Source organism: Mesorhizobium sp. LMG17149 (genome assembly GCF_024518695.1).
Taxonomy (GTDB): domain Bacteria; phylum Pseudomonadota; class Alphaproteobacteria; order Rhizobiales; family Rhizobiaceae; genus Mesorhizobium.
On the sequence record NZ_JANIFL010000004.1, the window covers coordinates 497,157 to 553,053 of the forward strand.

Here is a 55,897-nt window from a genome sequence, read left to right on the forward strand (position 1 = left end):
GCTGATGTGGTCGCTGTGGCCATGCGTCAGCAGTACATGCGTGATTCCCTCCGCCGGTCCCTCCCAGCCGCCCTTCCAGGACGGATTGCCGATCAGATAAGGATCGATGAGGATCTTGGCATCAGCGGTCTCGATGCGAAAGGCCGAGTGGCCGTACCAGGTCAGTTTCATGAATGCATTCCTCGATTTTTATCTTGCCAAAGGATAGAACGCCGACGGCCCCGAGATCAAAGGGTTACTGTGTCCACCACGCGTTTGACAAAACACGTGGTGGTGAAATGCGAAGGACGGCCGGTGGGCATTATCACGATCGAGGAATTGCCGGCGCGGCTGACCGGCGGCAAGACGCTGGCGGGACTTGACCTCGGCGACAAGACGATCGGCGTCGCGGTCTCGGACCAGAGATTTTCCTTCGCCCATCCGCGCCCGGTCATCATGCGAAGGAAATTCTCGCTCGATGCGGCGGTGCTGCTCGCCTTGCTGCGGAAGGAGAATGCCGGCGCGGTGGTGATTGGGCTGCCGATCAATATGGACGGTTCGGAAGGTCCGCGTGCGCAGAAATCGCGCGCCTTCGTTCGCAACATGGCCCAGATGAGCGACCTGCCCTTCGTGCTCTGGGATGAAAGACTATCGACGGTCGCGGCCGAAAGGACGCTGATCGAGATGGATTTCTCGCGCCGCAAGCGCGCCGGCAAGATCGATTCGGCGGCAGCCGCGTTTATTCTGCAGGGAGTTTTGGACCGGCTTCAGTCGCTCCACGCATCCGCTCGAACGGAACCGGACCCGCCCAGCGCTGTTTGACCCAGCCGGCGATTTCGCGGCGACGGCGGAAAGCCCAAAGCGCCATCAGCAGCAACCCGTCGAAGACGCACGTCTTCGCCACCATGCCGGGAATGATCGCCGGATCGATGCCGAGCATCTGACCATAGAGCTGGAAGAAGAAGTCGTGCATCTGTCGGCTGAGCATCGTGTAGCCGAAATTGAGATCATTGGCCGACAGATAGAACCAGCCCCAGAAAATCGCCATCGGCGCCGCCCAGAACCCGAAGATGTAACGCATCAGCGGCCTCCCCTGTGATTGGAGCCGGTCTTGGAGACCGTTCGGCCTGATATGAGTGAGAGCAGCGAATTGTGAGCCGCGGCTTTTGCCATGTCATGCGCGACGGCATGGATCTCGCTTTCGCCGGAAGCCGCTGCCGCAACCACGGACCGCCGCTCGGCAAGCATGGCGACATAGGACGCCAGAAGTGCCGTCAGCTGCACGGCAACCGCCATGAACAGCCCGTTGATGCCTTGCGCAGCACCTCCGATGACGATCAGCGACAACATGCCGGACGCGCAGATGAAGGCGATGCGGGCGACGCTGTCGGCGCCGGGACTGGTCGCGTCGTTGACCAGGGCTTCGACAAAGGCCCAGAAAAACAGAACCGCGACGACAAGCAATGCGGTGGCGAGCGGCGCCACGACAACGAAATTGTCGAGGTCGACGAAGCGGGTACCCTCGATTGTGGTGCCCAGCACGCCGAGCGCCGCCGCCACACCCCGGTTTCCGTCGATGCAGATGAGCGCAAGCAGGGCGAAAACAATCGCCCAGTGCAAGGCCAGAAAAGAGGTCAGTACCTGTCGCATCGGTGTTCCTGCTTCGCAAAGCAAGAGACGGCCAATCTGAACCATTCCCTGCTCGCGCCGGGACAGTGGGCCTTGCCGTCCGCCATCGCAACGGAAACCATTTGTTAAGGTTAACGGCGATCAGCCATACGCGTGAGTATGTCCGCCAACGCGTCAAAACTGTGGATGGCGCCGGTTTTTGCGATGCTCGCCGCTCAGTTCACCGGCGGATAGAGCGTGTCGATGATCATGCGTGCATCGTGGCGCGAGTCGACCATGCCATAGGTGTTGCGCCATTGGCCGGCCAAACGCGTCTCGACGAAAGCGTCGGCGATCCGCCCGGCCCCCAAACGGCGCAATTCCGCCGCCGCAGCCGACAGTGCCAGCTGCTCGGTCAGCAGCCGGGCCGAACCTTCGTCGGTTGAAGCAACCTGCATCGCCGCCTTCAGAACGCCGATCGTGCCGCGTCCGCCGGCGCCGAGATCACGGTCGATGCCGGCCAGCACATCCTCGAACAGGCCGGGCGCACGGCCGAGCACGCGCAGCACATCAAGCGCCATGACATTGCCCGAGCCTTCCCAGATCGCGTTGACCGGGGCCTCGCGATAGTAGCGGGCGAGTGGCGCCTCCTCGACGTAGCCGTTGCCGCCTAGGCACTCCATCGCCTCATAGAGCAGCGGGGGCGCGATCTTGCAGACCCAGTATTTGACGACCGGCGTCATGGCCCGGGCAAACGCCGCCTCGCCGCGATCGCTGGCCGCCTCGTCGAAGGAGCGCGCCAACCGGAACGACAGCGCGGTGGCGGCGGCGACGTCGAGCGCCATGTCGGCCAGAACGCGCTGCATCAACGGCTGCTCGATCAGCGTCGAACCGAATACCTGGCGATGGCGGGCGTGGTGAACGGCCTCGGCGAGGCCCGCGCGCATGATCGCCGACGAGGCGATGGCACAATCGAGCCGGGTCAGGGTGACCATGTCCATGATCGTCTTCACACCGGCACCGGGTTCGCCGACCATCTCGCCGATGGCATTGACGAATTCGACTTCGGAGGAGGCGTTGGAACGGTTGCCGAGCTTGTCCTTCAGTCGCTGAAAGCGGAAGCCGTTGCCCGAACCATCACCGAGAACGCGCGGCACGAGGAAGCACGACAGCCCCTCCGGCGCCTGCGCCAGCACCAGGAACGCATCCGACATCGGCGCCGACATGAACCATTTGTGCCCCGTCAGACGATAAAAACCGCTGCCGGCGCGTTCCGCCCTCGTCACATTGGCGCGCACATCGGTGCCGCCCTGCTTCTCGGTCATGCCCATGCCGAGCGTCAGCCCGGTCTTCTCGACCGGCGGTTTCTGGCTCTGGTCGTATTTGCGCGTCGTCACGCGCGGCGCCCATTCGCGAAACAGTTTTGGGCTGGCCATCAAGGCCGCCAGCGAAGCGTTGGTCATGGTGATGGGGCACAGATGCCCGGTCTCGAGCTCCGCCGTCAGATAAAACCGGGCGGCACGGACTTGATGGCGGCGGCCGATCTCGGTGTCGCCGTTCTCCCACACCGAGGAATGCAGCCCGTTGGCCACAGCGCGGCGCATCAAGGCGTGATAGGCGGGATGGAACTCGACCACGTCGATGCGCCGTCCCTGGCGATCATGCGTCCTGAGCTTCGGCGTCTCGACATTGGCGAGGCGCGCCAGTTCCTGCGCCTCCTGCGTCAGCACGAAGCGGCCGAGACCGTCGAGATCTTTGCGCACCGGATCGGAAAAACGCTCCGCGAGCTGGATCAGCAACGGATCGCCCCGCCAGGCGTTGCCGCCCGTCAGCGGCGGCGGCTGGTTCGTCACGTCGTCGGTCACGCCCAATCCTTCTATCGTCAGAAAGCCACGAATCCGAGGCTGTCGGCTAGATATAGCCAAGCCATGCAGCGCGCGCGATGAAAATACCGGCCGATACAATCGGCCATCTATACGAAAAAATTGAGGAGAACGGCTGCAATGCAAAGCTGGCGCTTGCAGCCGCAAAGTCTCCACCCTATAGCAGCGCCTTGAGATGACCGACGCTTCGTCCCCCTATCCTCATCGCCATCTTCTGGGCATCCGCGACCTTTCCCCCGCCGATATCGAGCTGTTGCTCGACAGGGCGGACCGGGCGGTCGCGATCTCGCGGCAGTCCGAGAAGAAAACCTCGACGCTGCGCGGCCGCACACAGATCAACCTCTTTTATGAAGCCTCGACGCGCACGCAGTCGTCGTTCGAGTTGGCCGGAAAGCGGCTCGGCGCCGATGTGATGAACATGTCGGTGGCAAGCTCTTCGGTGAAGAAGGGCGAAACGCTCATCGATACGGCGATGACGCTGAATGCGATGCGGCCCGACATCTTGATCATCCGTCACCAATCGGCCGGTGCGGCCGCGCTTCTGGCGCAGAAGGTCGGCTGCTCCGTCGTCAATGCCGGCGACGGCGCGCATGAACACCCGACACAGGCGCTGCTCGATGCGCTGACCATTCGTCGCGCCAAGGGCCCGCTGTCGAAGCTCATCGTGGCAATCTGCGGCGACATCCTGCATTCGCGCGTGGCACGTTCCAACATCATGCTGCTCAACGCGCTCGGCGCGCAGGTGCGCGTCGTCGCACCGTCGACGCTTCTGCCCACCGGCATCGAGAAGATGGGCGTCATCGTCACCCGCTCGATGGCCGAGGGCCTCAAGGACGCCGATGTGGTGATGATGCTGCGCCTGCAGCGCGAGCGCATGGAAGGCGCGTTCGTGCCTTCGGTGCGCGAGTATTTCCGCTATTTCGGCCTCGATGCGGAAAAACTGAAGGCGGCCAAGGGCGATGCGCTGGTGATGCACCCCGGGCCGATGAACCGCGGCGTCGAGATCGCCTCGGAAATCGCCGACGGTCCGCAGAGCGTCATCCAGGAACAGGTCGAGATGGGCGTTGCCGTGCGCATGGCCGTCATGGAAGCGCTTCTTGACCCGCGCCGCAATCATGAGGGCCGCGGCGCATGAGCATAACGGTCTTTGAGCGCGCCCGCATCATCGACCCGTCGCGCGGCATCGACGAAGTCGGCGCCGTCATCGTCGACGGCCGCAAGATCCTTGCCGCCGGCAAGGCGGCGCTGAACCAGGGCGCGCCCGAGGGCGCAACCGTTATCGACTGCGCCGGCAAGGCGATCATTCCAGGCCTGATCGACGGCCGGGTCTTCATCGGTGAACCGGGCGGCGAGCATCGCGAGACTATCGCGTCGGCAAGTGTCGCGGCGGCGGCCGGCGGCGTCACCTCCATCGTCATGATGCCCGACACCGATCCGGTGATCGACAATGTGGCGCTGGTTGAATTCGTGCTGCGCACGGCCAAGGACACGGCCATCGTCAACGTCTTTCCGGCCGCGGCGATCACCAAGGGCCTCGACGGGCGCGAAATGACCGAGTTCGGCCTGCTGCGCGAAGCCGGCGCGGTCGCCTTTACCGATGGCCGCCACACCATATCGAGCGCGCTGGTGATGCGCCGCGCGCTGACCTATGCGCGCGACTTCGGCGCCACCATCGTGCATGAGACGCAGGATGCGGACCTGGGTTCATCCGGCGTGATGAATGAAGGCCTCTACGCCAGCTGGCTCGGCCTCTCCGGCATTCCGCGCGAAGCCGAATCCATCCCGCTGGAACGCGATCTGGCCCTGGCGCGGCTGACGCGTGGTTCGTACCATGCAGCAAAGATCTCGACGGCGATGGCGGCAAACGCCGTCACACGTGCGAAAGCCGACGGGGCGACGGTGACGTCAGGCGTGGCGATCCACAATCTGTCGCTGAATGAAAACGATGTCGGCGAATACCGCACCTTCTTCCGCCTGACGCCACCTTTGCGCGCCGAGGAAGACCGTCTGGCAATGATCGAAGCGGTCAGGGACGGCACGATCGACATCATCGTCTCCTCGCACGATCCGCAGGATGTCGACACCAAGCGCCTGCCCTTCGCCGATGCGGCGGCCGGCGCCATAGGGTTGGAGACGCTGCTGGGCGCCGCACTGCGGCTCTACCACAATGGCGATGTGCCGTTGCTGCGGCTGATCGAGACCCTGTCCACCGCTCCCGCAAAACTGTTCGGCCTGCCCGGCGGCACGCTGAAGCCGGGCGCTGTCGCCGATCTTGCGCTTGTCGACCTCGACGAACCCTGGATCGTCAGCGAAAGCGGCATTCGTTCGCGCTCGAAAAACACCTGTTTCGAAGGCGCGCGACTGCAAGGCAAGGTCTTGCAAACGCTGGTTGCGGGCCGCACAGTGTTCTCCGTCTGAGCCGGCCACGGCGCATCGCGCCTGATCCGGCCGAACTGGGGAAATGCGGGGGAAACAATGACTTACAGCCTCATCCCAGCGCTCGTGTTCGGCTATCTGCTTGGCTCGATTCCGTTCGGGCTCCTGCTGACGCGCGCGGCCGGCCTTGGCGATGTGCGCAAGATCGGCTCCGGCAATATCGGCGCCACCAATGTTCTGCGCACCGGCAACAAGGCCCTTGCCGCCGCGACGCTGCTGCTTGACGCGCTGAAGGGCACGGTCGCCGTGCTGATAGCAGGCCATTTCGCGCCTGACCTGGCGATCTGGGCCGGTCTCGGCGCCTTTCTCGGTCATCTCTTCCCGGTCTGGCTCGGTTTCAAGGGCGGCAAGGGCGTCGCCACCTATCTCGGCGTGCTGATCGGCCTTGCCTGGCAGGTGGCGCTGATCTTTGCCGTCGCCTGGCTGGTGATGGCATTTCTGTTCCGTTATTCCTCGCTGGCGGCGCTGACGGCGGCGGTCATCGTGCCGATCGGCCTCTATGTCCTGAGCACACCGCAGAATGCGGCCTTGTTCGTGGTGATGAGCATCATCGTTTTCATCAAGCACCGGGAAAACATTTCGCGCCTGCTTGCCGGCACCGAGGGAAAGATCGGAGCCAAGGGGTGAGCGAGCCTGCCGCCGTGGTGAGTGGGCCGGCCGCAGGGCCGCGTCTCAGCGACCGGCAGCGGCTGAGCTGGCTGCGGCTGATCCGCACCCAGAATGTCGGCCCCGCATCGTTTCGCGACCTCATCAACCGTTTCGGTTCGGCCGAGGCGGCTCTGGAGATACTGCCGGAACTGATGATTTCAGGCGGCGCCATCCGGATCGCTCGCATCCCTTCCATTGCCGAAGCCGAGGCCGAACTGGAATTAGCCGGAAAGGCCGGCGCCCGCTTTGTCGGGATCGGTGAAGCAGATTACCCACCCCTATTGCGCAACATGGACCATCCGCCGCCGTTGCTGGCGGTAAAGGGCAACGCAGCTGTTTTTCGGCTGCCGGGTGTCGCCATCGTTGGGGCACGCAACGCGTCCCTGGCCGGCATCAAGATGGCACGCATGCTGGCGGCCGACCTCGGCCGCGACGGCTACGCAATCGTCTCCGGCCTTGCGCGCGGCATCGACACGGCGGCGCATCAGGGCAGCCTGGCGACCGGCACGATCGGCGTCCTGGCTGGCGGTCTCGACCTGCCTTACCCGCCTGAAAATGCCGGCCTGTGCGACGAGATTGCCGAGCGCGGCGCCATCATCTCGGAAATGCCTTTCGGCTGGCAGCCGCGCGCCCAGGATTTCCCGCGCCGCAACCGCCTTGTCGCGGGTGCGGTCCTTGGGCTGGTGGTGGTCGAGGCAGCGCAACGCTCGGGCTCGCTGATCAGCGCCAGGCTTGCGGGCGAAATGGGCCGGCTGGTCTTCGCCGTGCCGGGCTCGCCGCTCGATCCACGCGCCGCCGGCACCAATGGCCTGCTCAAGGATGGCGCCACCCTGGTCACCGACGCAGCGGACGTTTCGCGGGCAATCGCTCCGCTGACCGGCATGCGGGCGCCCGACGTGCCGCCGTTCGAAGAGCCGCCCGACTTCTCGGCCACACCACCGCCCGGCGAAAGCGACCGCGCCCGCGTCATCGAGGCGCTCGGCCCAACGCCAGTGGCGGTCGACGAGATCATCCGCCACACCCGCCTGCACCCGGCCCAGGTGTTCATGGTGCTGCTGGAACTCGACCTCGCCGGCCGCCTCGAGCGCCATGCCGGAGGGAATGTATCACTGGTGTTCGGGGAGCCTTCCGTCTGACGCTGTTCGCATTTTCGCAGCCGAACTCCTTCGAGAAGCTCGGCGAGGATGGCCTTTCCGCTTTGCCGCGTCTGCTCATCTGTTCGAACGCCAAGACCGGCCGGCGATTGTAGGGCAAAGGTCTGATATCCCGAGGCAAAGGTCTCAAGCAAAAGTTGGCTCTTGCCACTCGCGTCCGTTGGCACCAATCTCGCTCAGCCGCTCATCGGTGGATGTCGGCATGACAGGATCTTGCCATGACCCGCGATCAGATGCTCGCCCACCTGCGGTCCGCCGATGCCGTCGCGCGCGAGGCGGCGGCGCATGGGCACCATCCGTTCGGTTGCGTGCTGGTCGGGCCGGACGATCGCGTGCTGATGCGGCAGGGCAATCTCGACACGGTGCGCCATGCCGAGACGGAGCTCGCCCGGCGCGCGGCGGCGGCCTATGAGCCGGAGTTCCTGTGGCAATGCACGCTGGTCTCAACCTTCGAGCCGTGCGCCATGTGCGCCGGCACGATGTATTGGGCCAATATCGGGCGGCTGGTTTACGGGGTCGAGGAGACCGAGCTGCTGGCGCTCACCGGAGATCACGCGGAGAATCCGACGATGAGCCTCTCTTCGCGCACAGTCCTCGACTCCGGCCAGAAAAAGATCGAGGTCTTTGGCCCCTTCCCCGAAATCGCCGACGAGATGCTCGCACCGCACCGCGGTTTCTGGAAGCGCTGACGGCTTCGAGACACCACCAGAACGATCAAAGGCAGCAGTGACTGTAGGATCGGTCGGGGCCTCTGCCGCCGCCGGGTAACAAAATCAAAGACTTACAGAATCAATGAGCCGAAGTCGGACGATCTTGTCGTGTCGTTGCCCGTGGCGAGATCCTGGAGAAAGTCACACGGACCGCGAAAAGTCGCACAGTCCTTGCTGTTTTCCAAAGAGTGAATTCTCCACCGCCTGAAGGCGGTGGAGAATTTACGGCTGCAGGAAGGTTGCGGCCAAAGCAATGATCACACCTGATGTGTTTGACTTCATGTTCAGCTTGGCGGCTTAGGGCTCAAGATCGCTACGATGTGCTCCAAACCGGCCTCCATAGACACATAGAGCATGCCATAGAGGAAAGCGAAAAGCGCTCCGTGCCATAAGCTGCCAAAACTCATATAGCCAAGAACTGCCAAGCCGAGCATGCCCCCGACAAGATACTTCCATGAATTGTTTTTTCCCAAGACTAACTCCTGCTTCGCCAGCCCTCAAAGCGCCGCTCCCGAAAGGGGGCGGCTTTTTTGCTTCTTGGCATTGTACTGCGTTTTCAGTCGATCGTCCGGAGTCCGCGCTTCTCATAGACGGATGGCTCAGCGTCTTGCTCATCCGCAATAGCTCGGTCGACTGCTTCTATAATTTCTTGAAGCGCCTTAAGTTGTTGACCCCACATGCCACCGTCGCCATTCGACTTTCGCAAATCAAGCGCCGTTCGAATTTGGTTGCGCCGCTCACTGACATATATTGCTCGGAACTCCTGTAAATCTTCTAGGTGTTGATTTTTGTCGTCCACTTCGTCCTCCATAGGAAATTGCTACAACAATAGATCGTGCCGGCTCGATGTTGTCTTCCCCCTATAGTCACCTTGGCCCGGAAATTAGATGACGTTCGCTGCTCGTACGGCTGCAATTAGAAAGAGCACCAGAGAAACGATCGCGGCAAGCGGCGTGATCCAGAGTGTCACCCGAGCAACCACCCTCTTTCCACCTTTCAGCGTCGGCTCTCTACCCTCTCTTATGTCCTTTAGGAAACCAGCGTAGACGTTTGCGACGATAGTGAAATTGATCCAAGCCAAGCCGCCTGCGATGAGCGTTGTGGCCACCCCATAGATCAGTAGAGGTCCGCAGGAGTGGTAAAGAGGTGCCCTGGCGGCTCCCGCTTGCGAGATCGCCAGCAAAGATCCGGCGTGGACCGCCAAGAGAGACGCAAGAAGCCATTTTCCATATTCATATTGCTTTTCAAGGGCAATAAACAACAGTTCCTTTTGCGCCTGATATCTCGTTTCAACAGGTATCAGTGGTGCTGTCGGCGATGGTGTCTCGACTATCGCGTTGGCTGGTTTCGGGGCGCCGCTTTTTTCCATTCTGGGGGTCATAGTTCTGTGGAGCCAAAAACATTCGAGATTTCGTCGGCCGTAAGCTCGGAAGGCAGACGTACTTCTACAGCCATAGATTTTAGCAAGTCTATCAAAGCTTCGTTGGCCTTGTGCCCTGTCAGCATTCCAGTATGAATACCACGATAGAACGCACCAAGCTTGTCACGAACTGTTTTCGAATCCGAGAATGCAACAACAGCGAGGTTGAGCGCTCGATTGGCTTCGCGTGAGCCGATCTTCGCCCGTTCCTGCATCAGGATGTTGAACACAGCTCTTTTCGAAGACAGGCGCGCATGCTCCTGCTCCGATCTTGCCCGCAATTTTTCAGATAGGTTTGCTGCCCACAGCGGGCCCCAAAGCGTCGCAATTACCGAAAACATGGCGGCGATAGCGCTAGCAATCGCTGCGGTCGTCTGAAGGCCTTGTGGTGACATTGTCCCCTCCCAAAAAAATGGATTTCCCATATTCCTGTCCCATGCCAAACCATTGAAAACAATAGAAATGGAGCCTGAAAAATAGTTCGCTAGCGAGGCGAAATCCATTTCGGTTCCGGGCTACTCTATCCCGTCAATTGAAATATGGGAGAAACCCAAATGAGCCCTAAAGCCGCTGAGGTCGCACGCGAGATCGAGGAACAATACCGGGACCGCCCCGTTGAAGCGCTCCTAGTGCTTTTGGAGTGGATGAGAAAGAACCTACCGGGCATCGGAGTTGTCGAGCCCTGACAATCCCCCCAGCGAAAGGATTCAGCCGCCCCTTTGTGTTTTGGGGCGGCGGCTACCCTCGCCGCGCGGAACCCCACCCGAATCCAGATTGCCTTTTCCCACAGAACATCAGTAGCACGAGCGGGTCAACATATTGATTTATTTGGTGAATTTGGTGAGCGCGATGGGATTCGAACCCATGACCTACTGATTAAAAGTCAGTTGCTCTACCGGCTGAGCTACGCGCTCCCGCGGGCGAAAGGCGGCCCTCGAAATTGCGCGGAACATAGGGAGAGTGCCTCGACCGGTCAACCGGAAAAAGAGAGCTCGCAAACACGGGTGGCTTCGGCCTGTCGCGACACTTGCCAGCCGCGCCACCGGTGGGAGAACAGCCAAGGGAACACTGGCATTTCTGCCCGACAGCGGCATCCAGTCTGGGGAACAATTGTATGCGCCGCTCGTTTTCCCGGCACAGGGACGTCCGCCAAACCATCGAGGAGAAAACCAATGAACAGAATCACAACGAGCCTTCTGGCGGCCACTCTCTCCGCCACATTCGTTGCGGCGGAGGCCGTGTCGGTTAACGCCCAACCGAACTATGTGCCGCAATCCCAGGTCGCGGTGCCGGATGTGCAGACAGTCCAGTACCGGGAGTGGCGCAAGGACCGCTACAATCGCAATTTTTCGCGTGACCGCAATTTTTCGCGCGACCGTAATTTTTCCCGCAATCGCGGCGCGTATTGGAACGGCCATCGCGGCTATCGCGAATATCGCCCCGGCTACCGTCGTCACGGCGATTATTGGTTCCCGCTTGCGGCGTTCGCGACCGGCGCGCTGATCACCGGTGCCATCATCAACAACGAGAACAACCGCGTCTACGGAGGCAACGCCCACGTCCAGTGGTGCTACGACCGCTATCGCAGCTACCGTGCTTCGGACAACACGTTCCAGCCGAATTACGGCCCTCGCAAGGAGTGCCGTTCGCCTTACTGATCAAGGCGCGTTTAAGTAGCTGAGATACGTTGAGTGGAGCTCGCGCCGGCAACGGCGCGGGCTTTTGATCGATTGGCCGGACGAGAACAGTTGCCGTCAACTTGCCCAGTTGATGCTCTTGAGCATCAGATAAAAGCCACCGCCGTCCTCTCTGTTGGGACAACGATAGATACCCAACCCATTGCAGATACGGGCCATCACCGCACTGAGTTCCCAACCAACCACTTCCAGCGCATTGTCCGCATCCGTCGCATAGGCTTGGGCCAGTTCGTCAATGCCATTCTGCTCTCCGAAGGATCGAACCAGCTTTGCATCGCTGAGGAGCTCGCTGGGCAGGCTTGAATTTGCCCAAGCCCACAGCCAGTTGCCGGCCTCGGTGCTCGTTGAGCCGACAATCTGGATCTCGGTGACCACCTTGGCGACCCGGTCTTGCGAGAACAGAAGCGTTCCGGCCGTCAGGTCGTAGTCATAGCGCGAGCAATCGCCGAGGCGAAACTCCTTGTTCGCGCGTGCATTTTTGGCCTTCAGCTGTTCGATAGCCTCGTCGCGCCAAGCAGGATACCAATCTGGCTGCATTCCTCGCGCCCTATCACCCACCACTGATGGCTGTTTATGACACGCTCAACGTCCGTCGCACAGCATCGCGCCAACCCGCGAGCTTGGCTACGCGCACGGAGCCATCCATGTCCGGCTGGAAGCGTCGTTCCAGCGCCCAGCTCTTCGCGAACTTCCTGGCATCCGGCCAAACGCCAGCTTTCGAGCCGGCCAGCCAGGCTGCACCGAGCGCGGTCGTCTCGAGAATGGTCGGGCGGTCGACCGGTGCATCGAGGATGTCGGCCAGACGCTGCATGGTCCAGTCCGACGCCACCATGCCGCCATCGACCCGCAACACGGTCTTGGCCGAAGCCCCCTTCCAGTCCTTGCGCATGGCGTCGAGCAGGTCGCGCGTCTGGTAGGCAACCGATTCCAAGGCGGCGCGGGCAAACTCCGCCGGGCCGGAATTGCGCGTCAGTCCGAAAATGGCGCCGCGTGCCTCGGCGTCCCAATGCGGCGCGCCGAGCCCGACGAAGGCCGGCACCAGGTAGACGTTTTGGGTTGGATCGGCTTCATCAGCCAGTTTGCCGCTTTGTTCGGCCTTGCCGATCACCTTGATGCCATCGCGCAGCCATTGGACCGCGGCGCCGGCAATGAAGATCGAGCCCTCCAGCGCGTAGGTCGTCTTGCCGTTCAGCCTGTAGGCAATGGTGGTCAAGAGCCGGTTCTTCGAACGCACAAGATCGCTCCCGGTGTTGAGCAGGGCAAAGCAGCCGGTGCCGTAGGTGGATTTCATCATGCCCGGCTCGAAACAGGCCTGGCCGATGGTTGCCGCATGCTGGTCGCCGGCGACACCGAGGATTCTTATCTCGGCGCCAAAGAGATTTTTCTCCGTGATTCCATAGTCATCGGCGCAGTCTTTCACCTTGGGAAGCATTTTTGCGGGGATGTTGAGGATCGACAGCAGCTCGTCGTCCCAGGCATTCTCAGCGATGTTGTAGACCAGTGTGCGCGAGGCGTTGGTGGCGTCCGTGGCGTGGACCTTCCCGCCGGTCAGCCGCCAGATCAAAAAGCTGTCGATGGTGCCGGCGAGCAGTTCGCCTTTCTCGGCGCGTTTTCTCGCGCCTTTCACCTTGTTCAGCATCCAGGCGATTTTGGTGCCGGAAAAATAGGGATCGAGCAGCAGGCCGGTCTTCTTGGTGAATGTCTTTTCCAGGCCCTGCTTCTTGAGTTTCTGGCACAGCGGCGCGGTGCGCCGGTCCTGCCAGACAATGGCATTGTGGATCGGCTTGCCGGTCGCCTTGTCCCAGATGACGACTGTTTCGCGCTGATTGGTGATACCGAGTGCCGCCACGTCTGAAGCATTCCGGCCGGCCTTCTTCAGCGCCGCCTTCACGGTCGACACCACACTCGCCCAGATATCTTCCGGATCGTGCTCGACCCAGCCGGAGGCCGGATAGTGCTGGGCGAATTCCTTTTGCCCGCTGCCGGCGACCTTCATCTCGCCGTCGAACAGGATCGCCCGGGTCGAAGTCGTGCCCTGGTCGATGGCAAGGATATATCCGGTCATTATGCCTCCCCGCTTAGTCTTTTACACAAACAGGGGAGACGGCAAGATGCCGCCTCCCCCAATGTCACACGGGCGCAGACGCCCGCTTAGAACAGTCTACTTCTGCCAGCTCTTCACCAGTTCGTCGTAATTGATAGTGATCGGCTTTTCCTTCTCGTTCTCGATCTTCAGCTGAGGAGCGAGATTGCCCTTCTTGACCGCGTCGGCGTTCCAGTAGGCGAGGTCATGCTCTTCGGCCATCTTCGGGCCGATATCGCCCTGGATGCCGGCCTTTTCCAGGCGTTCCATGACCTTTTCCTGCTCGGAGCAAAGCGAGTCCATCGCCTCCTGCGCCGTCTTGGCACCCGACGACGCATCGCCGATCGCCTGCCACCAGAGCTGTGCCAGCTTCGGATAGTCCGGCACGTTCGTTCCGGTCGGCGACCACTGAACACGGGCCGGCGAGCGGTAGAACTCGATCAGGCCGCCGAGCTTCGGAGCGCGTTCCGTGAAGCTCTTGTCCTGGATCGTCGACTCGCGGATGAGCGTCAGGCCGACATGGCTCTTCTTCACATCGACCGTCTTCGACACGACGAACTGCGCATAGAGCCAGGCGGCCTTGGCGCGATCGTCAGGCGTGGACTTGAGAAGCGTCCATGAACCCACGTCCTGATAGCCGAGCTTCATGCCGTCCTTCCAGTAGACGCCGTGCGGCGACGGAGCAAAGCGCCATTTCGGCGTGCCGTCCGCGTTCACGACCGGCAGCCCGTCCTTGACGAAGGAGGCGGTGAAGGCGGTGTAAGTGAACATCTGCTGCGCGACCGTGCCTTGCGACGGGACGGGGCCGGATTCGCCGAACGTCATGCCCTGGGCTTCCGGCGGCGCATAGGCCTTCAGCCAATCCAGGTACTTCTGGATCGAATACACGGAAGCCGGGCCATTGGTGTCGCCGCCGCGCGCGACGCACGAGCCGACAGGCTGCGACTTCTCGTTGACCTTGATGCCCCATTCGTCGACCGGAAGACCGTTCGGCAGGCCCTTGTCGCCATTGCCGGCCATGGACAGCCAGGCATCGGTGAACCGCCAGCCGAGCGACGGATCCTTCTTGCCGTAATCCATGTGGCCATAGACCTTCTTGCCGTCGATCTCGCGGCCGGTGAAGAACTCGGCGATGTCCTCATAGGCCGACCAGTTGACCGGAACGCCGAGGTCGTAGCCGTACTTGGCCTTGAAATCGGCCTTGTTCTTCTCGTCGTTGAACCAGTCGTAGCGGAACCAGTAGAGATTCGCGAACTGCTGGTCGGGCAGCTGGTAAAGGTCGCCGTCCGGAGCGGTCGTGAACTTGGTGCCGATGAAGTCGGCGAGGTCGAGGTTGGGGTTAGTGACGTCCTTGCCCTCATTCGCCATCCACTTGGTCAGGCTGCGCGCCTGCTGGTAGCGCCAGTGCGTGCCGATCAGGTCGGAGTCGTTGACGTAGGCGTCATAGATATTCTCGCCCGACTGCATCTGCGTCTGCAGCTTTTCGACGACATCGCCTTCGCCGATCAGGTCGTGGGTGATCTTGATGCCGGTGATCGCGGTGAAAGCGGGCGCCAGAACCTTGGACTCATAGCTATGCGTATCGATGGTCTCGGAGACCACCTTGATGTCCATGCCGGCGAAAGGCTTCGCGGCATCGATGAACCATTGCAGCTCGGCTTCCTGGCCGGCGCGATCGAGCGTCGACAAGTCCTTGATTTCGGTATCGAGGAAGGTCTTGGCTTCGTCCATTCCGGCATAGGCCTGGCCTGCTCCCCAGAGCAGGACAAGCGCAGTCGTTGATGTTAAAAATTGCCTTCGCATTTCGTTTCCTCCACTTTTCAGTTTCAAGTGCATCTGGAGCGGCCGTCGGCACGCGGTCGCTCCAACAGTTTCCCCCTCTATACGTAGCGGAACACGCCGACGGCGTAGACTACGGAGAGAGCGAGAGCCCACCACAGGTTGGGTCCGACAAGACCCAGCCAAGCGAGATGGATAAAGGCGCTGCCGAGCAGCGAAACAAAGAGGCGGTCGCCGCGCGTCGTCTCGAAGCGCAGGACGCCGACCCGGGGATTGCCGCCAGGCGAGACGTATTCCCAAGCCGCCATGCCACAGAGCAGCACCAGGATCGTGATGAAAAAGATCGCCGTCGGCAGCGTCCATGCCATCCAGGTGAGGTTCATGGGTGTTTCTCCATTGCCACTCGCTTCGCGAGGTCACCGTTTTCGGCGGCGTAGGCGACAATATTGATCAAGCCGGAGAGATGCATAAATGCGTGCCAAAGGGTGGTGTCGTCGTTGGGCCCCTGGACCTCTGCCCGCATATCGTTGAGATCGTCGTACACGTCGCCCATCACTAGCGTCGGAGGTCCGACCTCGAATGCATCAGCAAAATATACCTTCCAGTACTGACTTTGCCTCACATGGATACCGTCAACGCCTTGACCTTCCAGACAATCAAATAGGCTGTTGGTCAGGTGGCGCAGTTCTGAGATCTTGATATCCGCTTCCGCCATCAAACCCTCCCCAGGGCGAAGCCCTTGGCGATGTAATTACGGACGAACCAGATCACGAGCGCGCCTGGAAGGATGGTGAGCACGCCGGCGGCGGCGAGCACGCCCCAGTCGAGCCCGGAGGCCGAGACCGTGCGCGTCATGATCGCGGCGATCGGCTTGGCGGCGGTCGTGGTCAAGGTGCGCGCGATCAGCAGCTCGACCCATGAGAACATGAAGCAGAAGAAGCAGGCCACGCCGACGCCGCTGGCGATCAGCGGCATGAAGATTTTCAGGAAGAAGCGCGGGAAGGAATAGCCATCGATATAGGCGGTCTCGTCTATCTCCTTCGGCACGCCGGACATGAAACCCTCGAGGATCCAGACCGCCAGCGGCACGTTGAACAGGCAGTGTGCCAGCGCCACCGCGATATGCGTGTCGATCAGCCCGAAGGCCGAATAGAGCTGGAAGAATGGCAGCGCGAACACCGCCGGCGGCGCCATGCGGTTGGTCAATAGCCAGAAGAAGAGGTGCTTGTCGCCGAGGAACCGGTAGCGCGAGAAAGCGTAGGCTGCCGGCAGCGCCACCGAAACCGAGATCACCATGTTCATGACGACATAGATGATCGAATTGATGTAGCCCTTGTACCAGGACGGGTCGGTGAAGATCACGATGTAGTTGGCCAGGGTCGGGCTCTTCGGCCACAGCGAAAAGGCGCCCAGGATCTCCTGATTGGTCTTGAAGCTCATATTGACCAGCCAGTAGATCGGCAGCATCAGAAAGATGATGTAGATCGTCGGCACCAACCACCAGAACCGGGATTCTTCGCCGCGCCGGCGCATCAGCCGCGCAAGCTGGTCCTGCGACAATGTGCTGGCGAGCCCGTCCGAAACCGCCGTCTCACGCACCCGGTCCTGCCTCGTCGTTCCTTCGTTGGCGCCGCTCATCTCAGCGCTCCGCATCGACATTGGTCATGACGGTGTAGAACACCCAAGACAGCAAAAGGATGATCAGGAAGTAGATGATCGACATGGCCGCCGCCGGCCCGAGATCGAACTGACCGATGGCAATCTTGACCAGGTCTATCGACAGGAACGTCGTCGAATTGCCAGGGCCTCCGCCCGTGACGACGAACGGCTCGGTGTAGATCATGAACGAGTCCATGAAGCGCAGCAGCACCGCGATCAGAAGCACGCGGTTCATCTTCGGCAGCTGGATGTAGCGGAACACTGCCCAGCGTGAGGCGCCGTCGATCTTGGCCGCCTGGTAGAAGGCATCGGGGATCGAGACCAGTCCGGCGTAGCAGAGCAGAACAACGAGGCTTGTCCAGTGCCATACGTCCATCAGGATGACCGTCACCCAGGCGTCGGTCGGATCGTTGACGTAGTTGTAGTCGAAGCCGAGCGACGACAGCGTGTAGCCGAGCAGGCCAATGTCGATGCGGCCGAACACCTGCCAAATCGTGCCGACGACGTTCCACGGGATCAGCAGCGGCAGAGCCATGAGCACCAGGCAGACCGGCACGCCCCAGCCTTTCTTGGGCATGTTGAGAGCGATGAAGATGCCGAGCGGGATCTCGATGGCGAGGATGGTTGCGGAAAAGATCAGGTTGCGGACCATCGACAGCCAGAAGCGTTCCGACTCCAGGATTTCGGTGTACCAGTCCGAGCCGTTCCAGAAGAAGACGTTGTTTCCGAACGTGTCCTGCACCGAATAGTTGACCACCGTCATCAGCGGGATCACCGCCGAGAACGCCACCAGCAGGAGGACCGGCAGCACCATGAACCAGGCCTTGTTGTTCCAGGTCTTCTCCATCTAGGCCTCCATCTCGACACGCCAGGAATCGGCATAGATGTTGATGCCGGCCGGGTCGAACCGCACCTTCGGATCGGCGGGCAGGGTCTCGTCCTCACCGATCACGGCAGAGATATCGCGGCCTTCGAGCTTGGCGCGCACCACCTTGTGGCGGCCGAGATCCTCGACCTTGCTGACTTGCACGGCCATGCCTTCGCGACCGAGCCGGACATATTCGGGACGGATGCCGAGCTCGACGGCGCCGCTGCCTGCCTTGGGTGCACCCGGCAGTTCGATGCGCTGTGAGCCGAGCGTCGCCGTCTTGCCGTCGATTGCCACCGGCATGACGTTCATGCCCGGCGAGCCGATAAAATAACCGACGAAGGTATGGCGCGGGCGTTCGAACAATTCGGCCGGTGTGCCGATCTGCACGATGCCGCCATCATACATGACCACGACCTGCTCGGCGAAGGTCAGCGCCTCGGTCTGGTCGTGGGTCACATAGACCATGGTGTAGCCAAAGCGGCGGTGCAACTGCTTCAGCTGCGAGCGCAGCACCCACTTCATGTGCGGATCGATGACGGTCAGCGGCTCGTCGAAAAGGATGGCGTTGACGTCGGAGCGCACCAGACCGCGGCCGAGCGAGATCTTCTGCTTCTGGTCGGCGGTCAGGCCCCTCGCCTTCTTCTTCGCCCACGACGCCAGATCGATCATCTCCAGCGTCTCGCGAACCTTGCGGTCGACATCGGCTTCCGGCACGCCGCGGTTGCGCAGCGGGAAGGCCAGATTGTCGTAGACGGTCATGGTGTCGTAAATGACCGGGAACTGGAACACCTGCGCGATGTTGCGCTCCTGCGTCGACAAATTGGTCACGTCCTTGCCGTTGAACAGCAACTGGCCGTGCGAGGGGTGCAACAATCCCGAAATGATGTTGAGCAGCGTGGTCTTGCCGCAACCGGAGGGCCCGAGCAGCGCATAGGCGCCGCCGTCCTCGAAGACATGATGCACTTCCCGCAGCGCGAAATCGGCATCCTTCTGCGGGTTCGGCAGGTAGGAATGCCTGACATGGTTGACGTCGATGCGTGCCATCTCTTTGCCCTCAAGCCGCCAGCTTCGGCGCAGTCACGGCGCTGCCGTGCTCGTCGAAAACCATGATGTGGCGCGGATCGATGAACACCTCGACCACCTCGTCCGGCTCGAAATGCCTGATACCATGGGTCAGCATGACCCAGCGCGCATCGGCGAAATCGAGATGGATGAAGCTCTCCGATCCGGTGATCTCGGTGATCGTCACCTTGGCGCGCACCGGTACCGCCGCCGCATTGGGCCGCTCGAGCGACAGGTGGTGCGGCTGAAAACCGATCGTGTACATGGCATCGGCAATGCCGGAGAGCTCGGCCGGCACCGGCAGGTTCACGCCGCCCTCGAGCAGGAAATCCCGGCCCTTCTTGGCAAGCACGATGGTGTTGAGCGGCGGATCGGAAAACGTCCTGGCTGTCACCAGGTCTACCGGCTTGCGGAACACCTCGATGGTCGGTCCGAACTGGGTGATCTTGCCTTGCGAAAGCGTCGCCGTGTTGCCGCCGAGCAGCAGGGCCTCGTGCGGCTCGGTCGTGGCGTAGACGAAGATGGTGCCGGCGGCGGCGAATATCCTGGGCAATTCGGCGCGCAGTTCCTCGCGCAATTTGTAGTCGAGATTGGCGAGCGGTTCATCGAGCAGCACCAGGCTGGCGTTCTTGACGATGGCGCGCGCCAGCGCGGTGCGCTGCTGCTGGCCGCCCGACAGGCTGAGCGGCGTGCGATCGAGATAGGGTGTCAGCTTGAGAAGAGCGGCGGCTTCACGCACCTGGCTGTCGATCCTGGCCTGCTCGATGCCGGCCACCCTGAGCGGCGAGGCGATGTTCTCATAGACGGTCATCGCCGGATAATTGATGAACTGCTGGTAGACCATAGCGATCTTGCGCTTCTGGACCGGCACGCCAGTGACATTCTGGCCGTCGAACCAGATCGAACCGGAGGTCGGCACGTCCAGGCCGGCCATCAGCCGCATCAGGCTTGTCTTGCCGGAGAGCGTAGGTCCGAGCAGGACGTTGAGCGAGCCGTGCTGGAGCGTCAGCGACACGTCGCTTATATGCTCGACCGCGCCGACCGCCTTGGTGACGTTTCTCAGTTCCAGCATGACGCCTCCTCCCAGGCCTTCCGCATCAGCTCAAACCCCTCTTCATTCGGCAGCCGCAACATGGCGCCGGCTTATGCCGCGCATGAACTCATCGAGGGCCGCCACCTGCTCGCGGCCGAGATGCAGGCCGCGCTTGGTCCGGCGCCACAATACATCTTCCGATGTGACGGCCCATTCGTTTTGAACGAGATAGCGCACCTCGGCCTCGTAGAGATCGGCGCCGAAGTTGCGGCCGAGATCGACGTTCGATTTGGCCAGCCCCAGCAGCATCCTCGCGCGGGTTCCATAGAGCCGGGTCAACCGGCGAGCCAGGCGCGCGTCGAGGAATGGATAAGCGGTTTTCAATTTCGCCACTTCGGCATCGAAACCGGTGGCCGGGAAATCGCCGCCCGGCAACGGCGCGTTTGCCGTCCACGGCTTGCCGCGTTTGCCGAGAAAACCCTCGATCTTTTCCAGCATCGATTCCGACAGCCGGCGATAGGTGGTGATCTTGCCGCCGAAAGCATTGACAATTGGGGCAGCGCCCTCGCCGCCATCGGCCTTGAGCACATAGTCCCGCGTCGCTTCCTGCGCCTTGGAGGCTCCGTCATCATAGAGCGGACGGACGGCCGAATAGGTCCAGACGATGTCCGAGCGCTTGACGGGTTGAGCGAAATATTCGCTTGCCGCGGCGCAGAGGTAATCGATCTCGGTGTCGCTGATCTTCACGTCATGCGGATCGCCGGGATAATCCTGGTCGGTGGTGCCGATCAGTGTGAACTCTTCCTCATAGGGAATGGCGAAGATGATGCGACCATCCTTGTTCTGGAAGAAATAGGCGCGTGGATCGTCGAACTTCCTGGCGATGACAATGTGGCTGCCCTGCACGAGGCGGACATTGTGCACATCGTTGAGCCCGACGACGCCGGACAGCACATGATCGACCCAGGGGCCGGCGGCATTGACCAGCAGTCGCGCCTTGATCTCCTCGGTCTCGCCGCTCTGCAGATCCTCGATCTGGATCGTCCAAAGGCCGTTTTCGCGGCGCGCGCCGGTCACTTTCGTGCGGGTGCGGACCGTGGCGCCGCGGTCGGCGGCATCACGCGCGTTCAGCGCCACCAACCGTGCATCATTGACCCAGCCATCCGAATATTCGAAGGCCTTCTTGAACAGCGGCTTCAAAGGCTTGCCGGCCGGATCCCTGGCCATGTCCAGCGTCCGGGTCGCGGGCAGCAATTTGCGCCCGCCAATGTGATCGTAGAGGAAGAGACCGAGCCTGATCAGCCAGGCCGGACGCAGGCCTTTGGCATAGGGCAGCACGAACCGCATCGGCCAGATGATGTGCGGCGCGTTCTTCCACAAAACCTCGCGCTCCATCAGCGCCTCTCGCACCAGGCGGAATTCGTAGAATTCGAGGTAGCGCAGGCCGCCATGGATCAATTTGGTCGAACCCGAGGAGGTTCCGCTGGCTAGGTCGTTCATCTCGGCGAGAAACACGGAAAAGCCACGACCGACGGCATCACGGGCAATGCCGCAGCCATTGATGCCGCCACCTATGACGAAAATGTCACGGATCGGAGATGCGTCCACAATTCCTCCAACGATTTCGCATTGCACCATTTTTGGGCTTTTACGAAACCGTGTCGGAATTATTTCGAAATGATAACGAATGTCAAACGAAATATCACGAGCGCGTGATATCGGGCAGAAACCGCCTAGGCGAGCGACGTCTCGATCAACTGAACCTCGGCCTCCTGGCAGATCTTGCGCACTGACGGGATGTCGCAACGATCGGTGATGAAGGTGTTGACCTGCGACAGATGGCCGATGCGCACCGGTGCGGTTCGCTCGAATTTGGTCTGGTCGGAAACCAGGATGACATGCCTTGCATTGGCGATGATCGCCTGCGCCACCTTGACCTCGCGAAAATCGAAATCGAGCAAGGCGCCGTCATGGTCGATGGCGGATGCACCGATCACCGCATAGTCGACCTTGAACTGCCTGATGAAGTCGACCGCCGCTTCGCCGACCACACCGCCATCGGAACCGCGCACAACCCCGCCGGCGATCACCACCTCGATCGAGGGATATATCCGCATCCTATTGGCAACATTGATGTTATTGGTGATGACCATGAGCCCGTTGTGATCGAGCAACGCCTTGCTGACCGACTCGGTCGTGGTGCCGATGTTGATGAACAGCGAGGCATTGTCGGGGATCAGCCTGGCGGCCGCACGGCCGATCGCCTCCTTCTCGTCGGCGGCGATCTTGCGTCTCGCCTCATATTCCATGTTCTCGATGCCGGAGGGATACAACGCGCCGCCATGGATGCGCGAGAGCAGCCGCTGGTCGCACAAATCGTTGAGGTCCTTGCGTATGGTCTGCGGCGTCACATTGAAGTGGGTGGCCAGATCATCGACCAGCACGCGGCCATGATCCTTGGCCATCTGGATAATCTCGGCATGGCGCGGCGACAGATACATAGGCAACCTCCCGTTTTCGTTTTTCTTGTCTATAGTCGAAAACGAAACCGATGAAAAGGCATAAGCCGGCTAATGAAATGCATGTGATTGCCAAGGTGAATACGAACGCAAACCAGATTGTGCCCGATCAATCCATTGCGCGCGCGATTTCCGTGATGACGGTGAAGGCCGTATCAACATCGGCGGCGGTCGCCTCGAACTGTCCGACCTGGAACCGGATTGCGATCCTGCCATCGACCTTCGTCTGCGTCAGGTAGATGCGGCCATCGTCGTTGATCGCATTGACCAGGCGCAGATTGTGCTCGTCCGCGTCGGTTGCGATCTTGTGTCGGAACGAGAACAACGACAGCATCGGTTCGCTGACGATCTCGAAATCCAACTCCCTTGCCAGCCGCGCCGCCAGCGCTTCGCTCCACCCGACATGATTGCGGATCATCGTGCGCAGATTTTCCAGGCCATGGGCGCGCAGCAGGAACCACAATTTCAGCGCGCGAAATCGCCTGCCGAGCGGCACCGACCATTCGGAATAGTTGATGATGCCGTCGTGGCCGTGTGTCTTCAGATAATCCGGCTTGATGGCCAGCGTCCTCACATGGCTTTCGGGATCGCGCAGGAACTGGATAGAGCAGTCGAACTGGGCGCCCAGCCATTTGTGCGGATTGAAAACGATTGAATCGGCGCCTTCGACGCCTGTCCAGAAATGCCGATATTCCGGACAGATCATCGCCGATCCCGCCCATGCGGCGTCGACGTGAAGATAAAGCCCATGCCGCCGTGCGACCTCGACAACCGCTGCAATATCGTCGGCGCCCCCGGTGCTGGTGCCGCCGACGCAAGCGATGATGCCGGCCGGCAGCATGCCGGCTTCCCTGTCGGCGATGATTGCCGCCTCGAGTGCCGCCGTATCCATGGCGCGAAAGCGGCCGGCGACGGGAATGCGCACGAGATTGTCCTCGCCTATGCCGGACACCCAGATCGCCCGGTCAATCGAAGTATGCACCTGGTCGGAGGAGTAGATGCGCAGCCGCGCCTGCCCTGCCAGGCCTTGTTTGTTGCCTTGCCAATCGAGCGCCCGTTCGCGCATGGTCAGCACTGCGGCCAGTGTCGCCGACGAGGCTGAATCCTGGACTACGCCCGAGAAACCTTCCGGCAGGCCGAGCGCCTGGCGCATCCAGTCGACGGTGCGCGTTTCGAGTTCGGTCGCCGCCGGCGACGTCTGCCAGAGCATGCATTGCGCGGCCATCGCCGAAACCAGATATTCCGCCACCACCGAAACCGGCGCCGCATTGGCCGGGAAATAGGCGAAGAAGCGGGGATGCTGCCAATGCGTCATTCCCGGCAGGATCTTCTCTTCGAAGTCGGCGAAGATCCGGTCCATCGGCTCGGCGTCTTCGGGCGGCGAAGCCTCAATGCTTCGAAAAATGTCGCCCGGTTCGACCAGCGGCCGCACCGGCCGCTCGCGTAGCGTATTGCGGTAGTCGGCGCCCCAGTCGGCGGCGCGGCGCGACCATTGCCGGAAATCATCGTTGTTCATCCTGTCCTCCCGACATGATCGACCGCCACCATCCATCGCGGCTGGTCTCTTTATTAATTAACGCGTGAAATAGACGCAACCGACAACGGATGCCGCACGCCTCAGCCCGGGAAATCCGGCAGGCTGGCAAAGGCCGTCTTCAGCGCATTCGACCAGCCGTCGGAGATCGTGCGGTAATACTGGTCGTCCTGGCCGATCCGCTTCTTCAATCCGACCTTGAAGGCGTCCTTCTCCAGGAACAGCAGGTCGAGCGGCAAGCCGACGGACAGGTTCGACTTCAACGTCGAATCGAACGACACCAAAAGCAGCTTCACCGTCTCGGCGAGGCTCATCGTCTTTTCGTAGGCGCGGATGATGATCGGCTTGCCGTATTTGGTCTCGCCGATCTGGAAAAACGGCGTGTCATCGGTCGATTCGATGAAATTGCCTTCGGGATAGATCATGAACAGGCGCGGCTCGCTGCCCTTGATCTGACCGCCGAGGATGAAGGACGCATTGAAATAGGAATCCGCCTTCTCGCCAGCGGGTGACGAATTGGCGATGACCTCCTTGACCGTGTCGCCAACAATGCGGACCGTTTGGTACATCGACGGCGTTTCGAGCAGCGTGGAATGTCTTTCGGAGATCGCCTTGGTGCGCTCGTCGAGCAGGCTGACCACGGCCTGCGTCGTCGCCAGATTGCCCGCCGACATCAAAACGATGACGCGCTCGCCCGGCTCTTCCCAGACATGCATCTTGCGAAAGGTGGAGATGGAATCCATGCCTGCATTGGTACGCGTGTCCGACATGAACACGAGCCCGCGATCGATCTTCAGGCCAACGCAATAGGTCATGGAATCTCTTCTAGAGCAATTCCAGGAAAAGTGTGAAGCGGTTTTCCGTCCGGAATTGCGTTAAAACAAGGGGATAGAGCGGTTCGGCGTTTCCTTGAAACGATGAATCGCTCGGCAGCAATCTTGCGAGGATTACTGCTCCACCGTGACGGTGACCGCAAGCTGTTCTTCCGCCTGTCCCAGCCGAATTCCCGACACCGGCGTGGCGTCGCGGTAATCGCGGCCCGTTGCCACCTTTACATAACGCTCGTCGGGTGAAATGCCATTGGCGGCATCGAAGGCAACCCAGCCGAGACCCGAAACATGCGCCTCGGCCCAGGCATGGCTGGCCGCCTGCTCGACCGTGGCTTCCAGCATCAGATAGCCGCTGACATAGCGGGCCGGAAAGCCCATGGCACGCGCCGCGGCGGCAAAGATATGGGTATGATCCTGGCAGACCCCGGTTTTCAGCGCCAAGGCTTCCTCCGCCGGCGTCGTCGCACTGGTGGTGCCGGGCGTGTAGACAACGCGCTCGCCGATGACAGCCATCAGCCGGTGCAGCCTTTCGATGTCGCTGCCCTTGCCGACCGATGCGGCGAGTTCGCGGATACCGCTGCCGATCACCGTCAATGGCGTCTCATGGCTGTACAGCCAGAGCGGCGTAAAGCCCTGGTGCGGCCCCGAGACACCCGCGGTGTCGCGTGTCACCACTTCGCCTGATGCTTCCACCGTGATGAAGTCGCGCTCGCCCTCGACGCTTAGCAGCCTTGTGTCATTGCCGAAATGGTCGACAAAGCGAACTTCTTCGCGCGCGCCTTCGATGGTCAAGGCCCAGGACAGAACGGTCTGCGTCGACCCGCTGACCGGAAGCAGCCGCAGCCGCTGCAACAGATAGTGCACCGGCGCGTCGTAGCGGTATTCGGTCCGATGGGTGATCTTCAGCCGCATGCTTCTATTCCGTTTGTGAGCACGATCTCCGGACAAACGGTTTCATTTGTCCGAGAAAACCGGCTCCCACCTTTCGGGACCATGCTCAATTGAACCGGTAATCTTGTGCGATCTCTTCGCCCAGCTTGGTGTTGTCGCGAATGAAATTGGCCAGGAATTCATGCAGCCCGGCGTCGAATATGCCCTTGATCGACCCGGCTCTCAGCATTGTCTGCGTCTTCTCGGCCGTTGCGTGGCAGGCATGGCGTTCGCCGTAATCGTCGCCGAGGAATTTCAGGTGCTCCGACAGGAAGCGATAGCAGAACATCAGCGAACGCGGCATGCGGACATTGAGGATCAGATAGTCGGCAATGTTGGTCGGCTTGTAATCGGCGTCGTAGACCCAACGGTAGGAGCGATGCGCCGAGACCGAACGCAGGATCGATTCCCACTGATAATTGTCGAGCGTCGAGCCGACCCAGGAGATCGACGGCAGCAGCACATAATATTTCACGTCGAGGATGCGCGCCGTGTTGTCCGCGCGCTCGACATAGGTGCCGAGCTGCGAGAAGTCGAAGATTTCGTTGCGCAGCATGGTGCCGTAGAACGAGCCGCGGATCAGCGCCGTCTCGCGCTTGATGGCGTCGAGTACGCTGGGCAGGTCGCGCTCGTCGATCGGCTTGGCCAGCATCCGCTTCAGCGACATCCAGGCTTCGTTGATGCTTTCCCAGGTTTCGCGCGTCAGCGCGGTACGCACCATGCGGGCATTGTTGCGGGCCGTCTCGATCGACGCCATCGTGCTCGACGGGTTCGACGTGTCGCGCAACAGGAAGTCGGCGACGTTGGCCGCGGTATAGTCAGAATATTTCTGGCTGAAGGTGACGTCGGAACCGGCGCTGAGCAGCACCGAATTCCACTCTTCCGAGGCACTCTGGGTACGAGTCAGCGCCATGCGCAAACCGGCATCGACCAAGCGCGCCATGTTCTCCGCCCGCTCGATATAGCGATTCATCCAGTAAAGCCCGTTGGCGGTGCGGCCGAGAAGCATATCAACGTGCCCCGATTTTGAGCGAGTAGCGAGTAGCGAGTAGCGAATAGGGAATGCGTCTCATGATTGCTGCGTCCCCCTGCTCGTCTCAATCATCCAGCACCCAAGTATCTTTCGTCCCGCCGCCTTGCGAGGAATTCACGACCAGCGAGCCTTCCTTCAGCGCGACACGCGTGAGGCCGCCCGGCACGATCTGGATGCGATCGGAGACCAGCACATAAGGCCTGAGATCGACATGGCGCGGCGCCAGCCCCTTTTCCGTCAGGATCGGGCATGTCGACAGCGCCAGCGTCGGCTGGGCGATGTAATTCGAAGGTTTTGCCTGGAGTTTCTTGGCAAAGGTCTCGCATTCCTTCTTGGTCGCAGCCGGCCCGACCAGCATGCCGTAGCCGCCGGAACCATGGACTTCCTTGATCACCAGTTCGTCGATGTGCTCGAGCACGTATTTCAGGCTGTCGGGCTCCGAGCAGCGCCAGGTTGGGATGTTGCCCAGGATCGCCTTGCGGCCGGTGTAGAATTCGATGATCTCGGGCATGTAGGAATAGATCGCCTTGTCGTCGGCGATGCCGGTGCCCGGCGCATTGGCGATGGTGATGTTGCCGGCCCGATAGACATCCATGATGCCGGGTATGCCAAGTGCGGAGTCCGGCCGGAAGGTCAGCGGGTCGAGGAAGGAATCGTCCACGCGCCGGTAGAGCACATCGATCTGCTTGTAGCCTTCGGTCGTGCGCATCGCGACATGGCCGTCGACGACGCGCAGATCCTGGCCTTCGACCAGCTGCACGCCCATCTGGTCGGCGAGGAAGGCGTGTTCGAAATAGGCGGAGTTGAAGCTGCCGGGCGTCAGCACCGCAATGGTCGGCGCGCCCTTGATGCTTTGCGGCCGCACCGCCGCCAGCGACTGGCGCAGAAGCTGCGGGTAGTTTTCCACCGGCCGTACCTTGATCTTCTGGAACAGCTCGGGGAACAGCTGCATCATCGTCTCGCGGTTCTCCAGCATGTAGGAGACGCCCGACGGCGTGCGCGCATTATCCTCCAGCACGTAGAATTCGTCCTCCGAGATGCGGACGATGTCGACGCCGATGATGTGGGTGTAGACGCCGGCCGGCGGCCTGACCCCGATCATCTCCGGCAGGAAGGCCTCGTTCCTGGCGATCAATTCCCTGGGGACGCGCCCTGCGCGCAGGATTTCCTGGCGGTGGTAGATGTCGTCGAGGAAGGCGTTTAGCGCCTGCACGCGCTGCTCGATGCCCTGCGTGAGGCGCCGCCATTCATTGCCTGAAATGATGCGTGGAACGATATCGAACGGGATCAGCCGCTCGGAAGCTTCCTGCTCGCCATAGACGGCGAAGGTGATGCCGGTCTTGCGGAAGACGCGTTCGGCGTCCTGCATCTTCTCGGTCAGCCTGACCGGATCCTGCTCCTTCAGCCAGCGATCATAAGCCGAATACGGTCTTCTCAATCCGGAGACTTCCGGAAGCATTTCATCGAACGCTGCCAATCGCATACTCCCCTGTGACGCCATTTCACTGACGTCGCCGGAGAAAATCAAGCGCAATCGGTGATTTGGGAGATACGGGCGATCAGTATGTTGCGCCTGCCTAAAATTGAGGCAGGTGAAATATGACCTTGATCAGCCTTTGCCTCGTGCCCGGGCAAACGCGTTTCCAGGCTAGAAAGCGCGAAACGTGACGACGGTGAACGTGTCCTTGATGCCGGGGAGAATCTGCACCTTCTCATTGACGAAATGGCCGACGTCTTCCTCGTCGTCGACGTAGAATTTGGCGAGCAGATCGTAATTGCCGGCGGTGGAGTAGATTTCCGAGGCGATCTCGGCATCGGCAAGCGCACTGGCAACCTCATAGGATTTGCCGAGCTCGCATTTGATCTGCACGAAAAACGCCTTCATGGCTTCGTCCCGCTAAACGTCCAAGTCCAGCGGCCCTTCTGGCAGACTGGAGGCGGGCTTTCAAGCGCTGGAATCCGTACTCAGCCGGCCCAGGCCTGGGCCCCGACCTTCCGCAGCTCCTACACCGGCATGCAACCTGCCGCCGATCGCCAGCGATTATTCGCAATCGCTGAAACCGCGATGCGCTGCCAAGCGTATGTTATGATGCGCCTTCGGACAGCAGCATTTCGAAGGAAGATATTTCGCGGGACAACGGAGACAGGCCATGCGCCGCGCCTTTTTCGCAATCGCAGTCGTTCCATTCCTCTTTGTGTCGTCGGCATTGGCCGGCGATGCCGAGATCAAGGCGGGCCAGTCCGTCATCGATGGCCAGTTGAAGGCCCTCATCGCCGATGACGGCGCCACCGCCTACAGCTTCGCCGCCCCGAATGTGAAGCGGATCTTCCCGACCGTCGATGCCTTCATGAATATGGTGACCAACGGCTACCCGCCGGTGCGCAAGCCGCGGACCTATTCCTTCGGCAAGGTCGAGGAGACGGCACCGGGGTCGATTGTCCAGCAGGTGCTGATCGTCGGCCCTGACGGCAAGGATTACGAGGCGGTCTACACTTTGCAGCAACAGCCGATGGCACGTTCCAGATCACCGGCTGCAGCCTGCGCGCCTCGAATTCGCTCAGCACTTGAGGCCTCACAGCAACGGGATATCGCCCCTCGCCCAGCCCTCGGTGATTTCCGCGCCGCGCGCCTCGAAGGCGCCGGTCTCGATCGCAGCGCGGATGTCCTGCATCAGTTTCTGGTAGTAGGAAAGGTTGTTCCAGGTCAAAAGCATAGCACCGAGCGCTTCTTGCGAGCGCACCAGATGATGCAGATAGGCGCGTGAGTAGTCCCGGGCGGCCGGGCAGTCGCTTTCCTCGTCGAGCGGCCGTGGATCGTCGGCATGGCGGGCGTTGCGCAGATTGACCTTGCCGCGCCTTGTATAGGCAAGGCCGTGGCGGCCGGCCCGTGTCGGCATCACGCAGTCGAACATGTCGATGCCGCGCGCCACCGATTTCAGGATATCGTCGGGCGTGCCGACACCCATCAGATAGCGCGGCTTGTCCGCTGGCAGTTCCGGGCAGGTGATGTCGAGCATCTCGAGCATCACCGCTTGCGGTTCGCCGACGGCCAGGCCGCCGACCGCATAGCCCTTCAGCTCCATCGCGCTCAGCGCCTGCGCCGAGCGCTCCCGCAGCGCCGCGTTGTCGCCGCCTTGCACGATGCCGAACATCGCCTTGCCCGGCTGATCGCCGAACGCCGTCTTGCAGCGCTCGGCCCAACGCAACGACAGCTCCATGGCGCGCTCGATTTCCTTCATCTCGGCCGGCAGCGCCGTGCATTCGTCGAGCTGCATCTGGATATCGGAATCGAGCAATCCCTGGATCTCTATCGAACGCTCCGGCGACATCTCGTAGGCGGCGCCATCGATATGCGAGCGGAAGGTGACGCCCTTTTCGGTCAGCTTTCTCAGCTTCGACAGCGACATCACCTGGAAACCGCCGCTGTCGGTCAGGATAGGATGCGGCCAGCGGGCGAACTCGTGCAGGCCACCGAGCCGCGCCACACGCTCGGCGCCGGGCCGCAGCATCAGATGATAGGTGTTGCCCAGGATGATGTCGGCGCCGACACCGCGCACCTGGTCCATATACATGGCCTTGACGGTGCCGCCGGTGCCGACCGGCATGAAGGCCGGCGTGCGGATTTCGCCGCGCGGCATGTCGATCACGCCGCGTCGCGCCTTGCCGTCGGTTGCCAGAACCTTGAAGCTGAACGGCTTAGCCATTGAATTCCTTGTCGTGGATCGGGGCGTCCGGCGCCTGATTGTCGAGCGACTGGCGGTAGTGGATGCAGCCGCGCATGGCGGAATCGAGGTGCTGGCGAATGCCGGCGCGCAGCTTTTTCAATTCCGCATTCAGCGCATAGCGGTCAAAGGCTTGCAGATCATCGTCCATCGCTCGTCTCCGCTCGGAAAAGCAGGCTTGCGTCGCCATAGGAATAGAATCTGTAACGGTTCTCGATCGCATGGGCATAGGCCGCACGCATCGTGTCGAGGCCGCTGAAGGCCGAGACAAGCATGAACAGCGTCGAGCGCGGCAGATGGAAATTGGTCATCAGCACGTCGGCGGTGCGAAAACGGTAGCCGGGCGTGATGAAGATATCGGTCGGACCGGACCACGCAGCCAGAGTACCGTCCTCACGCGCCGCACTCTCCAGCAGTCGCAGCGAGGTCGTGCCGACGGCAACGACGCGCCCGCCTCTTGCTCTTGCGGCATTCAGGGCGTCCGCAGTGGCTTCGCTGACCGAACCGGTCTCGGCATGCATCTTGTGGTCGGCGGTGTCGTCGGCCTTCACCGGCAGGAACGTACCGGCGCCGACATGCAAGGTGACGAAGCGGCGTTCGATGCCCTTGCTGTCAAGCGCTGCAAAAAGCTCCGGCGTGAAATGCAGGCCCGCTGTCGGAGCCGCGACGGCGCCTTCCTCGCTTGCATAGATGGTCTGGTAGTCGGCCCGGTCGCGTTCGTCGTCGTCGCGTTTCGAGGCGATGTAGGGCGGCAGCGGAATGTGGCCGACCGCGTGCAGTGCCTCGTCGAGGAAGGGCCCCGACAGGTCGAAGCCGAGCAGTGCTTCGCCGCCCTCGCCTTTCTCGATCACCGTGGCGTCGAGCTGACCGAGGAAACAGGAATTGCCGTCATGGCCGAAATGGATGCGGTCGCCGGCGGCTATGCGCTTGCCCGGCCGCATGAAGGCCAGCCAGCGGTCCGGCGCCATGCGCATATGCAGCGTGGCTTCGACCTGCGCCGTCGCTTCGCCCCGCCGCCTTATGCCTTTGAGCTGCGCTGGAATGACCTTGGTGTCGTTGAACACCAGCACGTCGCCGGCCCTGAGCAAGGACGGCAGGTCGCCGACCGTCCGGTCCTCGAGCCCTTCGCCTGATTTGACCAGAAGCATCTTGGCGCTGTCACGCGGCTGCGCCGGGCGGAGCGCGATGCGCTCCTCCGGCAAGTCGAAGTCAAAGAGATCGACGCGCATCAGTAGAGCCGGACGAGCAGCGCTCCGGCCAAGAGCAGCACCGCGCCGGCAACGCGGCCGAGCGAGATTTCACGCACCGCGACGCCGAGGATGCCGACGCGGTCGATGAGCATGCCGGCCAGCAACTGGCCGGTGACCAGAAACGCCATCAGCGCGGCCGCACCGATGCGTGGCGTCAGGATAGTCGACAGCGTGACATAGAAACCGCCCAGCATGCCGCCGGCCACGAACAGCCAGGGCGCCGGCGCCTTCCAGTCGAGCGAGATGCCTTGCAGCTTCACCACTGTGACGGAGATGATGCCGAGCACGATCGCGCCCGACAGGAACGAAAACGCAGCCGCCGCGACCGGGAGGCCCAGGCCGCGCGCCAGCTGCGAATTGATCGGCGCCTGAATGGCAATGAAGGCGCCGGACAGGATGCCGAGAAGCGACCAGACGACGCCCATCATTGTCGTTTGCCCTTACTTGACGTCGGCCGCGACCTTCAGCGACACGATCTTGTCGGGATCCTGCACCGGCTCGCCGCGCTTGATCTTGTCGACATTGTCCATGCCTTCGATGACCTGGCCCCAGACCGTGTACTGGCGGTTGAGGAAGGCGGCATCGTCGAAGCAGATGAAGAACTGCGAATTGGCCGAGTTCGGGTTCTGCGAGCGGGCCATCGAGCAGGTGCCGCGAGCATGGTTGGCGTTGGAGAATTCAGCCTTCAAATCCGGCTTTTCAGAGCCGCCCATGCCCGCGCGGGACGGCGCGAAGGAAGGCTTGCTCGAATTGCCGAACTTGACGTCGCCGGTCTGCGCCATGAAACCCTCGATGACGCGGTGGAAGACCACGCCGTCATAGGCGCCTTCCCTGGCCAGTTCCTTGATGCGGGCGACATGGCCGGGCGCCAGGTCGGGGAAAAGTTCGATGACGACCTTGCCCTTGGTCGTTTCCATGATGAGCGCGTTCTCGCGATCCTTGATTTCGGCCATGTCAGATATCCTTTTGAGAAAACAGAGTTATTCGACAATTTACTTGTCGGCGGCGATGCGCACCTTGATCATCCGGTCGGGATCGGTGACCGTGCCGTTGTCCGCCTGGTCGCCCTTCTTGATTTGGTCCACCAGTTCCATGCCGCTGACGACATTGCCGACGATCGTGTACTGGCCATCGAGGGGCGGTGCCGGAGCGAACATGATGAAGAACTGCGAATTGGCCGAATTTGGGTCCTGCGAGCGGGCCATGCCGACCACGCCGCGCTTATAATGTTCGGTCTGTGAGAATTCGGCCGGCAGGTCGGGCAGGTCGGAACCGCCGGTGCCGGCGGCCTCGGCGCTGAAACCCTTTTTCATATTGCCGAACTTGACGTCGCCGGTCTGCGCCATGAAGCCGTCGATGACGCGATGGAAGGCGACGTTGTCATAGGCGCCTTGGCGCACCAGCTTCTTGATCTGCTCGACATGCTTTGGCGCAAGATCGGGCCTCAGCGCAATGGTGACGTCGCCGTCCTTCAGCGTGATGATCATTGTGTTTTCCGGGTCGGCGGCGAAAGCCGAGACCGACACAGCCACAAGACCGGCGAGCACGACAAGGAACGAGGCTAGCTTTTTCAGCTGCATGGTTTTCTCCGAAAACTTACTTCTTGAACTTGGCTGTGAGCGCACCGGCAACCGCCGCCGGCACGAAGGGGCGAATGTCGCCGCCCATCGAGGCAATCTGGCGAACAAGTGTGGCGGTAATGGTGCGTACCGAAGGACTGGCGGGCAGAAAAACCGTCTGCAGTTGAGGCGCCATGGTCTCGTTCATGCCGGCCATCTGCATCTCATAGTCGAGGTCGGTGCCGTCGCGCAGGCCGCGGATCATGATCGAGGCGCCCTGCTTCCTGGCGGCGTCGATGACCAGCCCGTCGAAGGCGACGACCTTGATGCGGGCACCGTCGCTGCCGAATTCCGTCTTCGTCGCCGTCTCGATCAGCTTCACCCGCTCCTCGAAGGAAAACAGCGGTTGCTTGCCCGGATGGATGCCGATCGCCGCATAAACGATATCCGCCACGGCCAGCGAGGCCTTCAGCACATCGAGATGGCCGTTGGTCAGCGGGTCGAAGGAGCCGGCATAGAGGGCAATGCGTTCAGTCATGGCAGGTGCTTCTAATGCATGATCCCAAAAAGTGGAAACCGGTTTTTGGAAAAGATCATGCTCAAATGAAAGCTAGAGCCCGTTCCGTCTTCCGTCCATCAAGATGGGACAGGCTCTAGCGAGCCTCTCTCGCAAAGGCAAATCCGATCGGCGCGCCGGCCGTGAACCTTTTCCGGCACATGAACGACAGATGAACACGCTGATCACGAAGCCTTCACGCAGCGTTCACTAGGTTGCACCTTAATAAGATGAAACCAAAATCCCATCTATCCGTTGTTAGGCGCAGGAGAACACGCACATGCTGATCTACATGCTCGCCACCGCAATGACCGTCGCCATGCTGATCGCCACCGTATTTGGGCTGCATCAGGAGGCGCAACGCATCCGCGTCAAGGCAAACACCAAGCGCTTCGAAGGCTTCGGCCCGCGCAAGCCATATCGTCACTACTGATAAAGCCTGAACTTGCTGCCGCGCCGGCCACCTGGCCGGCGTTGCTATGTCAAAACCCGGGTGCTGGACTTAGTCCGCACCCTCCGGACCGGCGTCAGGCGCCGGAGCGGCATCAGCACCACCCTCGACCGTCTCATCGCTTTCTTCGTCCGCTTGCGGTTCCGAGATCCGCTCGACCGAAACCACCTTTTCGCCTTCAGCCGTGTTGAAGATGGTCACGCCCTTGGTGGCGCGGCTGGCGAAACGGATGCCGTTGACCGGAACCCGGATGACGGTGCCGCCGTCCGACACCAGCATGATCTGGTCGTCATTGCCGACCGGGAACGTCGCCACCAGCCTGCCAATCTCGGCTGCCTTCGACACATCGGTGGCGCGGATGCCTTTGCCGCCGCGTCCGGTCAGCCGGAAATCATAGGACGACGAACGCTTGCCGTAGCCGAACTCGGTGACCGTCAGCACGTACTGTTCGTGCGCCTTGAGCTCTTCGTATCGGTTGTCGGAAAGCTCCGTCTCCTCGCCGATCTCCTCATTGGTCAGCGCGATCTCTTCCTCTTCGCCGGTCGTTTCCGTGGCAAGCCGCCGCTCCGCCGCCGCGCGCTTCAGGTAAGCGGCGCGTTCCGCTGGCGAAGCATCGACATGCTCTATCACCGACATCGAGATGATGCGGTCGGTCTCGGCCATGGTTATGCCGCGCACACCGACCGAATTGCGGCTCTGGAAGACGCGCACGTCGCCGACGGAGAAGCGTATGCACTGGCCGGAACTGGCGGTCAGCAGCACGTCGTCCTTGTCGGTGCAGGTCTCGACGCCGAGGATCTCGTCGCCTTCTTCCTCCAGCTTCATGGCGATCTTGCCGTTGCGGTTGACCTGGACGAAGTCGGATAGATCGTTGCGGCGCACGGTGCCGCGCGTGGTGGCGAACATCACGTAAAGTTCGCCCCAGCTGGCCTCGTCCTCCGGCAGCGGCATGATGGTGGTGATGCGCTCGCCCTGCTCCAGCGGCAGCATGTTGATCAGCGCCTTGCCGCGTGACTGCGGATTGCCGATCGGCAGCCGCCAGACCTTTTCCTTGTAGACGATGCCGCGCGAGGAGAAGAACAGCACCGGCGTGTGGGTGTTGGCCACGAACAGCCGGGTGACGAAATCCTCTTCCTTGGTCGACATGCCGGAGCGGCCCTTGCCGCCGCGACGCTGCGCCCGGTAGAGCGACAGCGGCACGCGCTTGATGTAGCCGGAATGGCTCACCGTCACGACCATGTCCTCGCGCTGGATCAGGTCCTCGTCTTCCATGTCCGAACCGCCGTCGGTGAGTTCGGTGCGGCGCGGCGTGCCGAACTCGTCGCGCACGGCAGCAAGCTCGTCCTTGACGATCTGCTGGACGCGCGCGCGGGACGACAAAATGTCCAGGTAATCGATGATTTCGGCGCCGATCGTGTTCAACTCGTCGGCGATCTCGTCGCGGCCGAGCGCGGTCAGGCGCTGCAGGCGCAGTTCGAGGATGGCGCGCGCCTGTTCCTCTGACAGATTGTAGGTGCCGTCTTCGTTGATCCGGTGACGCGGGTCATCGATCAGGAGGATCAGCGATTCCACGTCGCCAGAGGGCCAGCGCCGCTCCATCAACTGCTCACGCGCCGTCTGCGGATCCGGCGCGGTGCGGATCAGCTTGATGATCTCGTCGATGTTGGCGACTGCGATGGCGAGACCGACCAGCACATGGGCGCGGTCGCGCGCCTTGCGCAGCAGGAATTTCGTCCGCCTTGTGATCACCTCCTCACGGAAGGCGACGAACGCCTTCAGCATATCGGTCAGGTTCATCACTTCCGGCTTGCCGCCGTTCAGTGCCACCATATTGGCGCCGAAGGAGGTCTGCAGCGGCGTGAAGCGGTAGAGCTGGTTGAGGATGACGTCGGCAACGGCGTCGCGCTTCAACTCGATGACGACGCGGTAGCCCTGGCGGTCGCTCTCGTCGCGGATATCGGAAATGCCCTCGATGCGCTTGTCGCGCACCAGTTCAGCCATCTTCTCGATCATCGACGACTTGTTCACCTGGTAGGGAACCTCGGTGATGATGATCGACTCGCGGTCGTTGCCGCGCTGTTCGATGTTGACCTTGCCGCGCATGACGATGGAGCCACGGCCGGTCGAATAGGCGTTGTAGATGCCCGAACGGCCAAGCACGATGCCGCCGGTGGGGAAATCCGGTCCCGGAATGATCTCCATCAACGCCGGCAGGTCGATCGCCGGATTGTCGATGAGGGCGATGGCGCCGTTGCAGATTTCGCTGAGATTATGCGGTGGAATGTTGGTCGCCATGCCGACGGCGATGCCGCCCGAGCCGTTGACCAAAAGGTTGGGAAACCGTGCCGGCAGAACCTTCGGTTCGCTGCCCGACGCGTCGTAAGTGTCCTGGAAATCGACGGTATCCTTGTCGATATCCTCCAAAAGCTCGTGCGCGACCTTGGTCAGCCGCGCTTCCGTGTAGCGCATCGCCGCAGGCGGATCGCCGTCGATGGAGCCGAAATTGCCCTGCCCGTCGATCAACGGAACGCGCAGCGACCAGTCCTGTGCCATGCGCACCAAGGCGTCATAGATGGAGGCGTCGCCATGCGGATGGTATTTACCCATCACGTCGGCGACCGGACGCGCCGACTTCACATATTTGCGGTTCCAGTGGTAGCCGCTCTCATGGGCGGCGAAGAGAATGCGGCGATGCACCGGCTTCAGGCCGTCGCGCACGTCCGGCAGCGCACGGCTGACGATTACGCTCATAGCGTAATCGAGATAGGAGCGCTGCATCTCCTCGACGATGGATATCGGCTCGATGCCGGTGGGGCCGCCGTCGGCGCCGCGCGGTGTCTTCTGGTCGGTCAAATCGGATCACAATCTAATCAGGAATCACTTGGTGCTTATATAGGAAGCAAGCCCGAAACTCCAACCTTCACGGCACTTTTCCAATGTCATTTTCGGTGGTAATTTCAAATGGATACCGCTGATTGCGACGATATGGCCAAGGCAGTTTTCGCCGCCCTGACGCAAAAGCCTGCGTGTCTGCCTTGGCGGGCGCGGGGCCGATTCACGAAGCAGAAACGGCCGATGCGCCACGGCGGCTGCGATACTGGCCCGGCGTCTCCCCGATGATCCGCCGAAAACGACGATTGAAGGTCGACAGATCGTTGAAGCCTGCCTCGAAGGCGATCGCCGAGACCGCATCGTTCGACAGGCGTAGCCGCACCGCCGCCCTGTGCAATCGCGTCCTGAGCAGGAATTGGTAGGGCGTCATGCCCGCCACCTGCCGGAAGATGCGCAGGAAGTGATACGGACTGGTCGCCGTCTCATCGGCAAGTGCTGAAAGCGAGACCGGCCCATCGGCGTCCAGTTCGATCCGCCGCACTGCCTCGGCCACCCGTTTCTGATCGCGGCGGCTCGGCGCGCGCCCGACATGCGTAGCGCCAGAGGCTGTAGCCACGGCAGCACCGGCCAAGCGCAGGGAAAGTTCCTCGAAGGCGTCGATGTCGGCCATCTCGCGCGCGGTCTCCGCCTCGGCCAGGAGTGGCGCCAGTACCGGCAAAGGCGGCAGGCGCGCCGCCTTGAAAGCCAGCTTCCTGGTGCCCGGCACGCCAGCTGCGATTCGTTCCATGTAGGCCGGATCGAAATGGAACGAGAGGCAACGGTCGCCGCTGCCATGCTCGTGCCCGCATTCGTAACATGTGCCGGGATTGCCGAGCAGGAGCGCGCCGGGCGCCAGCATCGCCGTGCCTTGTTGGGCGCGGTAGCGAAACGTGCCGCTGGTGACCGCAGCGACGCAGAAATCCTGATGCGCTTCCTCGAACGGCCGGTCGCCGGCGCCGGCCGTGCAAATGACGTCCGTCACGTGCCAACCGGCTCCGAATGCGAGACTATGCGTGGTCGTCGTCATAGTCGAAATATAGCAATTTTTCCCACGCTCAGAACCCCGTCACCGCCTACTCCTAACGGTCTCCTGACAAGAAGAGGCCGCAGCCATGTTCGATCAATCCTCGTTTGCCGAAGCCCTGCATAGCTCCGGACCGATCGAAGGGCTTGCCGAAAAACTGAGCCTTTACGGCCGCTTCGTCGGCGCCTGGACGTTTGAGGCCTCGCGCCACCTCGAGGACGGCACTGTGCTGACAGGGCGTGGCGAGGTGCATTTCGGCTGGGTGCTGGAAGGCCGGGCGATCCAGGACGTGTGGATCCTGCCCGCGCGGGACGCCGGTCCATCGCCATCCTTGGGCACATGGACTTTTTACGGCACGACGCTGCGCGTCTATGATCCCGGCGCGGATGCCTGGCACATCTTCTGGAGCGACCCGCGCAACCAGTATTTCAGCCGCCAGCTCGGCCGCGCCGAGGGTGACACGATCGTGCAAGTGGGCGCCGACGACACCGGCAGCTCGGTACGCTGGAGCTTTTCACGCATCACCGAAAACTCCTTCCGCTGGCTGGGCGAACGCTCGCAAGACAATGGCGCGACATGGCGGCTGGAAGTCGAGTTCCTGGCGCGGCGAGCGGTTTGATCTCCGAGGATTGCAGCAGCCCAGAATAAAAGCGTCGCGATCCTTCGCGCTGCCCTCTGTCCCGCATCAACCACTTTCTCACGAACGGTTCCCACCGAACGGGCTTTGCTCTACCAATATTCTGGCACGGGCACAGCCCGGCGGGAGGGTCAGAGATGCCGAGTTTCGACAGCCTGTTCAACGCTTTCGTCACCATTCTCGTGACCATCGACCCGCCCGGCCTGGCGCCGCTGTTCCTCGCCGTGACGCGCGGCATGAACCGTGAGGAGCGCCAGCAGGTTTCGGTGCGCGCCTCGATCATCGGTTTCCTGGTGATGGCGCTGTTTGCGGTTGCCGGGGCCTCGATCCTGTCGGTGTTCGGCATAACGTTGCCGGCCTTCCGCGTCGCCGGCGGTTTCCTGCTGTTCTTCATCGCCTTCGAGATGGTGTTCGAGCGCCGGCAGGACCGCAAGGAGAAGATCGGCGACGTCGCCATCACCAAGGACATGATCCACAACATCGCCGCCTTCCCGCTGGCGATCCCACTGATCGCGGGCCCTGGTGCCATTTCGGCAACTGTGCTGCTTTCCGGCTCGTTTCAAGGCTTTGCCGCGCAGGCGGCGCTGGTCGGCATCATCTTCGTCTGCCTCGCCATCACCTATCTGGTGTTCGTGCTGTCGGAACGCATAGACCGCATCCTCGGCCAGACCGGCCGCTCGATCCTGACCCGTCTGCTTGGCGTCATCCTGGCGGCACTGGCTGTGCAATTCGTCGCCGACGGCATCAAGGCGCTGATAGCGGGCTGAACGACAGTCCCTACTGCCTACTGCCTACTGCCTATTCGCCGTCGTGTCGATGACCTCGAAATCGTGGGTAATCGTGGCGGTCTTGGCCAGCATCGCGGAGGCCGAGCAATATTTTTCGATCGAAAGGTCGATCGCGCGTTTCACCTTGACGCTGGAGAGTGCCCTGCCCTTGACGACGAAATGCATGTGGATGCGGGTGAACACTCTTGGCTCGGTTTCGGCCCGCTCGGCATCAAGCTCGACCACGCAGTCCTCGACCGCCTCGCGGCCCTTTTCGAGGATATGCACGACATCATAGGCCGAACAGCCACCGGTGCCGATCAGCACCAGCTCCATCGGGCTTGGACCCGGCGTCCTGCCTTCCGGTCCGTGCGCTGTTCCGAGCACGACCTTGTGACCGCTGCCGGATTCCCCGACGAAGGTGCGCTCCTCGACCCACTTTACCCGTGCTTTCACCGAACTCGTCCTTTCACCGTATTTCCTTGATCGGTCTGGTCAGCCCTTGAAGCACGATGCAAAACCCCGAAAGTCCATGAACGACTCTCGGGGCACTGTGTCTGACATAACTGTTGCGATCAGAACGGGATTTCGTCATCCAATTCGCGCGACGAACCACCGCCGCCGCCGCTCTTGGCACCGCCGCCACCGCGATTGAAGCCTTCGCTCGGGCTGGACTGGCCGAAATCGGAACCACGGCTGCTGCCGCCACCGGTATAGCCGCCGACCTGACCGCCCTCGCCCTGTCCGCGTGCGTCGAGCATCTGCAGCTCCCCGCGGAATTTCTGCAGAACGACTTCCGTCGTGTACTTGTCGGCACCGGTCTGGTCCTGCCATTTGCGCGTCTGCAACTGGCCCTCGACATAGACCTTCATACCCTTCTTCAGATACTGCTCTGCCACCTTGGCGATGCCCTCATTGAAGATGACGACGTTGTGCCACTCGGTTTTTTCCTTGCGTTCGCCGGAATTCTTGTCGCGCCAGCTTTCCGATGTGGCGATGCGGATGTTGACGACCGGTTCACCCGAATTCAGACGACGGATTTCGGGATCCGCGCCGAGATTGCCGACCAGAATGACCTTGTTGACGCTACCCGCCATGATATTTCTCCGCGCTCATCCGAAACAAATTTTTGTCGCAGCACCTTACAGGCTGCATGCGATCGCCGCTTGCCATGGCTGCCTTTACCCACAAGGTTTTTGTTCCCTTTTCGTTCTTATCCGCATCGCTGCTTATTGTCAAGGAATGGCAGCAATGCCGAAGCCGATCATATGGGCCCGAAAAGATCGCTTGCCAAATCGATAAGTATGCACTTATGTTTTTGGCATGATCGAAGCAGAGATTTTTCGCGCACTGGCCGACCCGACGCGCCGCGCCGTCTTTGAGCGGCTGGCCGCCGGCGAGATGAGCGTGTCGGAATTGCGCACCGGGATGACGGTGTCGCAGCCCGCGGTGTCGCAGCATCTGGCGGTGCTGCGTGGCGCCGGGCTGGTGGTCGAGCGGCGAGCCGGCCGCAACGCCTATTACCGCGCCGATCCGCAGGGGCTCGCCCCCTTGCTCTCATGGATCGAACGCTACCGGACCTTCTGGCCGGAGCGCATCGAAAGGCTGAAGGCGGTTTTGAAGGACATGGATCAATGAAGAAGGCGGGATTAGCGGCCAACGACGGCCAAGGCGACGCCGCGGATGCGCTTGAGTTCGAGTACGAGCTCGCCGAGCCGCCGGAAAAGGTCTGGCGGGCCCTGACCATACCGGAATTGCTGGCCGCCTGGATGATGCCGAACGACATCAGCCCCGAGATCGGCAACCGTTTTGCCTTCGCCGGACCGGACACGCCGATCGAATGCGAAATCCTCGACGCCGAACCCGAGAAGCTGCTGCGCTATTCATGGCGGGAGCAGCCGGGCGACGCAGCCAGGCAGGATCCGCTCGACAGCACCGTCACCTTCACACTTGCCCGAACCGTATCCGGCGGCACGCATCTGCGTATCGTCCATGACGGCTTTGCCCGCAAGGCCATGCCTGCCGTCGCCATGGCAGGCGCCGGCTGCCGGGTTTCGCTCGGTGCGAACAGGTCATCTAAGCCAATCGCCGCAAACACGCCTCGCCTCCTGCTTCGCGCGGCCTGAAAACAAAACGGACGGAGAGAGACAATGAGCGGTGTTGCCAGTCTGGTGCCGATGGTCATCGAGCAATCGAACCGCGGCGAACGTGCCTTCGACATCTTTTCGCGGCTGCTGCGCGAGCGCATCATCTTCATCAACGGCGAGATCAACGACGACATCTCGGCGCTGGTCTGCGCGCAGCTTTTGTCGCTGGAATCGGACAATCCCGACAAGGAGATCTCGCTCTACATCAACTCGCCGGGCGGCGTGGTGACCAGCGGCTTCGCCATCTACGATACGATGCAATATATCAGCTGCCCGGTGTCCACCGTATGCATGGGCTTTGCCGCCTCGATGGGCTCGTTCCTGCTGATGGCAGGCACACCGGGGCGCCGGATTTCCCTGCCGAATGCCACTATCCTGCTGCATCAGCCGCTGGGTGGGTTCCAGGGCCAGGCATCCGACATCCAGCGCCATGCCGAGCGCATCGGCCGGACGAAACGGCACATGGCCGAACTTTACGCGCAGCATTGCGGCCGCAGCTATGAAGAGGTGGAACGCACGCTCGACCGCGACCACTTCATGACCGCCCGCGAGGCCCAGTCCTGGGGCATCGTCGACCATGTTTTCGACACGCGAAAGAAAGCGGCGTAAGCCAGGGCCGGATCGGAGACCGTCCGGCAGGTAGTCGAAGATTTGACGATGCCGGTCTGGTTCCATCGGCGGCGCGCCACTATAGTCCTGGGATGACCGACACTCATCAGTCCAGATCATTGCACCGCGTCATCGCCGTTGCAGCGCTCGCCATTGCGAGCCTCATCAGCGGCGCGGCACTTGCCGACGACAGTTCGTCGTCGACGCAAAAAGGCGCCCTGCCCGGCGTGACCGGCGACTACCGCATCGCCAAGCCGGCTCCAAAGCCGGACGATGCGCTGCCAGCCGGCGAGAACGGCACATTCAAGATCGGCGATACCGATGTCAGGATTTCCGGCAGCATCACCGTCGATGTCGGCGCCGGCTCGATCGGGCCGCCGCGCCACTGACAGCGCGTGTCGCGCTGCGCCTGTCGCCCACAAGACAATCCGCACATGAAAACGGCCCCGCCGTGCTTTGCGCAAACGGACGGGGCCTTTTTGGATCTCAAATCCAATTTTACCGGGAGTGTACTGCCGGCGTTTGATTTCGGATGCACCGCGGCATTCAGCCGACGATCCGACTAGTAGTCTCTGATTTTTACGAGAGATGGCAGGTCACGGTTTGCCGGCTGGCGAAAACGCTGAACCCTGGCACTTATGCCTGCCTCGGCTCCAGTGACAACTGGAACCCTGGGGGACGATCCGGTGGCGTCATAGCTCCGCTCCTCTGTCCGTTGCGATTGTTGTCAATTCGAAGCACAAATCGCAAATGCCTGCGGCGTCTCGCAGGCCGCCTTTGGGCGGCGAGGCCATCGAAAGACGGCCGTCTTCGTTGACTGCTGGAGACTGCTCCCGTCAGCTGCTGGCGTCAACCATCAATAGCCGGTTACCGAAAAATGTGATCGCCGGGAGGTTACGTGCAAGTCAGTTTTTGCACAGCTTTGTCAGGAGCGTGTTCGGCCTTTGTTCTTTCCGCTTGCCCGTTCACGCGAAAGACGCTTAAACGCTCTCGTCGGGAATTGTGGCGTATCTCGACGTGGCGGCAAAACTACCTACATAGGGGATGGCCGGGAAAACCCGCCATTCCAGGAAATTCCAGATTCTGAGGCGGCGACCGGCTATGGCCGACCATAAATATCTTTCCATTCGCGGGGCGCGCGAACACAATCTGAAGAATGTCGATCTCGACTTGCCGCGTGACAGCCTGATTGTCATGACCGGCCTGTCGGGGTCCGGCAAGTCATCGCTGGCCTTCGACACGATCTATGCCGAGGGCCAGCGCCGCTACGTCGAAAGCCTGTCGGCCTACGCGCGGCAATTCCTTGAGATGATGCAGAAGCCTGACGTCGACCAGATCGACGGCCTGTCGCCCGCCATTTCCATCGAGCAGAAGACCACCTCGAAGAACCCGCGTTCAACGGTCGGCACCGTCACCGAGATCTACGACTATATGCGGCTGCTTTTTGCGCGCGTCGGCATACCCTATTCGCCGGCCACCGGCCTGCCGATCGAGAGCCAGACGGTTTCGCAGATGGTCGACCGCGTGCTGGCGATCGAGGAAGGCACGCGCCTGTTCATCCTGGCGCCGATGGTGCGCGGCCGCAAAGGCGAGTACCGCAAGGAATTGCTGGAACTGCAGAAGAAGGGCTTTCAACGCGTCAAGGTCGACGGCGTCTTCTATGAGATCGCCGACGTGCCGGCGCTGGACAAGAAGTACAAGCATGACCTCGACGTCGTCGTCGACCGCATCGTCGTGCGCGGCGATCTGGCGACGCGGCTCGCCGATTCCATCGAAACGGCGCTGAAGCTGGCCGATGGGCTGGCGGTCGCCGAATTCGCCGACAAGCCGCTCGATTCCAGCCAGACCGGCGAGGATTCGGTCAACAAGTCGAAGAACGAGACGCATGAGCGCATCCTGTTCTCGGAAAAGTTCGCTTGCCCGGTCTCCGGCTTCACCATTCCGGAAATCGAACCGCGGCTGTTCTCGTTCAACAACCCGTTCGGCGCCTGCCCGACCTGCGACGGTCTCGGCAGCCAGCGCGCCATCGACGGCAATCTGATCGTTCCGGACGAGAACATCTCGCTGCGCGACGGCGCCGTCAGCCCGTGGGCGAAATCGACTTCCCCCTATTACGCGCAAACGCTGGAAGCGCTGGGCAAGGCCTATGGCTTCAAGCTTGGCGACAAGTTCAAGGATTTGTCCGAAGAGGCCAAGGAAGCTATCCTGCACGGCACGGGTGAGCGCGAAATCACCTTCCAGTATGATGACGGCCTGCGCTCCTACAAGACCACCAAGACCTTTGAAGGCGTCATTCCCAATCTCGAGCGGCGCTGGAAAGAGACCGAATCCGCCTGGATGCGTGAAGAGATCGAGCGCTTCATGTCGGCCACGCCCTGCCCGGCCTGCAAGGGGTATCGGCTGAAGCCGGAGTCGCTGGCGGTGAAGATCGCAGGCAGACATATCGGCGAAGTCACCGAGCTTTCCATCCGCAAGGCCGACCAGTGGTTCACCGACCTGCCCGCGTCGCTCAACGACAAGCAGAACGAGATCGCGGTGCGGGTGCTCAAGGAGATCCGCGAGCGGCTGCGCTTCCTCAACGATGTCGGGCTCGACTACCTGACGCTGTCGCGCAATTCCGGCACGCTGTCAGGCGGCGAGAGCCAGCGCATCCGGCTGGCATCGCAGATCGGCTCCGGTCTCACGGGCGTGCTCTATGTGCTGGACGAGCCGTCGATCGGCCTGCATCAGCGCGACAATGCCCGCCTGCTCGATACGCTGAAGCACCTGCGCGATATCGGCAACACGGTGATCGTCGTCGAGCATGACGAGGACGCCATCCTGCATGCCGACTATGTCGTCGACATGGGTCCGGCCGCCGGCATCCATGGCGGCGAGATCATCGCCCAGGGCACCCCGCAACAGGTCATGGCCAATCCCAATTCGATCACCGGCAAATATCTGTCCGGCGCGCTCGAAGTGGCGACGCCCGGCGTGCGGCGTGAAGCGAAGAAGAACCGCCGCCTGAAGATCGTCGGCGCGCGCGGCAACAATCTGAAGAACGTCACCGCCGAAATACCGCTCGGCACCTTCACCGCCGTCACCGGCGTGTCGGGCGGCGGCAAGTCGACCTTCCTGATCGAAACCCTGTTCAAGGCTGCCTCGCGCCGCATCATGGGCTCGCGCGAGCACCCGGCCGACCACGACCGCATCGAGGGCCTCGAATTCCTCGACAAGGTCATCGACATCGACCAGTCGCCCATTGGCAGGACTCCGCGTTCGAACCCCGCCACCTATACCGGCGCCTTCACGCCAATCCGCGACTGGTTCGCCGGCCTGCCGGAGGCCAAAGCGCGCGGCTACCAGCCCGGCCGCTTCTCCTTCAACGTTAAGGGCGGCCGCTGCGAAGCCTGCCAGGGCGACGGCGTCATCAAGATCGAGATGCACTTCCTGCCCGACGTCTACGTCACCTGCGACGTCTGCCACGGCAAGCGCTACAACAGAGAGACGCTCGACGTCGTGTTCAAGGGCAAGTCGATCGCCGATGTGCTCGACATGACGGTCGAGGAAGGCGTCGACTTCTTCGCCGCCGTGCCCGGCGTGCGCGACAAGCTCGACACGCTGAAGCAGGTCGGCCTTGGCTATATCCATATCGGCCAGCAGGCGACGACGCTGTCAGGCGGCGAGGCGCAGCGCATCAAGCTGGCCAAGGAACTGTCGCGCAAGGCAACTGGCAAGACGCTCTATATCCTCGACGAGCCGACCACCGGCCTGCATTTCCACGACGTCGCCAAGCTGTTGGAAGTGCTGCATGAACTGGTCGACCAGGGCAACACGGTGGTGGTCATCGAGCACAATCTCGAAGTGATCAAGACCGCCGACTGGGTGCTCGACCTCGGCCCCGAAGGCGGCGACGGCGGCGGCGAACTGGTTGCCTCCGGCACGCCGGAAGCGATCGTGCGCGAGAAGCGCAGCTACACCGGCCAGTTCCTCAAGGAGCTTCTGGAGCGGCGCCCCGGAGGCAAGCGCGAAGCGGCGGAGTGATCGGACCGGTTGGCGCCTGGAGAGCTTTTGAATGAAAATCAGAAGAGCGCTTGCCGGTGATCTCCAAACCGTCGTCTCGCTGACGCAAGCGGCCTATGCGCCTTACACTGCACTGTTAGGCGCACCGCCGATCCCAGTCACCGAGGACTATGCGCCGCGCATTGAGGGCGGCGAGGTGTGGGTGTTGGAAAGTGGCGGCGGACTTGCCGGACTGATCGCGCTCGAACGGCATGACGACCACGCGATGATCTTCTCCGTAGCGGTCTCTCCTGACTTTCAGGGCAAGGGCTTCGGCATTGCGCTGCTGAAACACGCGGATGAGCTGACCCGTCTCTGGGGTCTGCCAGAAGTGCGGCTTTACACCAACGCCAGGATGGAGCGGAACATCGCGCTCTATCTGGCCTACGGTTTCCACGAAACGGGTCGCCGGCCCAATCCCTACCGGCCGGGATGGGTGCTGGTCGACATGGCAAAATTGGTACACGAGAGCACAGCGGCTGATCTTCTGAACTTGGGAGGATGAGATGAGCACATCGGGAACAATCCGCGCCGGCATGGGCGGCTGGACCTTCGAGCCCTGGGATACGTCCTTCTATCCCGACAAGCTCTCCAAGGCCAAGCAGCTGAACTACGCCACTCGGCAGGTGCCGAGCATCGAGGTCAACGGCACTTACTATTCCAGCTTCAAGGAGCCGACCTTCGTCAAATGGGCCAGCGAGGCGCCGGACGGCTTTGTCTATTCGCTGAAGGGCAACCGCTTCGTCACCAACCGGCGCGTGCTGGGCGAGGCCGGCGAATCGATGATGCGTTTCCTCGGTTCGGGCGTTGCCGCACTCGGGGAAAAGCTCGGGCCGATCCTGTGGCAGTTCGCGCCGACCAAGAAATTCGATCCGGACGATTTCGAGGCCTTTTTGAAACTGCTGCCGGAAAAGCAGGACGGCGTTGCGCTGCGCCATGCGCTCGAAGTCCGTAATGACAGTTTTGTCGTGCCGGAATTCGCAGCACTTGCCCGAAAATACAAGGCCGCGATCGTCTACGCCGACCATGCCAAATATCCTGATATCGCCGACGTCACCGGCGATTTCGTCTACGCCCGGCTGCAGACCGGCAGCGATGACAATCCCGACTGCTACACGCCGAAAGGCCTCGATGAATGGGCCGCGCGGGTAAAGATCTGGGCGCAAGGCAAGCAGCCGGCCGACCTGCGGCGCGCCGACCCCGCCACCGATGCGCCGGTCAAGCCGCGCGACGTGTTCGTCTACTTCATCACGGAGGGCAAGGTGCGAGCGCCGTTCGGCGCCATGGCACTGATGAAGCGGGTGGACCAGGGCCTGCCGGTGCCCTGACGCGGCGGAATCATGGCATCTTCGCCATCGTCGTAACCTTATCGATACCTCCTTGCTGCATGAATCCAGCTGAACCAGTCGCAAATCTGGGCCGCCGCGGGCAAGGACGAGGGGCATGTCGCTCGACTACACTTCACTTCTGCTGGCTGTCGGTTTTTCCGCTGCCTGCCTGAGCCTGACCTTGTTTGGCATGTGGCTGACCGCCCGCTCGGAAAAATTCCTGCTGACATGGGCGGTCAGCCTGGTGTTCGTGGTCGGCGATATTTTTTTCTATGACGCCTATATCGATATGCCCGGGCGCCTGCTGGGCATCGCCACGCTGGCTTTCCTCCTGCTCGGTTTCTCGACAATGCTGGGCGCGGCCTACCAGTTCAGAACCGGCGGCTCGCCAGTGCCGCGAACGGCGTTTGGCAGCGCCATTTCGCTGGCCGTGACATTGCCTCCCATGGCTCTAGGCTATGACGGGCTGGGCTTCATGTTCGAAAATGCCTTCGCCGCGTTGCTTCTGTTCGCAACGGCGGTCGAATACTGGAAAGGCCGCGACGAAGCCCCTGCCCTGACAACCGGTATCACCGCGCTCTATTCGGCCACGGCCGCATCCTTTGCTCTCTGCGCCATGGTTTTGGCCTGGGAGGGAAAGCTGGTCCTTGGACATGCGCCAAGCAACTGGGCCGAGGAACTGAGCCTCATCATCGTTATCGCCAGCATGACCGGCATCGGAGCGCTTTCCCTGGCCCTGAACCAAGGGCGTCTGGCCCGGCATCACCGCCACAATGCCCTGACCGACCCGCTGACCGGCCTGCTCAACCGCCGCGCCCTATTCGACCTGCACGGCGATGCGCCGGTCGGTGCCTTCACGGCGGTGGTCGTCTTCGACCTCGACAACTTCAAGGCCATCAACGACGAATTCGGCCACGCCGCCGGCGATGAGGTGCTGAAGGTATTTGCACGGGAACTCGCCAGCAATCTTCGCCCGGGTGATGTCGCCGCGCGCATGGGCGGCGAGGAATTCGCGCTGGTGCTGAAGCGGACCTTGCCCGAAACGGTGGAGGCCACCGCCGAGGCCATCCGGGCAGCTTTCGCCGCGCACCACATCGAAACCGAGACAGGCTCGCTGATATGCACGGTCAGTGCCGGATTTGCTTTCGGCACCAAGGAAGGCCTCGGCTTCGACAAGGTGCTCAATGCCGCCGACAAGGCGCTCTACGACGCCAAGCGCGCCGGCCGCAACCGCGTCACCGCTTCTCCGTTCAAGCGCGCAGGCTGATCGCGTGTGTCAACACCGGCCTCTGATCGTGGCGAGACGAATGCAGCTCCTAGGCCGCCATGACAATCTCATTGAAGGTATCGAGATCGACATAGAAGACCTTGGTGATCTCCTCGATCAGATCGTCGTAATCGCAGCCCTGTGATCTCAAGATGTTGATGGCAGCGATGATATCGACACGTTCGATAAGCCGCCGCTTCTGGTAATCCTCGACGTAACGTTCCATGGCTGTCCCTTAGCCTGTGTGCCCAAACGCGTTTGAACGACAGAGATCGCAGGAGGGAAGCTAGGCAGCCTTGCTTGCGTGAAACTTGCCCGGCATTGGCCGTGCTCCTCGATCTGCGATAAACCAGACTGGTACGGAAGCGGCCGACTCACAAAAGCCTAGGAAAAGACTAGCACGCAGCTGCCGATGCACCAGAGACGCTGGTGCAGGGCCGGAGAAATACTGGACTTGCCAAGGACTTCGGATCGTCAACTGAAGTGCGTTGGCGATTCTAGACCGTCAGGAACTTCCTGACATCAGCACGGTCCAGATCTTCCGCCGGACCGGTATGGACGATCACGCCACGGTCCATGATGTTGACCTCGTCGGCCAACTCGCGGCAGAAATCGAGATATTGTTCGACCAGAAGCACGGCGATGCCGGCCTGGTCACGCAGGTAGCGGATGGCGCGGCCGATGTCCTTGATGATCGACGGCTGGATGCCCTCGGTCGGCTCGTCGAGCACCAGCAGTTTCGGCCGCATCACCAGCGCCCGTCCGATGGCGAGCTGCTGCTGCTGGCCGCCGGAAAGATCACCGCCGCGGCGGCCGAGCATCTGCTTCAGCACCGGGAACAATTCGAAGACATGCGCCGGAATGTTGCGGTCGGCCCGTTTCAGCGGCGCAAAGCCTGATTCCAGGTTCTCCCGCACGGTGAGCAGCGGAAAGACCTCCCTGCCCTGCGGTACGAATGCGATGCCCGACCGGGCGCGGTCATACGCCGCGCTCCGGTCGAGCGCCTTCCCCTCGAAGGCAACGCTTCCGCTCGTCAGCCGGTGGTGGCCGACGATCGATCTCATCAAACTGGTCTTGCCGACGCCGTTGCGGCCGAGCACGCAGGTGATCTTGCCGGCGCCCGCCTTCAGCGACACGCCGCGCAGCGCCTGGGCGGCGCCGTAGTGCAGCGTGGCATTGGAAACTTCGAGCATGTCAGCGCCTTTTCCAGAACCGCAGAAACGACAGATCGAAATGATGGAACTGCACCCGCCAGACCATGCTCATCTCCCCAGATAGACTTCGACGACACGCTCGTCGGCCGACACGAAATCGAGTGTGCCTTCCGAGAGCACCGAGCCCTCATGCAGGCAGGTGACCTTGACGCCGAGCTCGCGCACGAAATGCATGTCATGCTCGACGACGATGACCGAATGGTCGCGGGCAATATCCTTGAGCAGCCGCGCGGTCTCCTCGGTCTCGGCATCGGTCATGCCGGCGACCGGTTCGTCGACCAGAAGCAGTTTCGGGTCCTGCGCCAGGAGCATGCCGATCTCGAGCCACTGCTTTTGTCCATGGCTCAGATTGGCCGCCAGTTCGTCACGCTTGTCGCCAAGCCGGATGATGCCGAGGATGTCATCGATCTGCCGCGTCTCGGCGGTCGAGCGGCGATGGAACAGCGCCGGGAAGATCGAGCGCGGTCCCTTCAGCGCCAACATCAGGTTTTCCTCGATCGTGTGGCTTTCGAACACGGTCGGCTTCTGAAACTTGCGGCCGATGCCCATCATGGCGATTTCGGCCTCGTCATGCTTGGTCAGATCGACCTGGCCGTCGAAGAACACGTCGCCTTCGTCGGGCCGCGTCTTGCCGGTGACGATGTCCATCATCGTCGTCTTGCCGGCGCCGTTGGGGCCGATGATGGCGCGCATCTCGCCCTTGTCGAGCACCAGCGACAGATTGTTGATGGCGCGAAAACCATCGAAGGAGACCGAGACGCCGTCGAGATAAAGGATCGTGTTCGACTTTGACATGGTCGCTCACTCCGCCGGCTGCGGTTCGGGGTTGCTGGCTGACCAGTCGCCGGGCTTTCTCGCCTCGCTGCGAACGATTTTCGCCGGCGGCGGAACGTCGGGGTCGCTGCCGGCTTCCTCGGCAATCGAAGCTGCCCGCAACGCCTTGGCGTTGCCGCGCCAACTGTCCCACATGCCGATGATGCCTTTGGGCAGCAAAAGCGTGACGGCGACGAACAGCCCGCCCAGTGCAAACAGCCAGAACTCCGGCAGCACGCCGGTGAACCAGGATTTGCCGGCGTTGACCAGCAGCGCACCGATGATCGGTCCGACGATGGTGCCGCGCCCGCCGACAGCCGCCCAGACGACGACTTCAATCGAATTGGCCGGCTCGAACTCGCCCGGATTGATGATGCCGACCTGCGGCACGTAGAGCGCGCCGGCTATGCCGGCCATGACAGCCGAGACGGTGAAGGCGAACAGTTTCACGTTCTCGGCCCGCCAGCCGAGGAAGCGCGTGCGGCTCTCGGCATCGCGTACCGCCATCAGGAGCTTGCCGTATTTGGAGCCGACGATCGCCCAGGTGACGAACACGGCAAGCGCGAGCATCACGGCGCTGGCCGCGAACAGCGCCGAACGCGTCGCGTCGGCCTGCACGTTGAAGCCGAGAATATCCTTGAAATCGGTCAGGCCGTTGTTGCCGCCGAACCCCATGTCGTTGCGGAAAAAGGCAAGCAGCAGCGCGTAGGTCATCGCCTGGGTGATGATCGAGAGATAGACGCCGGTGACGCGGCTGCGGAAGGCGAACCAGCCAAAGACGAAAGCGAGCAGGCCGGGCACCGCGAGCACCATGAGGCCGGCGAACCAGAAATGGTCGAAACCGTACCAGAACCAGGGCAATTCCTTGTAGTTCAGGAACACCATGAAGTCGGGCAAGATGGGATTGCCGTAAACGCCGCGTGAGCCGATCTGGCGCATCAGATACATGCCCATCGCATAGCCGCCGAGCGCGAAGAAGGCGCCGTGACCGAGCGAGAGGATGCCGCAATAGCCCCAGACCAGGTCAAGCGCCAAGGCGAGCAGCGCATAGCAGAGATATTTGCCTGTCAGCGCGACGATGTAGGAAGGGACGTAGAAGGCGCTGGTGGGAGACACCGCAACGTTGAGCAGCGGCACGATGACGGCCACTGCCAGCAGGATGAAGATCGTGATGGCGATGCGGCGGTCCGCGCCGGCGGCAAAGAAGCGTCCCGTGATCATGCTTCCACCGCCCTGCCCTTGAGCGCGAATAGGCCGCGCGGGCGCTTCTGGATGAACAGGATGATCAGCACCAGCACGACGATCTTGCCGAGCACCGCGCCCGCATAGGGCTCGAGGAACTTGTTGACGATGCCGAGCGAGAAGGCGCCGACCAGCGTGCCCCACAGATTGCCGACGCCGCCGAAGACGACGACCATGAAGCTGTCGATGATGTAGCCGCGACCGAGATTGGGCGAGACGTTGTCGATCTGGCTGAGCGCGACGCCGGCAATGCCTGCAATGCCGGAGCCGAGCGCGAAGGTCAGCGCGTCTACCCATGGCGTCCTGATGCCCATCGAGGCGGCCATGCGCCGGTTGGCGGTGACGGCGCGCATCTGCAGGCCCCAGGGCGTGCGCTTCATCACGTAGAGCAGGATGCCGAAGACAGCGAGCGCGAAAACCAGGATCCACAGCCGGTTCCAGGTGATCGCCAACTGGCCGAGATTGAACGAGCCCGACATCCAGGATGGGTTGCCGACCTCCTGGTTGGTCGGCCCGAAGATCGAGCGCACGGCCTGTTGCAGGATCAGCGAGACGCCCCATGTCGCCAGCAGCGTTTCAAGCGGCCGGCCATAGAGGAAACGGATGACGCCGCGCTCGATGATCAGGCCAACAAGGGCCGCGACGAGGAACGCCAGCGGCAGCGCAATGACCAGCGACCAGTCGAACAGGCCGGGAAAGGAGGTGCGGATCACCTGCTGGACGACGAAGGTCGTGTAGGCGCCGAGCATGACCATCTCGCCATGCGCCATGTTGATGACACCCATGACGCCGAAGGTAATGGCAAGGCCGATTGCCGCCAGCAGCAGCACCGAGCCCAGCGAGATGCCGTACCAGATGTTCTGCCCGGCATCCCAGAAGGCCAGCGTCGAATTGATGTTGGCGATTGCGGTCGTCGCCGCTTGCTTGACCGCGTCGGTGGAATTCGCCTCGACCGAGGTGAGCAGGGAAACCGCATCGCGGTCGCCACGCGCGCCGATCAGGGCAATTGCAGCGAGCTTGTCGGCTTCGGGCCGGTCGGAGACCAGAACGGAGGCGGCACGAGCCTGTTCGAGCAGCGCCTTGACGCTGGCCACGGTCTCACTGGCGATTGCCGTGTCGAGCGGTCCGATGTTTGCGGCGTCGGGAGTCTTGAACATGGTGTCGGCGGCGGCAACACGCACGGCCGGGTCCTTGGCGCCGAGCGTCAGTGTGCCCAACGCATCGCGTATGACGCGACGCAGCGTGTTGTTGACCTTGATCTTGGTGATGCCGTCCTTGGCCGCCTCGCCCGACGCCTCGCCGCTCAACGGGTCGGAAAGCTGGACGCTTTCGCCCGCTTCCTTGCCGACAAACACAAGGGAATCAGCCTTGCGGACATACAGGTTGCCGTCGGCAAGTGCCGCAAGCGGCCGCTCTACAGCCGGATCGCCGGCGGCCGCCAGTTCGTGGACGACGGCCCCGATCTCGGAAAAGCCCTTGGCCGTGGCGAATTTGGCGATGATGCCGCGCAGATCGGCTTCGCCGGCGCCGGAGGACGACAGCGTCGCCAGCAGGAACAACAGCATCAAACCCATGCGGATCAAGATCATCGGTCTCTGGTAACCCCTGAAGGTTGAAGTGGGCGTCCGGACGGCGGAGGAAGCCGTCCGGACGCGCGCGGTCATGGGCATGGACCTGAAGGTCCAGCCCGGGGAGGATCAGTTCGTGCCCTTGCCGCCGCACTTGCCGGTGGCAACATTGAAGTTGCCGCAGGACAGAGGCGCGCGCCAATCGGAGATCAGGTCCTTGGAATCAGGCAGATAGTCGGACCACTCGTCACCCATCACCAGGCCCGGCGTGCGCGACACGGTTTCGAACTGGCCGTCGGCCTGGATTTCGCCGATCAGCACCGGCTTGGTGATGTGGTGGTTCGGCATCATCGTCGAATAGCCGCCGGTCAGGTTCGGCACCGACACGCCGATCATGGCGTCGATGACCTTGTCCGGATCGGTGGTGCCGGCCTTCTCGACCGCCTTCACCCACATGTTGAAGCCGATATAATGGGCTTCCATCGGGTCGTTGGTGGTGCGCTTGTCGTTCTTGATGAACTTGTGCCAGTCGGCGATGAACTTCTTGTTCTCGGGCGTGTCGACGCTCTCGAAGTAGTTCCAGGCGGCGAGATGGCCGACCAGCGGCGCGGTGTCGAGACCGGCTAGCTCTTCCTCGCCGACCGAGAAGGCCATGACCGGGATGTCCTCGGCCTTGATGCCCTGGTTGCCGAGTTCCTTGTAGAACGGCACGTTGGCATCGCCGTTGACGGTCGAGACGACGGCGGTCTTCTTGCCGGCCGAACCGAACTTCTTGATCGCCGAAACCTCGGTCTGCCAGTCGGAGAAGCCGAACGGCGTGTAATTGACCATGATGTCTTCAGCCGCCACGCCCTTGGCCTTCAGATAGGCCTCGAGGATCTTGTTGGTGGTGCGCGGATAGACGTAATCGGTGCCTTCCAGCACCCAGCGCTTCACCGAACCACCATCCTCGCTCATCAGATAGTCGACAGCCGGGATGGCCTGCTGGTTCGGCGCAGCACCGGTGTAGAACACGTTGCGCTCGCTTTCCTCGCCCTCATACTGGACGGGGTAGAACAGGATGTTGTCGAGTTCCGAGAACACCGGCAGCACCGATTTGCGCGACACCGAGGTCCAGCAGCCGAACACCGCCGCGACCTTATCCTTGGAGATCAGTTCGCGCGCTTTTTCGGCAAACAGCGGCCAGTTGGAAGCCGGATCGACGACGACCGCCTCGAGCTTCTTGCCGAGCAGACCACCCTTGGCGTTCTGCTCATCGATGAGCATCAGCATGGCGTCCTTCAGCGTCGTCTCCGAAATCGCCATGGTCCCCGACAGCGAATGGAGAATGCCGACCTTGATCGTGTCGTCGGCGGCCTTCGCCGGAGCGGACGTCAACAGGCCGGCGGCGACCACACCAGCCGAAAACATTTTTGTTATTGTCGAGAAATTACCCCTCATATTACAGACTCCCAAGCTAGTTGATTGCACCGCAACACTACAATGCAACCCCCATGCCAACCGCTCTGGCAATCCCGAAAGGGCACAAATAAATTATAGATATCAGCACCTTGGAATATAGGGCTTACAAAACAAAGAGAGGTGGCCAGAAATCGATTGAGGGAATTTTGCGCAGCTTGCGCAGCCTCTGCCTATTTTTCGATCATTTACCAAATCTGCCTAGATTTTGAACTCACCAGTGCCTCAGGCGACCGATGTTGCGGCGCGGTGCAAAAATAGGGCAAGCTCGCCCTTCAAGCGAGCGACGTCATGGTTTCAGGTATTTCACGTATTTTCATCGGCATACTGTTTCTGGCTGCAGCAACCGTGGCCGCGCGAGCCGATTTCAGCGACGGCAAGATGCCTGACGGCGCCTATCATTGCGAAGTGTACCTGCTTGGCATGTTCCTCAGCCTCGGCGACATCACCATCAAGGGGAACGTCTACAGCGGCCCCGTCTACGCCAGCCTCGGCGTCTTCGGCA

60 protein-coding genes, 1 tRNA gene and 1 pseudogene (2 of these 62 only partly in view) are annotated in these 55,897 nt (G+C 61.7%); 20 read left to right on the forward strand and 42 right to left on the reverse strand.

Translation table 11 applies throughout. From position 1 onward, the window contains the following. Positions 1-171 carry the 5' portion of a metal-dependent hydrolase gene (locus NP945_RS11655; protein WP_128308141.1) on the reverse strand. 537 nt of this gene lie to the left of the window's left edge, so the window shows 171 of its 708 coding nt (coding positions 1-171); its start codon is at positions 169-171; its stop codon lies beyond the left edge, outside the window. A gap of 123 nt (positions 172-294) precedes the next feature. Here NP945_RS11655 and ruvX point away from each other — a divergent pair, with 123 nt between their 5' ends. After that, positions 295-801, forward strand: a complete 507-nt coding sequence (gene ruvX, locus NP945_RS11660; protein ID WP_023812961.1) for a Holliday junction resolvase RuvX — start codon at positions 295-297, stop codon at positions 799-801. Here ruvX and NP945_RS11665 read toward each other — a convergent pair. The 3 genes from NP945_RS11665 to NP945_RS11675 all read right to left on the reverse strand — a co-directional run bounded on the left by NP945_RS11665 (position 719) and on the right by NP945_RS11675 (position 3,452). Beyond that, positions 719-1,060: a DUF6105 family protein gene (locus tag NP945_RS11665; protein ID WP_128308139.1), complete on the reverse strand. Its 342-nt coding sequence runs from the start codon at positions 1,058-1,060 to the stop codon at positions 719-721. The genes ruvX and NP945_RS11665 overlap by 83 nt on opposite strands. Further along, on the reverse strand, positions 1,060-1,629 hold the full coding sequence (locus tag NP945_RS11670) for a hypothetical protein (protein ID WP_128363085.1): 570 nt from the start codon (positions 1,627-1,629) through the stop codon (positions 1,060-1,062). The genes NP945_RS11665 and NP945_RS11670 overlap by 1 nt, the downstream gene beginning before the upstream one ends. 194 nt (positions 1,630-1,823) lie before the next feature. Then, positions 1,824-3,452: a DNA alkylation response protein gene (locus NP945_RS11675; protein ID WP_256746418.1), complete on the reverse strand. Its 1,629-nt coding sequence runs from the start codon at positions 3,450-3,452 to the stop codon at positions 1,824-1,826. Between the two features lie 193 nt (positions 3,453-3,645). Here NP945_RS11675 and NP945_RS11680 point away from each other — a divergent pair, with 193 nt between their 5' ends. From NP945_RS11680 to NP945_RS11700, 5 genes are all read left to right on the forward strand, one after another. Continuing rightward, entirely contained in the window at positions 3,646-4,605 is a 960-nt protein-coding gene (locus NP945_RS11680) for an aspartate carbamoyltransferase catalytic subunit (protein WP_127327334.1), read from the forward strand. Continuing rightward, positions 4,602-5,888, forward strand: coding sequence for a dihydroorotase (locus tag NP945_RS11685; protein ID WP_256746419.1), 1,287 nt, complete (start codon positions 4,602-4,604; stop codon positions 5,886-5,888). Before NP945_RS11680 ends, NP945_RS11685 begins: the two co-directional genes overlap by 4 nt. 57 nt (positions 5,889-5,945) lie before the next feature. Further along, positions 5,946-6,533 carry a glycerol-3-phosphate 1-O-acyltransferase PlsY gene (gene plsY, locus NP945_RS11690; protein ID WP_256746420.1) on the forward strand — a complete coding sequence of 196 codons (588 nt, stop codon included), beginning with the start codon at positions 5,946-5,948 and terminating at the stop codon, positions 6,531-6,533. A 17-nt stretch (positions 6,534-6,550) separates the two neighbouring features. Then, on the forward strand, positions 6,551-7,690 hold the full coding sequence (gene dprA, locus NP945_RS11695; protein ID WP_256746472.1) for a DNA-processing protein DprA: 1,140 nt from the start codon (positions 6,551-6,553) through the stop codon (positions 7,688-7,690). A gap of 236 nt (positions 7,691-7,926) precedes the next feature. Continuing rightward, positions 7,927-8,397 carry a nucleoside deaminase gene (locus NP945_RS11700; protein ID WP_256746421.1) on the forward strand — a complete coding sequence of 157 codons (471 nt, stop codon included), beginning with the start codon at positions 7,927-7,929 and terminating at the stop codon, positions 8,395-8,397. Between the two features lie 577 nt (positions 8,398-8,974). Here NP945_RS11700 and NP945_RS11705 read toward each other — a convergent pair. The 4 genes from NP945_RS11705 to NP945_RS11720 form a co-directional block, all read right to left on the reverse strand. Continuing rightward, positions 8,975-9,217 (reverse strand): hypothetical protein, encoded by a 243-nt coding sequence (locus NP945_RS11705; RefSeq protein WP_256746422.1) that lies wholly within the window; start codon positions 9,215-9,217, stop codon positions 8,975-8,977. Positions 9,218-9,301: 84 nt separating this feature from the next. Continuing rightward, positions 9,302-9,787: a hypothetical protein gene (locus NP945_RS11710; protein WP_256746423.1), complete on the reverse strand. Its 486-nt coding sequence runs from the start codon at positions 9,785-9,787 to the stop codon at positions 9,302-9,304. 8 nt (positions 9,788-9,795) lie between these two features. After that, on the reverse strand, positions 9,796-10,341 hold the full coding sequence (locus tag NP945_RS11715; protein ID WP_256746424.1) for a DUF6680 family protein: 546 nt from the start codon (positions 10,339-10,341) through the stop codon (positions 9,796-9,798). Positions 10,342-10,676: 335 nt separating this feature from the next. Continuing rightward, a tRNA-Lys gene (locus NP945_RS11720) sits at positions 10,677-10,752 on the reverse strand. 258 nt (positions 10,753-11,010) lie between these two features. Here NP945_RS11720 and NP945_RS11725 point away from each other — a divergent pair. Further along, positions 11,011-11,496: a BA14K family protein gene (locus NP945_RS11725; RefSeq protein WP_256746425.1), complete on the forward strand. Its 486-nt coding sequence runs from the start codon at positions 11,011-11,013 to the stop codon at positions 11,494-11,496. A 96-nt stretch (positions 11,497-11,592) separates the two neighbouring features. Here NP945_RS11725 and NP945_RS11730 read toward each other — a convergent pair whose 3' ends face one another. The 17 genes from NP945_RS11730 to NP945_RS11810 form a co-directional block, all read right to left on the reverse strand. Continuing rightward, entirely contained in the window at positions 11,593-12,072 is a 480-nt protein-coding gene (locus tag NP945_RS11730; RefSeq protein WP_128309049.1) for a DUF6882 domain-containing protein, read from the reverse strand. Between the two features lie 34 nt (positions 12,073-12,106). After that, positions 12,107-13,600 carry a glycerol kinase GlpK gene (glpK, locus tag NP945_RS11735; RefSeq protein ID WP_256746426.1) on the reverse strand — a complete coding sequence of 498 codons (1,494 nt, stop codon included), beginning with the start codon at positions 13,598-13,600 and terminating at the stop codon, positions 12,107-12,109. Between the two features lie 96 nt (positions 13,601-13,696). Next, positions 13,697-15,421 carry an ABC transporter substrate-binding protein gene (locus NP945_RS11740; protein ID WP_027036699.1) on the reverse strand — a complete coding sequence of 575 codons (1,725 nt, stop codon included), beginning with the start codon at positions 15,419-15,421 and terminating at the stop codon, positions 13,697-13,699. Between the two features lie 77 nt (positions 15,422-15,498). Beyond that, positions 15,499-15,780 (reverse strand): DUF2160 domain-containing protein, encoded by a 282-nt coding sequence (locus NP945_RS11745; RefSeq protein WP_256746427.1) that lies wholly within the window; start codon positions 15,778-15,780, stop codon positions 15,499-15,501. Then, positions 15,777-16,112 carry a hypothetical protein gene (locus NP945_RS11750; protein WP_256746428.1) on the reverse strand — a complete coding sequence of 112 codons (336 nt, stop codon included), beginning with the start codon at positions 16,110-16,112 and terminating at the stop codon, positions 15,777-15,779. Before NP945_RS11750 ends, NP945_RS11745 begins: the two co-directional genes overlap by 4 nt. After that, on the reverse strand, positions 16,112-17,035 hold the full coding sequence (locus NP945_RS11755; protein ID WP_027036701.1) for a carbohydrate ABC transporter permease: 924 nt from the start codon (positions 17,033-17,035) through the stop codon (positions 16,112-16,114). Before NP945_RS11755 ends, NP945_RS11750 begins: the two co-directional genes overlap by 1 nt. A gap of 1 nt (position 17,036) precedes the next feature. Next, on the reverse strand, positions 17,037-17,903 hold the full coding sequence (locus tag NP945_RS11760; RefSeq protein ID WP_127272310.1) for a carbohydrate ABC transporter permease: 867 nt from the start codon (positions 17,901-17,903) through the stop codon (positions 17,037-17,039). Beyond that, positions 17,904-18,971: an ABC transporter ATP-binding protein gene (locus NP945_RS11765; RefSeq protein ID WP_023812976.1), complete on the reverse strand. Its 1,068-nt coding sequence runs from the start codon at positions 18,969-18,971 to the stop codon at positions 17,904-17,906. A gap of 10 nt (positions 18,972-18,981) precedes the next feature. Next, positions 18,982-20,061, reverse strand: a complete 1,080-nt coding sequence (locus tag NP945_RS11770) for an ABC transporter ATP-binding protein (RefSeq protein ID WP_127269023.1) — start codon at positions 20,059-20,061, stop codon at positions 18,982-18,984. Positions 20,062-20,103: 42 nt separating this feature from the next. Next, positions 20,104-21,630: a glycerol-3-phosphate dehydrogenase gene (gene glpD, locus NP945_RS11775; protein ID WP_256746429.1), complete on the reverse strand. Its 1,527-nt coding sequence runs from the start codon at positions 21,628-21,630 to the stop codon at positions 20,104-20,106. Positions 21,631-21,755: 125 nt separating this feature from the next. Beyond that, positions 21,756-22,523, reverse strand: coding sequence for a DeoR/GlpR family DNA-binding transcription regulator (locus NP945_RS11780; protein ID WP_127258922.1), 768 nt, complete (start codon positions 22,521-22,523; stop codon positions 21,756-21,758). 127 nt (positions 22,524-22,650) lie between these two features. Further along, complete coding sequence (locus NP945_RS11785; protein WP_127272311.1) at positions 22,651-24,057, reverse strand: aspartate aminotransferase family protein; 1,407 nt, start codon at positions 24,055-24,057, stop codon at positions 22,651-22,653. A 101-nt stretch (positions 24,058-24,158) separates the two neighbouring features. Beyond that, positions 24,159-24,890: a peptidase gene (locus NP945_RS11790; protein ID WP_013531816.1), complete on the reverse strand. Its 732-nt coding sequence runs from the start codon at positions 24,888-24,890 to the stop codon at positions 24,159-24,161. Positions 24,891-25,022: 132 nt separating this feature from the next. Further along, positions 25,023-25,817, reverse strand: coding sequence for a transglutaminase family protein (locus tag NP945_RS11795; protein WP_127273300.1), 795 nt, complete (start codon positions 25,815-25,817; stop codon positions 25,023-25,025). A gap of 85 nt (positions 25,818-25,902) precedes the next feature. Continuing rightward, positions 25,903-26,844, reverse strand: coding sequence for an alpha-E domain-containing protein (locus NP945_RS11800; RefSeq protein ID WP_027036710.1), 942 nt, complete (start codon positions 26,842-26,844; stop codon positions 25,903-25,905). A gap of 88 nt (positions 26,845-26,932) precedes the next feature. Beyond that, positions 26,933-28,345: a circularly permuted type 2 ATP-grasp protein gene (locus NP945_RS11805; protein WP_256746430.1), complete on the reverse strand. Its 1,413-nt coding sequence runs from the start codon at positions 28,343-28,345 to the stop codon at positions 26,933-26,935. A 171-nt stretch (positions 28,346-28,516) separates the two neighbouring features. Then, positions 28,517-28,753, reverse strand: a complete 237-nt coding sequence (locus NP945_RS11810) for an Lrp/AsnC family transcriptional regulator (protein WP_010909609.1) — start codon at positions 28,751-28,753, stop codon at positions 28,517-28,519. 265 nt (positions 28,754-29,018) lie between these two features. Between NP945_RS11810 and NP945_RS11815 the strand changes: the two are divergent. Next, positions 29,019-29,437: pseudogene (locus NP945_RS11815) on the forward strand (DUF4864 domain-containing protein). 4 nt (positions 29,438-29,441) lie between these two features. Here NP945_RS11815 and tgt read toward each other — a convergent pair. From tgt to coaD, 7 genes are read right to left on the reverse strand one after another with little or no spacing between them, the layout of a single operon-like run. After that, entirely contained in the window at positions 29,442-30,572 is a 1,131-nt protein-coding gene (gene tgt, locus NP945_RS11820) for a tRNA guanosine(34) transglycosylase Tgt (RefSeq protein WP_127269464.1), read from the reverse strand. Continuing rightward, a complete protein-coding gene (locus tag NP945_RS11825) occupies positions 30,565-30,741 on the reverse strand; it encodes a hypothetical protein (protein WP_164749036.1) in 177 nt (58 codons plus the stop codon). Before NP945_RS11825 ends, tgt begins: the two co-directional genes overlap by 8 nt. Then, positions 30,731-31,819, reverse strand: a complete 1,089-nt coding sequence (gene queA / locus NP945_RS11830; protein WP_256746431.1) for a tRNA preQ1(34) S-adenosylmethionine ribosyltransferase-isomerase QueA — start codon at positions 31,817-31,819, stop codon at positions 30,731-30,733. Before queA ends, NP945_RS11825 begins: the two co-directional genes overlap by 11 nt. Continuing rightward, positions 31,819-32,268, reverse strand: coding sequence for a DMT family transporter (locus NP945_RS11835; protein WP_256746432.1), 450 nt, complete (start codon positions 32,266-32,268; stop codon positions 31,819-31,821). Before NP945_RS11835 ends, queA begins: the two co-directional genes overlap by 1 nt. A gap of 12 nt (positions 32,269-32,280) precedes the next feature. After that, positions 32,281-32,793 carry a peptidylprolyl isomerase gene (locus NP945_RS11840; RefSeq protein ID WP_127269467.1) on the reverse strand — a complete coding sequence of 171 codons (513 nt, stop codon included), beginning with the start codon at positions 32,791-32,793 and terminating at the stop codon, positions 32,281-32,283. Between the two features lie 39 nt (positions 32,794-32,832). Beyond that, positions 32,833-33,420 carry a peptidylprolyl isomerase gene (locus NP945_RS11845; protein ID WP_127269468.1) on the reverse strand — a complete coding sequence of 196 codons (588 nt, stop codon included), beginning with the start codon at positions 33,418-33,420 and terminating at the stop codon, positions 32,833-32,835. A 16-nt stretch (positions 33,421-33,436) separates the two neighbouring features. Beyond that, positions 33,437-33,937: a pantetheine-phosphate adenylyltransferase gene (coaD, locus tag NP945_RS11850; protein WP_127272529.1), complete on the reverse strand. Its 501-nt coding sequence runs from the start codon at positions 33,935-33,937 to the stop codon at positions 33,437-33,439. 298 nt (positions 33,938-34,235) lie between these two features. Here coaD and NP945_RS11855 point away from each other — a divergent pair, with 298 nt between their 5' ends. Beyond that, the gene (locus NP945_RS11855; RefSeq protein WP_081714296.1) at positions 34,236-34,388 is read left to right on the forward strand and encodes a hypothetical protein; all 153 of its coding nucleotides are present in this window, start codon (positions 34,236-34,238) and stop codon (positions 34,386-34,388) included. Positions 34,389-34,457: 69 nt separating this feature from the next. Here NP945_RS11855 and gyrA read toward each other — a convergent pair whose 3' ends face one another. Further along, positions 34,458-37,259 carry a DNA gyrase subunit A gene (gene gyrA / locus NP945_RS11860; protein WP_127396842.1) on the reverse strand — a complete coding sequence of 934 codons (2,802 nt, stop codon included), beginning with the start codon at positions 37,257-37,259 and terminating at the stop codon, positions 34,458-34,460. Between the two features lie 202 nt (positions 37,260-37,461). Further along, positions 37,462-38,304 carry an AraC family transcriptional regulator gene (locus NP945_RS11865; RefSeq protein ID WP_256746433.1) on the reverse strand — a complete coding sequence of 281 codons (843 nt, stop codon included), beginning with the start codon at positions 38,302-38,304 and terminating at the stop codon, positions 37,462-37,464. Positions 38,305-38,389: 85 nt separating this feature from the next. On the opposite strand from NP945_RS11865, the gene NP945_RS11870 reads away from it, so the two are divergent. Further along, the gene (locus NP945_RS11870) at positions 38,390-38,920 is read left to right on the forward strand and encodes a hypothetical protein (protein ID WP_127269843.1); all 531 of its coding nucleotides are present in this window, start codon (positions 38,390-38,392) and stop codon (positions 38,918-38,920) included. 155 nt (positions 38,921-39,075) lie between these two features. After that, positions 39,076-39,705 carry a MarC family protein gene (locus tag NP945_RS11875; protein ID WP_013531832.1) on the forward strand — a complete coding sequence of 210 codons (630 nt, stop codon included), beginning with the start codon at positions 39,076-39,078 and terminating at the stop codon, positions 39,703-39,705. Positions 39,706-39,729: 24 nt separating this feature from the next. Here the strand turns inward: NP945_RS11875 and NP945_RS11880 are convergent, their stop codons facing one another. Beyond that, positions 39,730-40,161, reverse strand: a complete 432-nt coding sequence (locus tag NP945_RS11880) for an OsmC family protein (RefSeq protein WP_256746434.1) — start codon at positions 40,159-40,161, stop codon at positions 39,730-39,732. 119 nt (positions 40,162-40,280) lie between these two features. Next, entirely contained in the window at positions 40,281-40,802 is a 522-nt protein-coding gene (locus NP945_RS11885) for a single-stranded DNA-binding protein (protein ID WP_127270744.1), read from the reverse strand. 226 nt (positions 40,803-41,028) lie between these two features. On the opposite strand from NP945_RS11885, the gene NP945_RS11890 reads away from it, so the two are divergent. The 8 genes from NP945_RS11890 (at position 41,029) to NP945_RS11925 (ending at position 49,097) form a co-directional block, all read left to right on the forward strand. Then, a complete protein-coding gene (locus tag NP945_RS11890; protein WP_013531836.1) occupies positions 41,029-41,343 on the forward strand; it encodes a helix-turn-helix transcriptional regulator in 315 nt (104 codons plus the stop codon). Next, positions 41,340-41,831 (forward strand): SRPBCC domain-containing protein, encoded by a 492-nt coding sequence (locus tag NP945_RS11895; protein WP_256746435.1) that lies wholly within the window; start codon positions 41,340-41,342, stop codon positions 41,829-41,831. Before NP945_RS11890 ends, NP945_RS11895 begins: the two co-directional genes overlap by 4 nt. 24 nt (positions 41,832-41,855) lie before the next feature. Continuing rightward, positions 41,856-42,461 (forward strand): ATP-dependent Clp protease proteolytic subunit, encoded by a 606-nt coding sequence (locus NP945_RS11900; protein WP_256746436.1) that lies wholly within the window; start codon positions 41,856-41,858, stop codon positions 42,459-42,461. A gap of 92 nt (positions 42,462-42,553) precedes the next feature. Next, positions 42,554-42,850, forward strand: coding sequence for a hypothetical protein (locus NP945_RS11905; RefSeq protein ID WP_256746437.1), 297 nt, complete (start codon positions 42,554-42,556; stop codon positions 42,848-42,850). 712 nt (positions 42,851-43,562) lie between these two features. Further along, positions 43,563-46,484: an excinuclease ABC subunit UvrA gene (gene uvrA / locus NP945_RS11910; protein ID WP_256746438.1), complete on the forward strand. Its 2,922-nt coding sequence runs from the start codon at positions 43,563-43,565 to the stop codon at positions 46,482-46,484. A 31-nt stretch (positions 46,485-46,515) separates the two neighbouring features. Further along, positions 46,516-47,007 carry a GNAT family N-acetyltransferase gene (locus NP945_RS11915; protein ID WP_256746439.1) on the forward strand — a complete coding sequence of 164 codons (492 nt, stop codon included), beginning with the start codon at positions 46,516-46,518 and terminating at the stop codon, positions 47,005-47,007. A 1-nt stretch (position 47,008) separates the two neighbouring features. Beyond that, a complete protein-coding gene (locus NP945_RS11920) occupies positions 47,009-47,830 on the forward strand; it encodes a DUF72 domain-containing protein (protein ID WP_256746440.1) in 822 nt (273 codons plus the stop codon). 115 nt (positions 47,831-47,945) lie between these two features. Beyond that, a complete protein-coding gene (locus NP945_RS11925; protein WP_127270118.1) occupies positions 47,946-49,097 on the forward strand; it encodes a GGDEF domain-containing protein in 1,152 nt (383 codons plus the stop codon). Between the two features lie 49 nt (positions 49,098-49,146). Here the strand turns inward: NP945_RS11925 and NP945_RS11930 are convergent, their stop codons facing one another. The 6 genes from NP945_RS11930 to urtA form a co-directional block, all read right to left on the reverse strand. Then, positions 49,147-49,323, reverse strand: a complete 177-nt coding sequence (locus NP945_RS11930) for a hypothetical protein (RefSeq protein WP_081738697.1) — start codon at positions 49,321-49,323, stop codon at positions 49,147-49,149. 271 nt (positions 49,324-49,594) lie between these two features. After that, the gene (urtE, locus tag NP945_RS11935; RefSeq protein ID WP_023813006.1) at positions 49,595-50,290 is read right to left on the reverse strand and encodes an urea ABC transporter ATP-binding subunit UrtE; all 696 of its coding nucleotides are present in this window, start codon (positions 50,288-50,290) and stop codon (positions 49,595-49,597) included. A gap of 69 nt (positions 50,291-50,359) precedes the next feature. Further along, positions 50,360-51,106 carry an urea ABC transporter ATP-binding protein UrtD gene (gene urtD, locus NP945_RS11940; protein ID WP_127271299.1) on the reverse strand — a complete coding sequence of 249 codons (747 nt, stop codon included), beginning with the start codon at positions 51,104-51,106 and terminating at the stop codon, positions 50,360-50,362. Positions 51,107-51,112: 6 nt separating this feature from the next. Next, positions 51,113-52,345, reverse strand: a complete 1,233-nt coding sequence (gene urtC / locus NP945_RS11945) for an urea ABC transporter permease subunit UrtC (protein ID WP_256746441.1) — start codon at positions 52,343-52,345, stop codon at positions 51,113-51,115. Further along, positions 52,342-53,955, reverse strand: a complete 1,614-nt coding sequence (gene urtB / locus NP945_RS11950; RefSeq protein ID WP_256746442.1) for an urea ABC transporter permease subunit UrtB — start codon at positions 53,953-53,955, stop codon at positions 52,342-52,344. The genes urtC and urtB overlap by 4 nt, the downstream gene beginning before the upstream one ends. Before the next feature lie 108 nt (positions 53,956-54,063). Then, the gene (gene urtA, locus NP945_RS11955; protein WP_256746443.1) at positions 54,064-55,374 is read right to left on the reverse strand and encodes an urea ABC transporter substrate-binding protein; all 1,311 of its coding nucleotides are present in this window, start codon (positions 55,372-55,374) and stop codon (positions 54,064-54,066) included. 309 nt (positions 55,375-55,683) lie between these two features. Between urtA and NP945_RS11960 the strand changes: the two genes are divergently transcribed. After that, positions 55,684-55,897, forward strand: the 5' portion of a protein-coding gene (locus NP945_RS11960; protein WP_256746444.1) for a hypothetical protein. The gene runs 200 nt beyond the window's last position; 214 of the gene's 414 nt are visible here — the first part of the coding sequence; its start codon is at positions 55,684-55,686; its stop codon lies beyond the right edge, outside the window.

Bases quoted from the DNA above. Each gene is read 5' to 3' on its own strand.
- urtC (WP_256746441.1), bottom strand. From the start codon at position 52,345: ATGATCACGGGACGCTTCTTTGCCGCCGGCGCGGACCGCCGCATCGCC.
- NP945_RS11785 (WP_127272311.1), bottom strand. From the start codon at position 24,057: ATGAACAACGATGATTTCCGGCAATGGTCGCGCCGCGCCGCCGACTGG.
- NP945_RS11790 (WP_013531816.1), bottom strand. From the start codon at position 24,890: ATGACCTATTGCGTTGGCCTGAAGATCGATCGCGGGCTCGTGTTCATG.
- NP945_RS11795 (WP_127273300.1), bottom strand. From the start codon at position 25,817: ATGCGGCTGAAGATCACCCATCGGACCGAATACCGCTACGACGCGCCG.
- NP945_RS11680 (WP_127327334.1), top strand. From the start codon at position 3,646: ATGACCGACGCTTCGTCCCCCTATCCTCATCGCCATCTTCTGGGCATC.
- NP945_RS11845 (WP_127269468.1), bottom strand. From the start codon at position 33,420: ATGCAGCTGAAAAAGCTAGCCTCGTTCCTTGTCGTGCTCGCCGGTCTT.
- NP945_RS11730 (WP_128309049.1), bottom strand. From the start codon at position 12,072: ATGCAGCCAGATTGGTATCCTGCTTGGCGCGACGAGGCTATCGAACAG.
- NP945_RS11800 (WP_027036710.1), bottom strand. From the start codon at position 26,844: ATGCTTCTCGGCCGCACCGCCAACGGGCTTTACTGGATGAATCGCTAT.
- NP945_RS11855 (WP_081714296.1), top strand. From the start codon at position 34,236: ATGCTGATCTACATGCTCGCCACCGCAATGACCGTCGCCATGCTGATC.
- NP945_RS11685 (WP_256746419.1), top strand. From the start codon at position 4,602: ATGAGCATAACGGTCTTTGAGCGCGCCCGCATCATCGACCCGTCGCGC.
- NP945_RS11770 (WP_127269023.1), bottom strand. From the start codon at position 20,061: ATGCTGGAACTGAGAAACGTCACCAAGGCGGTCGGCGCGGTCGAGCAT.
- tgt (WP_127269464.1), bottom strand. From the start codon at position 30,572: ATGGCTAAGCCGTTCAGCTTCAAGGTTCTGGCAACCGACGGCAAGGCG.
- NP945_RS11835 (WP_256746432.1), bottom strand. From the start codon at position 32,268: ATGATGGGCGTCGTCTGGTCGCTTCTCGGCATCCTGTCCGGCGCCTTC.
- NP945_RS11750 (WP_256746428.1), bottom strand. From the start codon at position 16,112: ATGGCGGAAGCGGATATCAAGATCTCAGAACTGCGCCACCTGACCAAC.
- NP945_RS11895 (WP_256746435.1), top strand. From the start codon at position 41,340: ATGAAGAAGGCGGGATTAGCGGCCAACGACGGCCAAGGCGACGCCGCG.
- NP945_RS11905 (WP_256746437.1), top strand. From the start codon at position 42,554: ATGACCGACACTCATCAGTCCAGATCATTGCACCGCGTCATCGCCGTT.
- NP945_RS11710 (WP_256746423.1), bottom strand. From the start codon at position 9,787: ATGGAAAAAAGCGGCGCCCCGAAACCAGCCAACGCGATAGTCGAGACA.
- NP945_RS11920 (WP_256746440.1), top strand. From the start codon at position 47,009: ATGAGCACATCGGGAACAATCCGCGCCGGCATGGGCGGCTGGACCTTC.
- NP945_RS11765 (WP_023812976.1), bottom strand. From the start codon at position 18,971: ATGGCACGCATCGACGTCAACCATGTCAGGCATTCCTACCTGCCGAAC.
- queA (WP_256746431.1), bottom strand. From the start codon at position 31,819: ATGCGCGTCGATCTCTTTGACTTCGACTTGCCGGAGGAGCGCATCGCG.
- urtE (WP_023813006.1), bottom strand. From the start codon at position 50,290: ATGCTCGAAGTTTCCAATGCCACGCTGCACTACGGCGCCGCCCAGGCG.
- NP945_RS11745 (WP_256746427.1), bottom strand. From the start codon at position 15,780: ATGAACCTCACCTGGATGGCATGGACGCTGCCGACGGCGATCTTTTTC.
- NP945_RS11825 (WP_164749036.1), bottom strand. From the start codon at position 30,741: ATGGACGATGATCTGCAAGCCTTTGACCGCTATGCGCTGAATGCGGAA.
- urtD (WP_127271299.1), bottom strand. From the start codon at position 51,106: ATGTCAAAGTCGAACACGATCCTTTATCTCGACGGCGTCTCGGTCTCC.
- NP945_RS11930 (WP_081738697.1), bottom strand. From the start codon at position 49,323: ATGGAACGTTACGTCGAGGATTACCAGAAGCGGCGGCTTATCGAACGT.
- NP945_RS11840 (WP_127269467.1), bottom strand. From the start codon at position 32,793: ATGGCCGAAATCAAGGATCGCGAGAACGCGCTCATCATGGAAACGACC.
- NP945_RS11865 (WP_256746433.1), bottom strand. From the start codon at position 38,304: ATGACGACGACCACGCATAGTCTCGCATTCGGAGCCGGTTGGCACGTG.
- NP945_RS11665 (WP_128308139.1), bottom strand. From the start codon at position 1,060: ATGCGTTACATCTTCGGGTTCTGGGCGGCGCCGATGGCGATTTTCTGG.
- NP945_RS11780 (WP_127258922.1), bottom strand. From the start codon at position 22,523: ATGTATCTGTCGCCGCGCCATGCCGAGATTATCCAGATGGCCAAGGAT.
- NP945_RS11670 (WP_128363085.1), bottom strand. From the start codon at position 1,629: ATGCGACAGGTACTGACCTCTTTTCTGGCCTTGCACTGGGCGATTGTT.
- NP945_RS11700 (WP_256746421.1), top strand. From the start codon at position 7,927: ATGACCCGCGATCAGATGCTCGCCCACCTGCGGTCCGCCGATGCCGTC.
- coaD (WP_127272529.1), bottom strand. From the start codon at position 33,937: ATGACTGAACGCATTGCCCTCTATGCCGGCTCCTTCGACCCGCTGACC.
- NP945_RS11925 (WP_127270118.1), top strand. From the start codon at position 47,946: ATGTCGCTCGACTACACTTCACTTCTGCTGGCTGTCGGTTTTTCCGCT.
- NP945_RS11900 (WP_256746436.1), top strand. From the start codon at position 41,856: ATGAGCGGTGTTGCCAGTCTGGTGCCGATGGTCATCGAGCAATCGAAC.
- NP945_RS11755 (WP_027036701.1), bottom strand. From the start codon at position 17,035: ATGAGCGGCGCCAACGAAGGAACGACGAGGCAGGACCGGGTGCGTGAG.
- NP945_RS11890 (WP_013531836.1), top strand. From the start codon at position 41,029: ATGATCGAAGCAGAGATTTTTCGCGCACTGGCCGACCCGACGCGCCGC.
- NP945_RS11810 (WP_010909609.1), bottom strand. From the start codon at position 28,753: ATGAAGGCGTTTTTCGTGCAGATCAAATGCGAGCTCGGCAAATCCTAT.
- NP945_RS11760 (WP_127272310.1), bottom strand. From the start codon at position 17,903: ATGGAGAAGACCTGGAACAACAAGGCCTGGTTCATGGTGCTGCCGGTC.
- NP945_RS11915 (WP_256746439.1), top strand. From the start codon at position 46,516: ATGAAAATCAGAAGAGCGCTTGCCGGTGATCTCCAAACCGTCGTCTCG.
- plsY (WP_256746420.1), top strand. From the start codon at position 5,946: ATGACTTACAGCCTCATCCCAGCGCTCGTGTTCGGCTATCTGCTTGGC.
- NP945_RS11875 (WP_013531832.1), top strand. From the start codon at position 39,076: ATGCCGAGTTTCGACAGCCTGTTCAACGCTTTCGTCACCATTCTCGTG.
- NP945_RS11740 (WP_027036699.1), bottom strand. From the start codon at position 15,421: ATGCGAAGGCAATTTTTAACATCAACGACTGCGCTTGTCCTGCTCTGG.
- NP945_RS11715 (WP_256746424.1), bottom strand. From the start codon at position 10,341: ATGGATTTCGCCTCGCTAGCGAACTATTTTTCAGGCTCCATTTCTATT.
- urtA (WP_256746443.1), bottom strand. From the start codon at position 55,374: ATGAGGGGTAATTTCTCGACAATAACAAAAATGTTTTCGGCTGGTGTG.
- NP945_RS11885 (WP_127270744.1), bottom strand. From the start codon at position 40,802: ATGGCGGGTAGCGTCAACAAGGTCATTCTGGTCGGCAATCTCGGCGCG.
- NP945_RS11725 (WP_256746425.1), top strand. From the start codon at position 11,011: ATGAACAGAATCACAACGAGCCTTCTGGCGGCCACTCTCTCCGCCACA.
- NP945_RS11870 (WP_127269843.1), top strand. From the start codon at position 38,390: ATGTTCGATCAATCCTCGTTTGCCGAAGCCCTGCATAGCTCCGGACCG.
- glpK (WP_256746426.1), bottom strand. From the start codon at position 13,600: ATGACCGGATATATCCTTGCCATCGACCAGGGCACGACTTCGACCCGG.
- urtB (WP_256746442.1), bottom strand. From the start codon at position 53,955: ATGATCTTGATCCGCATGGGTTTGATGCTGTTGTTCCTGCTGGCGACG.
- uvrA (WP_256746438.1), top strand. From the start codon at position 43,563: ATGGCCGACCATAAATATCTTTCCATTCGCGGGGCGCGCGAACACAAT.